General features: G+C 68.7%; 63 protein-coding genes and 4 tRNA genes (1 of these 67 only partly in view). 38 read left to right on the forward strand and 29 right to left on the reverse strand.

The features are described 5' to 3' along the window. Positions 1-17 precede the first annotated feature (17 nt). Positions 18-284, reverse strand: coding sequence for a 30S ribosomal protein S18 (gene rpsR, locus G398_RS0107000; RefSeq protein WP_026853069.1), 267 nt, complete (start codon positions 282-284; stop codon positions 18-20). Further along, positions 281-670 carry a 30S ribosomal protein S6 gene (rpsF, locus tag G398_RS16900; RefSeq protein WP_052571635.1) on the reverse strand — a complete coding sequence of 130 codons (390 nt, stop codon included), beginning with the start codon at positions 668-670 and terminating at the stop codon, positions 281-283. The genes rpsR and rpsF overlap by 4 nt, the downstream gene beginning before the upstream one ends. Positions 671-971: 301 nt before the next feature. On the opposite strand from rpsF, the gene G398_RS0107010 reads away from it, so the two are divergent. Further along, positions 972-2,753: a DUF748 domain-containing protein gene (locus G398_RS0107010; RefSeq protein ID WP_026853070.1), complete on the forward strand. Its 1,782-nt coding sequence runs from the start codon at positions 972-974 to the stop codon at positions 2,751-2,753. On the opposite strand, the gene pth is transcribed toward G398_RS0107010, so the two are convergent. The 4 genes from pth to G398_RS0107030 form a co-directional block, all read right to left on the reverse strand. Further along, the gene (gene pth / locus G398_RS16905) at positions 2,648-3,316 is read right to left on the reverse strand and encodes an aminoacyl-tRNA hydrolase (RefSeq protein WP_052571636.1); all 669 of its coding nucleotides are present in this window, start codon (positions 3,314-3,316) and stop codon (positions 2,648-2,650) included. The genes G398_RS0107010 and pth overlap by 106 nt on opposite strands. A 120-nt stretch (positions 3,317-3,436) precedes the next feature. After that, the gene (locus G398_RS16910) at positions 3,437-4,072 is read right to left on the reverse strand and encodes a DUF6448 family protein (protein WP_052571637.1); all 636 of its coding nucleotides are present in this window, start codon (positions 4,070-4,072) and stop codon (positions 3,437-3,439) included. 24 nt (positions 4,073-4,096) lie between these two features. Then, positions 4,097-4,690 carry a TetR/AcrR family transcriptional regulator gene (locus tag G398_RS16915; protein ID WP_052571638.1) on the reverse strand — a complete coding sequence of 198 codons (594 nt, stop codon included), beginning with the start codon at positions 4,688-4,690 and terminating at the stop codon, positions 4,097-4,099. A 103-nt stretch (positions 4,691-4,793) separates the two neighbouring features. After that, positions 4,794-5,438 (reverse strand): 50S ribosomal protein L25, encoded by a 645-nt coding sequence (locus G398_RS0107030; RefSeq protein WP_026853071.1) that lies wholly within the window; start codon positions 5,436-5,438, stop codon positions 4,794-4,796. Between the two features lie 181 nt (positions 5,439-5,619). On the opposite strand from G398_RS0107030, the gene ppk1 reads away from it, so the two are divergent. Further along, complete coding sequence (ppk1, locus tag G398_RS16920; RefSeq protein ID WP_052571639.1) at positions 5,620-7,752, forward strand: polyphosphate kinase 1; 2,133 nt, start codon at positions 5,620-5,622, stop codon at positions 7,750-7,752. Positions 7,753-7,769: 17 nt separating this feature from the next. On the opposite strand, the gene G398_RS0107040 is transcribed toward ppk1, so the two are convergent. Beyond that, a complete protein-coding gene (locus G398_RS0107040) occupies positions 7,770-9,737 on the reverse strand; it encodes a Kelch repeat-containing protein (protein ID WP_157492317.1) in 1,968 nt (655 codons plus the stop codon). Between the two features lie 448 nt (positions 9,738-10,185). On the opposite strand from G398_RS0107040, the gene G398_RS0107045 reads away from it, so the two are divergent. Then, positions 10,186-11,220 carry an Mrp/NBP35 family ATP-binding protein gene (locus G398_RS0107045; RefSeq protein WP_026853073.1) on the forward strand — a complete coding sequence of 345 codons (1,035 nt, stop codon included), beginning with the start codon at positions 10,186-10,188 and terminating at the stop codon, positions 11,218-11,220. Positions 11,221-11,234: 14 nt separating this feature from the next. Here the strand turns inward: G398_RS0107045 and G398_RS0107050 are convergent, their stop codons facing one another. Together G398_RS0107050 and G398_RS0107055 are read right to left on the reverse strand one after the other, a co-directional pair. Further along, a complete protein-coding gene (locus tag G398_RS0107050) occupies positions 11,235-11,738 on the reverse strand; it encodes a TraB/TrbI/VirB10 family type IV secretion system protein (protein ID WP_026853074.1) in 504 nt (167 codons plus the stop codon). Positions 11,739-11,745: 7 nt separating this feature from the next. Continuing rightward, positions 11,746-12,747, reverse strand: coding sequence for a PstS family phosphate ABC transporter substrate-binding protein (locus tag G398_RS0107055; protein ID WP_026853075.1), 1,002 nt, complete (start codon positions 12,745-12,747; stop codon positions 11,746-11,748). A gap of 98 nt (positions 12,748-12,845) precedes the next feature. On the opposite strand from G398_RS0107055, the gene G398_RS19485 reads away from it, so the two are divergent. Continuing rightward, complete coding sequence (locus G398_RS19485; protein ID WP_052571640.1) at positions 12,846-13,289, forward strand: PaaI family thioesterase; 444 nt, start codon at positions 12,846-12,848, stop codon at positions 13,287-13,289. Between the two features lies 1 nt (position 13,290). Then, entirely contained in the window at positions 13,291-14,334 is a 1,044-nt protein-coding gene (locus G398_RS0107065) for a potassium channel family protein (protein ID WP_043484159.1), read from the forward strand. A 50-nt stretch (positions 14,335-14,384) separates the two neighbouring features. On the opposite strand, the gene G398_RS0107070 is transcribed toward G398_RS0107065, so the two are convergent. After that, positions 14,385-15,875, reverse strand: coding sequence for a M20/M25/M40 family metallo-hydrolase (locus tag G398_RS0107070; RefSeq protein WP_026853077.1), 1,491 nt, complete (start codon positions 15,873-15,875; stop codon positions 14,385-14,387). 103 nt (positions 15,876-15,978) lie between these two features. Here G398_RS0107070 and G398_RS19490 point away from each other — a divergent pair, with 103 nt between their 5' ends. The 11 genes from G398_RS19490 to G398_RS0107125 all read left to right on the forward strand — a co-directional run bounded on the left by G398_RS19490 (position 15,979) and on the right by G398_RS0107125 (position 23,048). Further along, positions 15,979-16,368 carry an ArsR/SmtB family transcription factor gene (locus G398_RS19490; RefSeq protein ID WP_052571641.1) on the forward strand — a complete coding sequence of 130 codons (390 nt, stop codon included), beginning with the start codon at positions 15,979-15,981 and terminating at the stop codon, positions 16,366-16,368. Next, positions 16,365-16,712, forward strand: a complete 348-nt coding sequence (locus G398_RS16935) for a carboxymuconolactone decarboxylase family protein (protein WP_043484161.1) — start codon at positions 16,365-16,367, stop codon at positions 16,710-16,712. The genes G398_RS19490 and G398_RS16935 overlap by 4 nt, the downstream gene beginning before the upstream one ends. Before the next feature lie 8 nt (positions 16,713-16,720). After that, on the forward strand, positions 16,721-17,815 hold the full coding sequence (gene arsB / locus G398_RS16940; RefSeq protein WP_052571642.1) for an ACR3 family arsenite efflux transporter: 1,095 nt from the start codon (positions 16,721-16,723) through the stop codon (positions 17,813-17,815). Between the two features lie 2 nt (positions 17,816-17,817). Next, positions 17,818-18,231, forward strand: a complete 414-nt coding sequence (locus G398_RS19495; protein WP_026853078.1) for a rhodanese-like domain-containing protein — start codon at positions 17,818-17,820, stop codon at positions 18,229-18,231. Next, complete coding sequence (locus tag G398_RS0107095; RefSeq protein WP_026853079.1) at positions 18,228-18,710, forward strand: arsinothricin resistance N-acetyltransferase ArsN1 family B; 483 nt, start codon at positions 18,228-18,230, stop codon at positions 18,708-18,710. Before G398_RS19495 ends, G398_RS0107095 begins: the two co-directional genes overlap by 4 nt. Beyond that, complete coding sequence (locus G398_RS0107100; protein WP_026853080.1) at positions 18,707-19,126, forward strand: arsenate reductase ArsC; 420 nt, start codon at positions 18,707-18,709, stop codon at positions 19,124-19,126. The genes G398_RS0107095 and G398_RS0107100 overlap by 4 nt, the downstream gene beginning before the upstream one ends. Positions 19,127-19,197: 71 nt before the next feature. Then, on the forward strand, positions 19,198-19,533 hold the full coding sequence (locus G398_RS16950; RefSeq protein ID WP_052571643.1) for an ArsR/SmtB family transcription factor: 336 nt from the start codon (positions 19,198-19,200) through the stop codon (positions 19,531-19,533). A 67-nt stretch (positions 19,534-19,600) separates the two neighbouring features. Further along, entirely contained in the window at positions 19,601-20,527 is a 927-nt protein-coding gene (arsM, locus tag G398_RS16955; RefSeq protein ID WP_052571644.1) for an arsenite methyltransferase, read from the forward strand. Positions 20,528-20,534: 7 nt separating this feature from the next. Continuing rightward, positions 20,535-21,608, forward strand: a complete 1,074-nt coding sequence (locus G398_RS0107115; RefSeq protein ID WP_026853081.1) for a permease — start codon at positions 20,535-20,537, stop codon at positions 21,606-21,608. Positions 21,609-21,749: 141 nt separating this feature from the next. Further along, positions 21,750-21,980 carry a thioredoxin family protein gene (locus G398_RS0107120; protein ID WP_026853082.1) on the forward strand — a complete coding sequence of 77 codons (231 nt, stop codon included), beginning with the start codon at positions 21,750-21,752 and terminating at the stop codon, positions 21,978-21,980. 27 nt (positions 21,981-22,007) lie between these two features. Next, positions 22,008-23,048, forward strand: a complete 1,041-nt coding sequence (locus tag G398_RS0107125) for a prephenate dehydrogenase/arogenate dehydrogenase family protein (protein ID WP_026853083.1) — start codon at positions 22,008-22,010, stop codon at positions 23,046-23,048. On the opposite strand, the gene G398_RS0107130 is transcribed toward G398_RS0107125, so the two are convergent. The 17 genes from G398_RS0107130 to folE form a co-directional block, all read right to left on the reverse strand. Then, on the reverse strand, positions 23,045-23,746 hold the full coding sequence (locus G398_RS0107130) for a DUF2461 domain-containing protein (protein ID WP_211229058.1): 702 nt from the start codon (positions 23,744-23,746) through the stop codon (positions 23,045-23,047). The genes G398_RS0107125 and G398_RS0107130 overlap by 4 nt on opposite strands. A gap of 126 nt (positions 23,747-23,872) precedes the next feature. After that, the gene (locus G398_RS0107135; RefSeq protein ID WP_026853085.1) at positions 23,873-24,451 is read right to left on the reverse strand and encodes a superoxide dismutase; all 579 of its coding nucleotides are present in this window, start codon (positions 24,449-24,451) and stop codon (positions 23,873-23,875) included. 258 nt (positions 24,452-24,709) lie between these two features. After that, the gene (locus tag G398_RS0107140; protein ID WP_026853086.1) at positions 24,710-25,153 is read right to left on the reverse strand and encodes a Dps family protein; all 444 of its coding nucleotides are present in this window, start codon (positions 25,151-25,153) and stop codon (positions 24,710-24,712) included. A gap of 8 nt (positions 25,154-25,161) precedes the next feature. Continuing rightward, positions 25,162-25,722 (reverse strand): DUF3501 family protein, encoded by a 561-nt coding sequence (locus G398_RS0107145; RefSeq protein ID WP_026853087.1) that lies wholly within the window; start codon positions 25,720-25,722, stop codon positions 25,162-25,164. Then, on the reverse strand, positions 25,715-26,188 hold the full coding sequence (locus tag G398_RS16960; RefSeq protein WP_052571646.1) for a rubrerythrin family protein: 474 nt from the start codon (positions 26,186-26,188) through the stop codon (positions 25,715-25,717). Before G398_RS16960 ends, G398_RS0107145 begins: the two co-directional genes overlap by 8 nt. A gap of 166 nt (positions 26,189-26,354) precedes the next feature. Next, positions 26,355-26,831, reverse strand: coding sequence for a HugZ family pyridoxamine 5'-phosphate oxidase (locus G398_RS0107155; protein ID WP_026853088.1), 477 nt, complete (start codon positions 26,829-26,831; stop codon positions 26,355-26,357). Positions 26,832-26,919: 88 nt separating this feature from the next. Then, positions 26,920-27,810, reverse strand: a complete 891-nt coding sequence (gene bla / locus G398_RS16965; protein WP_043484164.1) for a class A beta-lactamase — start codon at positions 27,808-27,810, stop codon at positions 26,920-26,922. Between the two features lie 55 nt (positions 27,811-27,865). Next, complete coding sequence (locus G398_RS21035) at positions 27,866-28,033, reverse strand: hypothetical protein (protein WP_169720628.1); 168 nt, start codon at positions 28,031-28,033, stop codon at positions 27,866-27,868. A gap of 51 nt (positions 28,034-28,084) precedes the next feature. Continuing rightward, a complete protein-coding gene (locus tag G398_RS0107170) occupies positions 28,085-28,561 on the reverse strand; it encodes a YaiI/YqxD family protein (RefSeq protein ID WP_026853089.1) in 477 nt (158 codons plus the stop codon). After that, entirely contained in the window at positions 28,558-29,091 is a 534-nt protein-coding gene (locus tag G398_RS0107175) for an NADPH-dependent FMN reductase (RefSeq protein ID WP_026853090.1), read from the reverse strand. Before G398_RS0107175 ends, G398_RS0107170 begins: the two co-directional genes overlap by 4 nt. Then, positions 29,091-29,306: a hypothetical protein gene (locus G398_RS0107180; RefSeq protein WP_026853091.1), complete on the reverse strand. Its 216-nt coding sequence runs from the start codon at positions 29,304-29,306 to the stop codon at positions 29,091-29,093. Before G398_RS0107180 ends, G398_RS0107175 begins: the two co-directional genes overlap by 1 nt. A gap of 5 nt (positions 29,307-29,311) precedes the next feature. Further along, positions 29,312-29,698 (reverse strand): DoxX family protein, encoded by a 387-nt coding sequence (locus G398_RS0107185; protein WP_026853092.1) that lies wholly within the window; start codon positions 29,696-29,698, stop codon positions 29,312-29,314. Positions 29,699-29,786: 88 nt separating this feature from the next. Continuing rightward, on the reverse strand, positions 29,787-30,086 hold the full coding sequence (locus G398_RS0107190; protein WP_026853093.1) for a YciI-like protein: 300 nt from the start codon (positions 30,084-30,086) through the stop codon (positions 29,787-29,789). 175 nt (positions 30,087-30,261) lie between these two features. Further along, entirely contained in the window at positions 30,262-30,573 is a 312-nt protein-coding gene (locus G398_RS0107195) for a hypothetical protein (RefSeq protein ID WP_026853094.1), read from the reverse strand. 26 nt (positions 30,574-30,599) lie between these two features. After that, positions 30,600-31,025, reverse strand: a complete 426-nt coding sequence (locus tag G398_RS0107200) for a hypothetical protein (protein WP_026853095.1) — start codon at positions 31,023-31,025, stop codon at positions 30,600-30,602. A 103-nt stretch (positions 31,026-31,128) separates the two neighbouring features. Then, positions 31,129-31,929 carry a 4-hydroxy-tetrahydrodipicolinate reductase gene (dapB, locus tag G398_RS0107205; protein ID WP_026853096.1) on the reverse strand — a complete coding sequence of 267 codons (801 nt, stop codon included), beginning with the start codon at positions 31,927-31,929 and terminating at the stop codon, positions 31,129-31,131. Between the two features lie 18 nt (positions 31,930-31,947). After that, positions 31,948-32,511, reverse strand: coding sequence for a GTP cyclohydrolase I (folE, locus tag G398_RS0107210; RefSeq protein ID WP_026853097.1), 564 nt, complete (start codon positions 32,509-32,511; stop codon positions 31,948-31,950). 270 nt (positions 32,512-32,781) lie between these two features. Here folE and purM point away from each other — a divergent pair, with 270 nt between their 5' ends. The 3 genes from purM (at position 32,782) to G398_RS0107230 (ending at position 36,905) form a co-directional block, all read left to right on the forward strand. Then, positions 32,782-33,819, forward strand: a complete 1,038-nt coding sequence (purM, locus tag G398_RS0107220) for a phosphoribosylformylglycinamidine cyclo-ligase (RefSeq protein ID WP_026853098.1) — start codon at positions 32,782-32,784, stop codon at positions 33,817-33,819. 180 nt (positions 33,820-33,999) lie between these two features. Continuing rightward, positions 34,000-35,757 (forward strand): NAD-dependent malic enzyme, encoded by a 1,758-nt coding sequence (locus G398_RS16970; RefSeq protein WP_052571647.1) that lies wholly within the window; start codon positions 34,000-34,002, stop codon positions 35,755-35,757. Positions 35,758-35,804: 47 nt separating this feature from the next. Further along, entirely contained in the window at positions 35,805-36,905 is a 1,101-nt protein-coding gene (locus G398_RS0107230; RefSeq protein WP_026853099.1) for an acyltransferase family protein, read from the forward strand. Here G398_RS0107230 and G398_RS0107235 read toward each other — a convergent pair whose 3' ends face one another. After that, positions 36,906-38,345, reverse strand: a complete 1,440-nt coding sequence (locus tag G398_RS0107235) for a helix-turn-helix domain-containing protein (RefSeq protein ID WP_043484168.1) — start codon at positions 38,343-38,345, stop codon at positions 36,906-36,908. 165 nt (positions 38,346-38,510) lie between these two features. On the opposite strand from G398_RS0107235, the gene aceA reads away from it, so the two are divergent. Then, the gene (aceA, locus tag G398_RS0107240; RefSeq protein WP_026853101.1) at positions 38,511-39,785 is read left to right on the forward strand and encodes an isocitrate lyase; all 1,275 of its coding nucleotides are present in this window, start codon (positions 38,511-38,513) and stop codon (positions 39,783-39,785) included. A gap of 42 nt (positions 39,786-39,827) precedes the next feature. Here the strand turns inward: aceA and G398_RS20710 are convergent, their stop codons facing one another. Continuing rightward, complete coding sequence (locus tag G398_RS20710) at positions 39,828-40,718, reverse strand: alpha/beta hydrolase (RefSeq protein WP_026853102.1); 891 nt, start codon at positions 40,716-40,718, stop codon at positions 39,828-39,830. A gap of 91 nt (positions 40,719-40,809) precedes the next feature. Between G398_RS20710 and frr the strand changes: the two genes are divergently transcribed. The 18 genes from frr to rpoB form a co-directional block, all read left to right on the forward strand. Beyond that, a complete protein-coding gene (frr, locus tag G398_RS0107250) occupies positions 40,810-41,382 on the forward strand; it encodes a ribosome recycling factor (protein ID WP_026853103.1) in 573 nt (190 codons plus the stop codon). Between the two features lie 120 nt (positions 41,383-41,502). Continuing rightward, on the forward strand, positions 41,503-42,276 hold the full coding sequence (locus tag G398_RS0107255) for a sulfite exporter TauE/SafE family protein (RefSeq protein ID WP_026853104.1): 774 nt from the start codon (positions 41,503-41,505) through the stop codon (positions 42,274-42,276). A 9-nt stretch (positions 42,277-42,285) separates the two neighbouring features. Continuing rightward, the gene (locus G398_RS0107260) at positions 42,286-42,573 is read left to right on the forward strand and encodes a hypothetical protein (protein WP_026853105.1); all 288 of its coding nucleotides are present in this window, start codon (positions 42,286-42,288) and stop codon (positions 42,571-42,573) included. Between the two features lie 330 nt (positions 42,574-42,903). Continuing rightward, positions 42,904-44,274, forward strand: a complete 1,371-nt coding sequence (locus tag G398_RS0107265) for an OmpP1/FadL family transporter (protein WP_026853106.1) — start codon at positions 42,904-42,906, stop codon at positions 44,272-44,274. 23 nt (positions 44,275-44,297) lie between these two features. Beyond that, on the forward strand, positions 44,298-45,026 hold the full coding sequence (gene rlmB, locus G398_RS0107270) for a 23S rRNA (guanosine(2251)-2'-O)-methyltransferase RlmB (protein ID WP_026853107.1): 729 nt from the start codon (positions 44,298-44,300) through the stop codon (positions 45,024-45,026). A 175-nt stretch (positions 45,027-45,201) separates the two neighbouring features. Further along, positions 45,202-45,288: transfer RNA gene (locus G398_RS0107275), tRNA-Tyr, on the forward strand. Between the two features lie 51 nt (positions 45,289-45,339). Next, a tRNA-Gly gene (locus G398_RS0107280) sits at positions 45,340-45,415 on the forward strand. Positions 45,416-45,482: 67 nt separating this feature from the next. After that, a tRNA-Thr gene (locus G398_RS0107285) sits at positions 45,483-45,557 on the forward strand. A gap of 54 nt (positions 45,558-45,611) precedes the next feature. Continuing rightward, complete coding sequence (gene tuf / locus G398_RS0107290) at positions 45,612-46,805, forward strand: elongation factor Tu (protein ID WP_026853108.1); 1,194 nt, start codon at positions 45,612-45,614, stop codon at positions 46,803-46,805. Positions 46,806-46,838: 33 nt separating this feature from the next. Beyond that, entirely contained in the window at positions 46,839-46,988 is a 150-nt protein-coding gene (gene rpmG / locus G398_RS0107295) for a 50S ribosomal protein L33 (RefSeq protein ID WP_026853109.1), read from the forward strand. Between the two features lie 53 nt (positions 46,989-47,041). Further along, positions 47,042-47,117, forward strand: a tRNA-Trp gene (locus G398_RS0107300). 69 nt (positions 47,118-47,186) lie between these two features. Beyond that, positions 47,187-47,381 (forward strand): preprotein translocase subunit SecE, encoded by a 195-nt coding sequence (gene secE, locus G398_RS21040; protein ID WP_043484171.1) that lies wholly within the window; start codon positions 47,187-47,189, stop codon positions 47,379-47,381. Between the two features lie 13 nt (positions 47,382-47,394). Beyond that, positions 47,395-48,033, forward strand: a complete 639-nt coding sequence (gene nusG, locus G398_RS0107310; protein ID WP_084512182.1) for a transcription termination/antitermination protein NusG — start codon at positions 47,395-47,397, stop codon at positions 48,031-48,033. 165 nt (positions 48,034-48,198) lie between these two features. Then, positions 48,199-48,630, forward strand: coding sequence for a 50S ribosomal protein L11 (rplK, locus tag G398_RS0107315; RefSeq protein WP_026853112.1), 432 nt, complete (start codon positions 48,199-48,201; stop codon positions 48,628-48,630). A gap of 188 nt (positions 48,631-48,818) precedes the next feature. Further along, positions 48,819-49,511: a 50S ribosomal protein L1 gene (gene rplA, locus G398_RS0107320; protein ID WP_026853113.1), complete on the forward strand. Its 693-nt coding sequence runs from the start codon at positions 48,819-48,821 to the stop codon at positions 49,509-49,511. Positions 49,512-49,521: 10 nt separating this feature from the next. Continuing rightward, positions 49,522-50,010 carry a 50S ribosomal protein L10 gene (rplJ, locus tag G398_RS0107325; protein WP_026853114.1) on the forward strand — a complete coding sequence of 163 codons (489 nt, stop codon included), beginning with the start codon at positions 49,522-49,524 and terminating at the stop codon, positions 50,008-50,010. A gap of 53 nt (positions 50,011-50,063) precedes the next feature. Beyond that, positions 50,064-50,441, forward strand: coding sequence for a 50S ribosomal protein L7/L12 (rplL, locus tag G398_RS0107330; protein WP_026853115.1), 378 nt, complete (start codon positions 50,064-50,066; stop codon positions 50,439-50,441). 370 nt (positions 50,442-50,811) lie between these two features. Beyond that, positions 50,812-53,097, forward strand: the 5' portion of a protein-coding gene (gene rpoB / locus G398_RS0107335; protein ID WP_026853116.1) for a DNA-directed RNA polymerase subunit beta. It continues 2,109 nt past the right edge of the window; the window shows 2,286 of its 4,395 coding nt (coding positions 1-2,286); it begins with the start codon at positions 50,812-50,814; the stop codon falls past the right edge of the window.

Genomic DNA, 53,097 nt, shown 5'->3' on the forward strand with positions numbered 1-53,097 from the left:
GTCCGCCAGCGCCAGGACTAGTCCGTGGCGAAGGGCAGCAGCGCGATGTTGCGGGCGCGCTTGATGGCTTCCACGAGGGCGCGCTGGTGGACGGCGCACACACCGCTGGTGCGGCGGGGCAGCACCTTGCCGCGCTCGGGGGTGAAGGCCTGGAGGGTCTTCACGTCCTTGTAGTCGATCATGGTGGACTTCTCGACGCAGAACTTGCAGAACTTGGCGCGTCGTCCCCCGAATGCCTTCTTCTTCTTGGGCTTGCCCTTCTTGGCGTCAGCGCGGCGCTTCATCCGACCACCTCCTCAGGTGCGCGATCCTTGATGCCGGCCTGGGCCTTGCGCTTGGCCTCGCGCTCGATGCGCTGCTTGGCGCGGCCCGCGGCCTTCTCGGCCTCGTCCATGCGGACGCTCAGGTACTTGATGACCGAATCGTGGTTGCGGAAGCGGCGCTCCAGCTCGGCGATGAGGTCGGGTCCGGCGTTCATCTCGAAGAGCGTGTAGTAGCCCTCGCTGAACTTCTGGACTTCGTAGGCCAGCTTCTTGCGGCCCCACTTGTCGGTCTTGAGCAGCTCGCCACCCTGCTCGGCAATGATCCCCTCGAACTGCTTGACGAGCTCATCGCTCTGCTCGTCCGTCAGCGTGGGGGAGGCGATGAAGATGGTCTCGTAGTGACGCATCTGTCCTCCTTGTGGATGTGAAGCCCCCCTCTGGGTTCCGGGGAGCAAGGAAGACGCCCTCCAGCGGAGGACGCGAAGGGCCAGTTTCGCCTGAAAAGGCCCGAGGAGCAACGAAAAGTCCAGGGCGCCGCGCCCTGGGCGGCTGCAGGGTCCACCGTCTCAGCCAGGGCGGCCCTCGCGGGGGAAGCCTCTTCAGGTGTCTTGCATGGGGGCGACCTTGACGTAAATTTCACGGATGGAAGAGATCAGGTGTCGCGGGCTGGCCATTTCCTAATGTCTCGATGCACAGGGGACGGGCTTCATGGGAACGCGACCGACCCAGGATGATCAGGAACCCTTTCCGGGAGGACCCGAGAAGCCCTCGTTTTTCGCTCGATTCCTGAAGGTCTGCCGGGCCCACCGAGCCAAGGCCATCCTGGCCGGTTCGGCCCTGTCCCTGGTCCTCGCCGCGGGCCTCGCGGATGCCCTGCTGGCGGAGCCCATGCGCCGATGGGCCGAGCGGACGATGAACGCCCAGCTGAAGGGCTACACGGTGCGCATCGGCCGCGTCGACCTGCACCTCTGGCGGCTGGCCTTCACGCTGGAAGACCTGGTCCTGGTGCAGAACTCGCACCCCTCGCCGCCCGTGGCGGAGTTCGGCGCCTTGGGTTTCTCCCTGTACCTGGACGAACTGCTCCGGTTCAAGGTGGCCGGGAATCTCGTCATCAAGCGCCCTGCGCTGCATATCAACCTGCCCCAGCTTCAAGAGGAAGCGAAGCGCGACGTGAGCCTGAAGGAGCGGGGATGGCAGGGGGCCGTGGAATCCGTCTTTCCCTTCAAGCTGGAACGGGTGACGGTTCAGGACGGGTCCCTGCTCTACGTGTCCGACGACACCGCCAGCAAACCGCTCAAGCTCGCCAAGGTCTCCCTGGTCGCCAGCAACATCCGCAATATCTCCGCGGCCAAGGGTACCTACCCATCGCCGGTGCGTCTCGACGGCGCGCTGTTCGACACGGGCAGGATCCGGTTCAATGGGGCGGCGGATTTCCTCCGGGAACCCCACACCGCCGCACAGGGGTCGATCCAGGTGGACCGAGTGCCGCTGGATCGCCTGAACCCCCTGGCCCACACCTACCAGCTGAAGACCGAGGGCGGGTTCCTTTCCGTGGACGGATCGGTGGAATACACCCCTGAGTCCCAGAGAGCACACCTCAAGGAGGTGCTCCTCGAGCATCTGCGCGTGGATTACGTCACCAGCCAGGCCACCAAGGCCGAGGAAAAGGCCCATGCCCGGCAGGCGGTCAGGCTGGCCAGGACCGTGCGGAACGCCCCCACCATGCGGCTTCAGATGGATACCCTGAAGCTGGTGGACAGCCAGCTTGGCTTCGTGAATGAGGGCACCAACCCCACCTACCGCCTGTTCGTGTCGGACCTGGACCTGACGCTGAAGAACCTAGGCAATCAGGCCGATGCCGGCCGGTCCGAGTTCCAGGTGCGCGGGGCGCTCATGGGCACTGGCGCCCTCCTGGCCTCGGGAGGGGCCCAGATCACGGCCAGCCCTCCCGATTTCGACATCCGTCTCCAGCTGGACAACGCCAAGCTGCCGGATCTGAATCGCGCCCTGCTGGCCCATGCGGGAGTTGACGTGGCCGAGGGCCTGCTCTCGGTCTACACCGACATCACGGTGAAGGACGGCAGGGTGGATGGCTACTTCAAGCCGCTGGTGAAGGACCTGAAGATCTACGACAAGCAGAAGGACCAGGGGAAGCATTTGGGCAGGCGCATGAAGATGCATGTGATGCAAATGCTGGCCACCCTTTTCAGGAATCGCTCCAGCCGGCAGGTGGCCACCGTGACCCACCTATCCGGCTCCACGGACGACCTTCGGTTCAGCACCTGGGAGGCCCTCCGCAAGCTCCTCGCGAACGGACTGTTCGAGGCGATACGCCCGGGTTTCCTGGATCCGCCTGGGGTCGGGCAGCCTCCCAAGCCGGCCGTTCACCCAAGTTCTCCCCCGGGGAAGGTGCCTCCTCCCGGATCGCCCGAAGGTGGCCCGTCAGCCCCGGGGTCCGGGCTGGGTGCCGGACTCCGGTCTCCAGACTGATCCCAGAACGCCGTCGGATTCACCAGGTTGGCCAGCCCCGCCAGGTCGTCGGCCTGCCCGAGCAGGTCCAGGAACCGGGCGAAGGGGGCGTCCAGCCGATCGATGGCCTCCCACTCGGGATCGGTCCAGGGCTCCAGCACATAGTCCACCAGGGGGCGCTGGAAGGGGCCGATGCCCAGGCGGAGGCGGGCGATGTCCGTGGTGCCCAGGCATTCGAAGACGGAGCGGAGGCCGTTGTGCCCGCCGCTGGAGCCGTCGAGGCGGAAGCGGCCCGTGCCCAGGGGCAGGTCCTTGTCGTCGTAGAGCAGGATCATCCGCCGGGGGTAGATCCCCGCAGCCTCCGCCTGGGCGCAGGCTTCACCGGAGAGGTTCATGTAGGTGGCGGGCACCAGGGCCTGGAGCCGGTCCGTGAGCGGGTAGAGGGTGCCCGAGGAGAAGCGTTTCGAGGGCGCGGGCGCCAGGTCCCGGTCTGCCATCCAGCGCTGCAGCATGAGCCGCCCCAGGTTATGGCGGGTGTCCTGGTATTCGGGGCCGGGGTTGCCGAGGGGAACGAGGGTCCACATGGGTTGAAGCTATCAGCTATCAGCTCTCAGCTATCAGCTCTCGGCTATCAGCTGTCAGCTATCAGCGCCATGAACACAGAGCGGGCGCTGATTGGCGCCCGCTCGGGGAGGGAATGGGCCTCAGTGCTGGTGGTGGGACTCGGTCTTGGCGGGGGCGGCGTGGGCTTCCGCCTCGGCGCCCTCGGCATGGGCGGCCCCACCGGCGGCGGCGCGGTAGGCGCCGTCCACGTAGTGGATGAAGTCCACGTAGGCGGCCACGGCCTTCCGGCCGGCGGCGGGATCCGGCGAGGCCTGGCTCCGGGTGGCGCGGGCCTCCTTGAAGCGGGCCTCGAGCCCGGGCTTGAGAACGCCGTGCATGAGGTCGAACACGGGCTTCATGTCGCCGGAGGCCAGGGCCTTGTCCGCGGCGGGGATGGCCGGCCCGAAGTCCATGCCTGCGGGCTTGAGGCCGGTGTAGGGCGCGCCTTCGCCGGCCCGGTGGATCCGCACCAGGGTCTCGAAGAAGTAGGACTCGGCCAGTTCCTTCGCCTCTGGGCTCAGGGCGCCGACCTTGAGGGTGCGGGCGAAGGCTGCGCGGATCTGGGCCTCGTCCTCGGCCCTCACCCAGGCGAGCACCGGATTGACATCGCCCTTGGCCAGAGCCTGCCGGGCGACGACGATGACGGGGCCGTCCAGGGCATCGCAGTGGGCGCCGAGGGGCAGCGCGAGGCCAGCCACGAGGACGCCGGAGAGGAGGGGGCGGGGGATACGGAACATGGAGACTCCGGAGAAGCCGCGGGATCAGAGTGCGGCGGGGGGGTGGAAGAGGGTCCGCAGGGTGGCGCAGGCCTCTTCGGCATCGCCGGCCTGTCCCTGGCCAGCGGCCTGGGCGTGGACGAGTTGCATGAGCAGGCCGAAGGTCACGGAGGCCAGGGCCTTCGGTGTCAGGTCGGCGCGGATGGCCCCTTCCTGCTGGGCCTGGACCAGGGCCTCCAGGAGGAAAGCCCGGGTCCGGGCGACCACCGCCCGCAGGCGCGCCGCAGCCGGCTCCGGAAGGGCCAGGACGAACTGCTCGGAGAACATCAGCCGCCCGATGCCCCGGTGTCCGCCCACCACCTGGGCCCGGGCCCGGAGGAGGTTCTGGATGCGGTCCAGGGGCGGCTCGGTCTCTGGAGGGAAGGTCGTCAGGATCAGGTCCTCCACCCGCTGGACCACGGCCTCAAGGATCTCCTCCCGGTTGGCGAAATGGCGGAAGGGGGCGCCACTGCTCACTCCGAGTTCCGAGGCCAGGGCGCTGGTGGTCAGGGCGGCGATGCCCCTGCTTTCGATAATTCGGAGCGCGGCATCCGCAATTTCGGCGCGTTTGGGGGTGAGTTCCAGGGCGGAGCGGCTCATGGCCCCATTGTAAGTAAGCACTTACTTTTGTCAATACTCCAAAAAACGGGCGCCCGAAGGCGCCCGTCCTGAAGACTGAACCTGAAGGCTGAGGACTGAGAAGCTACTTCTTCTCTTCCTTCTTGCCCTTCTTGGCCACTTCCGGCTCGGCGGCGGCGGCCGGCGCGGCGGCCTCCTCCTCCTCGGCGGCCTTGCCGCGGACGGAGCAGACGGTCTGGTGGGCGTCGCCCACGAAGGCCACGTTGGGCATGAGGGTGATCTGCTCGAAGCGGATGCTGTCACCCACGGCCAGGTTGGTCACGTCCACGTCGATGTGGGCGGGGATGATGCTGGGCAGGCACTCGAGCTCGATCTCGCGGTGGGCGAAGTCGAGGACGCCGCCCATGCTCTTCACGCCGATGGCGGTGCCGAGGAGGCGCACGGGCACCTTCACGCGCACCTTGTGGGTCATGTCCACGCGCATGAAGTCCACGTGGCGCAGGCGGCCGGTGATGGGGTCGCGCTGCACGTCCTTGATGATGACGTGGCGCTTGATGTCCGTGCCCTCGCGCTGGAGGAACATCACGGAGTTCATGCCGGCCTCGCTGGCCAGCACGCGCGCCACGGCCTTGGGGCTGATGGCGATGGCGATGGGGGCCTCGTTCAGGCCGTAGACCACGGCCGGGATCAGGCCACTCTTCTTGAGGTCGCGGATGGCGGCCTTGCCGAAGGTCTCGCGCTTGGGGACGATCAGGACGTCCTGGGACATGTCTTCCTCCTACCTGGCGGCTGGCTGCCGCCCTCTCGTTGGCATGGGTCCGGGCGGACCGCACGGTCCCTCCCCATGGAGGGCCGAACCACTGATTCTGCCCGAAAAAGCCCCGGAATCGAAGGGGATATTCCCCGCAGCCCGGCACACGGGCGTCACAGGCCGGGATTATCCTGCTTCCATGTTCCACCCCATCCCCCGTCCCGAGGAGCTGCTCAACCGCGAGCTGAGCTGGCTGGACTTCAACGCCCGGGTCATGGAGGAGGCCGAGGACCCCACGGTGCCCCTCCTGGAGCGCGTGAAGTTCCTCAGCATCGTGTCCAGCAACTGGGACGAGTTCTTCATGGTACGGGTGGCCGGCATCTGGCGGCAGATCGACGCCGGCATCGCCCAGCCGGGCCCCGACGGGCTCACCCCCCGCCAGCTGCTGGAGCGGGTGGCCTCCCGCATCCACGCCTACTCCGCCCGGCAGCACGAACTCTTCCACGCCATCCTCGAGCCCCAGCTGGAGGCCGCGGGCATCCGCATCCTGGATCCGAAGGACCTGGATGCGGCCCAGGAGGCCTTCGTCCTCGACTACTTCGAGCGGAGCCTCCTGCCCCTCATCACGCCCCTGGCCGTGGACACGGGGCACCCCTTCCCGCGCCTGGGCAACCGGGCCCTGGTGCTGGTGGTGGAGCTGGAGCCGGACGAGGACCTGCTGGACGGGGACCTGCCGGCCTCGGAGCTCTCCTTCATCCACGTGCCCACGGGCCTGGCCTCCCGGTTCCTCCGGGTGCCCTCGGCGCCGGGTGTCCACGCCTTCATCATGCTCGAGGACGTGGTGCGCCACCACCTGGCCCGCCTCTTCCTGGGCTATGCGGTGAAGCGCTGCCACGCCATCCGCGTCACCCGGGACTCGGACCAGCCGGTGGAGGAGGATCCCTCCGAGGACCTGCTCAAGACCGTGGAGGAGAGCCTGCGGGACCGCCGCCGCGGCGCCGTGGTGCGCCTCCAGTACGAGCACGGCCTCTCCTCCAAGGTGCTGGACCTGCTCATCGAGGAGATGGAGCTGAGCCCCGAGGACCTCTACCCCAGCCTGGGGCTGACGGCCTTCTCGGACCTCAGCCAGCTCTACGGCCAGCTGGACCTGCCCCAGCTCAAGGACACGCCCCTGCCGCCCCTGCCCGTGTCTCAGCTCGAGCAGGCGGGCAGCATCTTCGATGCCATCGCCAAGAGCGACATCCTGCTGCATCACCCCTACCAGAGCTTCGATGACAGCGTCGTGCGCTTTGTGCGCGAGGCCGCGGAGGATCCCAAGGTCCTGGCCATCAAGATGACCCTCTACCGGGTGACGGCCAACAGCCCCGTGGCCGCCGCCCTGGAGCGCGCCGCCGAGCGGGGCAAGCAGGTGGCGGCCATCGTGGAGCTGCGGGCCCGCTTTGATGAAGCCGCCAACATCGCCTGGGCCCGGCGCCTGGAGAAGACGGGCGTGCATGTGGTCTACGGCCTGCCCAACCACAAGATCCACTGCAAGGCCTGCCTCGTGGTGCGCCAGGAGGCGAACGGCATCCACCGCTACTGCCACCTGGGCACGGGCAACTACAACGAGCGCACCAGCCGCCTCTACTCGGATCTGGGCCTGCTCACGGCCCGGCCCGAATTCGGCGAGGATCTCTCGAACCTCTTCAACATGCTCACGGGCTACACGCGCCCGCCGAAGTTCAACCAGATCCTCCTGGCGCCCCAGTACCTGAAGAAGGCGCTCAAGGAGCGCATCCAGCGGGAGATCGGCCACGCCCGGGAGGGCCGTCCCGCGCGCATGGTGCTCAAGATGAACGCCCTGGTGGACCCCCAGCTCATCCAGCTGCTCTACGAGGCCAGCCGGGAAGGCGTGAAGGTGGACCTCATCGTGCGGGGCACCTGCTGCCTGCGGCCCGGCGTGCCCGGCCTCTCCGAGAACATCCGCGCCCTCTCCATCCTGGACCGCTTCCTGGAGCACGCCCGGATCTACCACTTCGCCAACGACGGCCGGCCCGAGACCTTGCTCTCCAGCGCCGACCTCATGCCCCGCAACCTCGACCGGCGCGTGGAGCTGGCCTTCCCCCTGGTGGATCCGATCCTGGCGGCCCAGGTCCTGGAGATGATGGAGTTGCAGCTGCACGATACGCTCAAGGGCCGGGTGCTGGGCCCCGAGGGCGACGTGCTCCGCCGGGGCCTGGACCCCTACGATCCACCCCTCCGGAGCCAGCTCCGCATCTACGAGCACACCCTCCTGGCCAGTGGCGTGGGGGCCCCGACGCAGAAGCTGGGGCCACTGGATCCGGACATTTGAGACAGGGCTGGCGGGAGCTATGGGGCGGGGATCTGCGGGAACTGAGAGGGCGTGAGGGATTCGATCTGCCCTGGGGCGTTTCCGAATAAGAAGACGCCCTTGGTGGGAGATAGGATCGCCTCGTGGTGGTAGTGGGGCTCCACGGTCGATCCGAAGTCAGAGGTGAGCCCTGTGCCCGTGTCGAGAACTTCGACCGCCCCGATGACATGGCCGACGGTGGACCCCCCCGTGATGAGGATCTGCCGGGCGTTCATCAGGAGCGCATGGTGGTACGTCCTTTGGAATTTCATGTCTCCCACCACGGAGAAGCTCAAGCTGGCCGGGTCGTACAGCTCGATGGACGAGATCGCGTCAGTTCCGGCGGTGCCTCCACCGATGACAGCCACCTTGCCGTTGGGAAGCAGGGTGGCGCTGTGTCCCTCCTTTCGGACGTTGAGGCAGGGGGCCGTCGGTGTGAGGGTGAGATCCGCCGGATTGAACAGTTCCGGCGTGGCTCCCGCCCGGAACGTCTCTCCCCCCAGAAGCAGCACCCAGCCGTTCTGAAGCAGGGTGGCCGTGTGGCCCATCCTTGGGACATTCATGGCAGCGGCGGGAACGAACACCCCTGTAATCGGATCGAAGAGTTCCAGCGAGTACAGGGCCCCCGTCTCGTCACGACCTCCCGAGAGAAGGACCCGCCCATCGGGAAGCAGGGTGGCTTGATGGGCGTACCTTCCGTGAAGAAGGGGCACGGTCAGAACGGAGACTCCTCCGATCGGATCGAAGAGTTCGGAATCAGGCCAGACCTGGAGCGTGTCGCCCACCCGACCGCCGCTGAACAGCACCCGGCCGTCCGGCAGGGCCGTGGCTTTCGCGTCGGTACGGGCCCTGATCAGTCGGCCGGCCACGGTCGAGGTATTCGTCTGCGGATCGAAGACCATGACCTCTTTCGAATCGAAAGAGGGCCCTACAAGGACCTTCCCATTCGATAGCGGAACGACTGGACGACCCGCGTAGGCATGCGTGAAGCCAGGAGGGGGTGTGCTCCCCGCCGACTGGAAGGGGCCATCTCCTCTGATGGCGACATAGGCCCGGGTGACCTGGGGAATGTTCGGGAGGAAGGCATCGACTGTGCAGTCGACGGCGTAGGTTCCAGCCGTGAACATTCCGGAGGCGGAAATGGAGCCCACGGGAGGTACCCAGGGAACTTCATCGAGCAGGCCGAAACCAGCCGGTCCGTTGATTCCCGGAGTCAGGTCAGCCTGGAATTGGAAGGAGGCCTTTGTCTTCAGTGTCAGGGATTGGGGCTTGATGACGCAGTCGGAGATGTCCACAGCCACACCCGCCGATTTGGTCGGATCTTCCACGCTCGTGGCCGTCACGTAGGCGCCTCCCACGGCGCCAGGGGCCTGGTAGAGGCCTTCCGGATCGAGGGTCCCCCAGGATCCGACGGGGCCGCTTCCCGCGGGGATGTCCCAGGCGACCGAACTGTCCGTCACATTCACGAGGATGGGCGCCAGTCGGATGGAACCGCCTGGGTGCACCGCCAGATGAGGTTGCGGGAAGGCGACCTGGGGCATCTGGTCGTCCCGGACCCGGAGGACCATCGTGGCGGCCAGGGTCGGGTCCTCGGTGCTTTGTCCCCGCAGGTGGTAAATACCATTGGCAGAGGGCGGTTGGTAGATCCAGGTCAAGCCCTTGTATTCGAACTGTCCGGCCACGAGGCCTTCAAGCAGGGACAGGTTGGCGTTCGACGATGGGGTTCCGAAAACCTTCCAGGCGAAAGGCAGGGCCGAACCCATGGGGGACAGCCCGGGGTACAGGGTCGCGGTTCCGGGGGTGAAGACCAGTCCCCTCGTCGGGTTTTTGACCTCCAAATCCAAGAAGGCCGTCAGATCCGGCGCGCTCAGCGTCTGGACCCTGATGCGGTACCGGCCTTGAAGCAAAGGCGAGGTGAAGGTGACGGAATCACCTGCCGCCTGACTGAGCGTGCCCCCCGTGGTCACCCAGGAAACCTGGGTGACAGGGGTGTTGGCGAAAACGGCCTTCAGGGTCGTGGATTCCCCAGGGCCGAGGCTTATCACGACGGACTGGAGAGTCAGGCTCGGGGCGGCAGGCGGGGGAGGTGGGGGAGGTGGAGGTGTCGAGGCTCCGGAAGAGGGCGTGGAGGACCCGCCACCCCCGCAGTCGAACAACGCCACGGCAAGGAGCACACCTAGAAGGACTCTGAAGAGTCGGTCCATGGGTCAATCTCCTGGAGAAGAGTGAAGACAGGGTAGCAGCTGACTCCTTTTCCCTATTCAGGGGGGCTCTACCCTTGAGGAAATCGTGGGCCTCCTGGATCAAACTTCAAACTGACCCACTACCCCCGGATTCAAACTGACCCACTACCGACCCTTTTGTGTGTTCCGACCTCCATTCCGCCCATGGCAGACTGACGGGCTGGAGATCCGCATGACGAAGATCAGCCGCGCCGCCCTGTTCGAAGCCCTCAATGCCTATGTCGTCCCCGGGACCAACGCCACCCTCACGAACCTGAAGGCCGTGAAGGGCATCGACGTCACCGAGGGCAAGGTGACGGTGCTGCTCCAGCTCATGGATGCCTACCGGGACCGCGTGGCCGCCATCAAGGACGCCCTGGAGGGGATCATCCGCCAGCAGCCCGGGGTCACGGACGTGGACATCGAGATCGGCTGGGAGAAGACGGCCCAGGTGGAGTTCAAGAACCTCATCCCCGGCATCAAGCGCTGCGTGGTGGTGGGCTCGGGCAAGGGCGGTGTGGGCAAGAGCACCGTCACGGCCAACCTCGCCATCGCGCTGGCCCAGCAGGGCCTCAAGGTGGGCCTGCTGGACTCGGACATCTACGGCCCCTCCATCCCCATGATGCTGGGCCTGAAGGACTCGCCCCTGGGCACGCCCGAGGGCCAGATCCTGCCCCTGGAGAAGTTCGGCATCAAGGTCATGTCCATGGGCCTGCTCATCGAGGAAGACCGGCCAGTGATCTGGCGCGGGGCCATGCTCAACAAGGCCCTCCAGCAGTTCCTGAAGGACGTGGCCTGGGGCGACCTGGATGTCCTTCTCATCGACCTGCCGCCGGGCACCGGCGACGTGCAGCTCACCCTCATCCAGAACGCCCAGGTGGACGGCGCCGTCATCGTCAGCACGCCGCAGGACGTGGCCTTCCTCGACGCCAAGAAGGCCATCGGCATGTTCGGCACGGTGAAGGTGCCCGTGCTGGGCATCATCGAGAACATGAGCAGCTTCATCTGCCCCGGCTGCGGGAAGGAGACCCAGATCTTCGGCCACGGCGGCGTGAAGGCCGCGGCCATCCGCATGGAACTGCCCTTCCTGGGCGAGGTGCCCATCGACCTGGCCATCCGCGAAGGCGGGGACAGCGGCAAGCCCTTCGTGGCCGAGTACCCCCACAGTCCCCAGACCAAGGTCTTCCAGGACATGGCGGAGACGCTCAAGGGCGTGCTGAAGCTCTGACCTGAAGCGCAGGATCAGCGGCCGAAGGCCTCCACCCGCAGGGGCCGGGCCACGGTGAGGGTGACCTCGCCGCCGCTCAGCAGGGGCAGAGAGGGCCCGGTTCCCAGACGGAAGCTTCCCTCTGGGGCGGCCAGGGCCTGGCCATCGGGCAGGATGAGCGACTGGAAGTCCACGAAGCGATAGTCCCCCCGCAGCAGGTGGACCTGGCCCACCAGCCGGGTCCCGGCGGGGAGGAGCACGGTCCATCCGTTCTGAGCCCGGAGGGGTGTCTGCAGCACCACGCGGAGGGTGGTCCGGCCCGGATCCGTGGGCGGCTCCACCAGGTCGCCATCCAGGCGGCCCTCGAGCTGGACGCCGGGGCTCACCGCGTAGGCCGCGCCGCCCGGGCGGAGGCGGATCTCGGCCGACGGCCCCTGGACCTTCAAGGGCTCGGGGAGGTGGAGACTGCGCGCCGGCACCGCGTGGGGCGCGGTGCCGGGATCATTCAGCAGGGCCAGCAGGGCCAGGGCCGGGAGCACAGTGGCCTCAGTTGAGCTTGCCTGCGCCCATGGCGGCCAAGTCGCCGGGAATGGCCACGGCGCCGAAGCTGGCCACAGCCGCCTGGCCCTCGCGGGAGAGCACGAAGTGGAGGAACTCCTTCACGGCGGGGTCCAGAGCCCGGCCCGGGGCCTTGTTCACGTAGATGTAGAGGAAGCGGGTCAGGGGGTAGGTGGCCCGCTGGATGTTCTCCAGGGTGGGCTCGACGAAGGTATCGCTGCCGAAGGAGGCCACGGGCACGCCCTTCACCATGCGGTTGGCGTACTGGAGAGGGCCGTAGCTGATGCCGCCGCCGTCCACGGCCGGGGCCTCCACCACGGCGAACTGGTCCATGAAGGCCTTCACGCCGGGCTTGAAGTCGCCCTTCTTCATGACGTGCTCGCGGAAGAAGGCGCGCGTGCCGGAGTTCTCGTCGCGCCCGTAGGCCTGGATGTCCCGCTGCTTCCAGTCGCCGCCCAGGCCCAGGTCCCCCCAGCGGACGACGTCGCGCTTGGCCCCGGCCTTGCGGGTGGTGGAGAAGATGGCGTCGATCTCCTCCATGTGGAGCTGCTTGATGGGGTTGTTGGCGTTGACGTAGACCACCAGGGCGTCCACGGCCACGGGGATCCGCGTGGGGGCGTAGCCGTACTTGGCCTGGAAGGCCGCCAACTCCTGGTCGCTCATCTCGCGGCTCATCTGGCCCATGATGGCGCTGCCGTCGAGGAGGGCCCTGGGCGCCGTGGCAGAGCCCTTGCAGATGAAGCGGGTCGAGATGCGGGGGTGGTACTTCTTGAAGTCCTCGCCCCAGAGCACCATGAGGGGCTCCATGGAGTCCGAGCCCACGCTCTTCAGCTCGCCTACGGCGGGATGCTCCGCGGCGTAGGCGGGCAGCGCGGCTTCCTTCACCGAGGGAGGCGGCGCCGCGGCGGGTCGGGCGGGGGCCTCCACGGGCGGCTGGCAGGCCAGGCCGAGCAGGAGCAGGAGCGGGGCGGCGAGGGCGCGCAGGGACATGGGGACCTCCGCCCTCATTGCGCCAGAGCCACGTGACGGGGCCGTGAAACCGGGGGTCCTTCATCGTGACGCCTCGCGGATTGGAGCTATCCTGGGCCATGGCCAAGCCCCAAATCCCCGAGACCCTCGCTCCGGATCTCCTGGAGCGCCTGCGCGCGCGCTTCCACCCCTGGCCGCTCATCAGCGGCTGGGGCCTCACCATCGAATCGGTGGCGCCCGGTGCGGCCGTGATGGTGCTCCAGCCCACCAAGGCCGTGATCAACGGCTCCCGGGGCACGGTGAACGGCGGCGTTCTGGCCACCATCGCCGACATGGTGAGCGCCCTCGCCCTCAGCACGGCCTTCGATGGGGCCATGCCCTTCGCTACCTCGGACCTCCACATCCGCTACCTGGAGCCCGCCCGGGGCGAGGTGCGCGGCGAGGCCCAGGTGGTGCGGATCTCCGGCCGCAGCGGCATCCTCGCCTGCCGGCTCACCTGCGGGGAGCACCTGGTGGCGCACAGCACGGCCAACTTCGCCATCAAGTCAGGCATCGGCGGCTGAGGTGCAGGGCCGGGCGCCGTTCCCCGAGGCGCGGGACGCGAGGCAGGACGGCCCGATCCGGCGCCTGCGCTACGCCATGGCCCTGCTGTTCGCGGTCATCGTCTGCGGCGGCCTGGGCTACCACTGGCTGTCCCACCTCAATGCCCTCGACAGCTTCTACATGGCCATCACCACCCTGTTCACCGTGGGCTTCCGGGAACTGGGCGACGTGAACGCCCGGACCAAGCTCTTCACGATCTTCTACCTGGTGGTGGGCCTGGGCACGGCCACCTACGCCATCTCGAATCTGACCGCCCTGCTCCTGGAGGGGGACCTCAAGGGCTACATCATGGAGCGCCGCATGCAGAAGCGCCTGGACGACCTATCCGACCACGTCATCGTCTGCGGCTTCGGGAAGATGGGCTTCCAGGCCGCCTGGGAGCTGAAGAAGGCCGGCGTCCCCTTCGTCATCATCGAGCAGGACGAGACCAAGGGCCGCAGCCCCCGCTTCGCCGGGGAGCTCATCCTCTACGGCAACGCCATGGAGGAGATGATGCTCGAGCACGCCGGCCTCCGCCGGGCGCGGGGCCTCATCACCGCCCTCACCACCGACGCCGACAACGTGCTGGTGACCCTCACGGTCAAGCAGGTCCGTCCGGACATCCCGGTGGTGGCCCGCAGCGCCAAGCTGGGTACCGAGCGCCAGCTCAAGGCCGCGGGCGCCGACCACATCGTGAGCCCCTACGAGATCGGGGGGCGCCGCATGGCGGGCCTGCTGCTCAAGCCCGAGATGATGAACTTCTTCGACATCGTGCTCCAGCAGGAACAGCTGGAGCTGGGCCTGGAGCGCATCGCCATCGCGCCGGGCTCGCCCCTGGTGGGCCAGACCCTGCGGGAGGCCCGCCTGCGCCACGCCACCGGCTCCCTGCTGGTGGGTCTGGTGCATCCCGGCTCGGGCCTGCGGTTCAATCCCTCCGGCGAGGAACGCTTCCAGAAGGGGGACGAGCTGCTGGTGATGGGGCCGCCGGACGCCCTGGAGACCCTCACGCGGCTGGCCAAGGGCTGAGGGGCCGAGGGCTGAGGGTTGAGGATTGAGGGATTATCGGGCCCGACGGCTCAGCGCGGCGCGGAGGGGTTCACGGTGCCGGTGACGGGCAGGGCCACCTTGCCGTGGGGCAGCCGGACCGGCATCTCCGCCAGTTCCCAGGCGGTGACGGCCATGGCCTGCGCGCCCTGCACCAGCTGGTCCGGCACCAGGTGGTCCGGGTAGTCCATCTGGCTGTGGTGGGTGCCCAGGAAGTAGTCCACGGGCTCCTGGATGGCCGCGAAGGCGGGCACGCCCGCCCGGTCGAAGGGCGCGTGGTCGGTGCTGCCCATGACGCGCAGCGACAGCTCCTTCACCCCCAGGTCATTCAGGGGGGCGATGGCCTGGGCCATGAGGCCCCGGCAGGCCTCGCGGCCCTGGAGGGTGAAACCCTTCACCATGCCCGTGCCCATGTCATCCACCAGCACGGCCTGGATGGCATCCAGCTCCGCCCTGTGGGCCTCGACATAGGCGCGAGAGCCCAGCAGGCCCTGCTCCTCGCCGCTCCAGAGGACCACCCGCACCGTGCGCCGGGGCTTCAGCCCCGTGGCCTGGAAGGCGCGTAGCACCTCCAGGGCGGCGGAGCTGCCCGTGGCGTTGTCCGTGGCGCCGGTGCCCAGGTCCCAGCTGTCCAGGTGCCCCCCCACGATGACGACTTCCTCCGGCCTCTCCCGGCCCGGGATCTCGCCGACGACGTTGTAGGCCTGCACCGGGGCCGCTGAGAAGTTGCCGCCCAGGGCCAGCTCGAGCCTCACCGGCTCCTTCCGCGCCAACAGCCGCAGCAGCATCTTGTAGGGTTCCTGCGGCACGTAGGCTGCGGGCAGGCCCGCCTGCTTGGGATCGCGGCCGGCGCCGCCGCTCGTGAAGCTGAGGCCGTTCTTCCGGCCCGACATGGAGAGGGTGGCCAGGGCGCCCTCGTCGTGGAGGAACTGCATCATGGCCGCCTGCTCGGCCTGGTAGGCGGCGAAGTCCCCGCCCCGGCGCGCCAGCGGGGGGCGCTTGTCGTCGGGGTTGGTGCGCAGCAGGATCCGGCCCTTCAGCTGGCCCTTGAAGGCCTTCAGCTCCTCCAGGTTCCGGGCGTCCACCAGCAGCAGGTCGCCCTTCACGGCGCCCTTGGTGCCCGGGGTCCAGGCCATCTGGTCCACCCGGAAGCGGAGGCCGTTGTGGGTGAGCAGGCGGGCGCTGTCCACCCCGCGCGCCCAGGCCAGGCCGAAGTCGTAGGCCTCCTCATGGACGTTCACGGCACCGAGCCGCTTCATCTCGCCCATGGCCCAGGCCTGGGCCTGCCGCAGCTGCCCGGAACCCGTCAGCCGGGGGCCGATCAGGTCGCACAGGTGCTCCACCCGGGCCACCACCTCGGCGTGCTCCTTGATGTCGCGCAGCAGCTTGCCGGCGGGGGTGTCCGGGTAGTCCTTCAGCACCGGCACGGGCGAAGGCGCCGGCGGGGCCGCCGCAAAGGGCGACTGGGCCTGGAGGAGGGCGGCCAGGGCCAGGCCTGACAGGGCGGCGGGGATCCGCGGCATGGGAACTCCTGATGGGGAAGCTGGTTTCAGCAAACATCTAAAAACGAGGTATGGCAAGTGGGTCGGGTGGCGATATGATCACGTTGTTTCGGGAAATTGCGAAATGAACTCCGACTCCCTCCGTCCCCTCGCGGACACCCTCAAGGTACTGGCCCACCCCGTGCGCCTGCGCATCCTCGCGCTGCTGCACGCGGGCGAGCTCTGCGTCTGCGAGGTGGCCGAGGTGCTGGGCCTGGCGCCCTCCACCGTGTCCGAGCACCTCACCGGCCTGCGCCGGACGGGGCTGGTGCGCGAGTGGAAGGTGGGCCGCTGGGTCCATGTGGCCCTCTCCGATGACGCCTCCGCCCGCCCCCTGCTGGAGGCCCTCTGGCCCCTCATGGCCGGCGCCGAGGCCGAGCTTTCCCGCGACCGGGCCCAGGCCCGAATCCTCCGCTGCGACACCTGCGACCCCGTCGCCTGCCCCCCTTCACGCACCCTCCAGGAGCACGCATGACCACCCAGACCGAACCCCAGGCCCAGACCGAGACGGAAGCCACCGGCCTCAGCGAGACCACCCTCAACCTCATCGCCCTGGGTGCCGCCATCGGCTCCAACGCCGAGCGCGCCTTCCGCGCTCACCAGAGCCGTCTGGAGGAGCTGGGCGTGTCCAAGGACGACATGATCGAGGCCGTGAACATGGCCCTGCGCGTGAAGGGCGATCCCCACTCCCAGATCATGGCCCTGGCCCAGACGACGCTGGTGGGCGAGAGCGCAGGCGGTTGCTGCGGCGGTTCCTGTGCCTGCGAAGAGGCGGGCGGCCAGAAGGGCGACTGCGGCGACGACTGCGACTGCAAGTAGGAGGATCCATGTCCGCGGGCCGGCTGTCCTTCCTTGATCGCTTCCTGACCCTGTGGATCTTCCTGGCCATGGGGCTCGGCGTCCTGCTGGGCTACGCCGTGCCCGGCTTCAACCGGGCCATCAACGCCTGGAACGTGGGCACCACCAGCGTTCCCCTGGCCGCGGGCCTGATCCTGATGATGTACCCGCCCCTGGCCAAGGTGAAGTACGAGGAGCTGCACCTGGTCTTCCGGAACAAGAAGGTGCTGGGCCTGTCGCTCCTCCAGAACTGGATCATCGGGCCCCTGCTCATGTTCGGGCTGGCCGTGCTCTTCCTGCGCGACCGGCCCGAGTACATGCTGGGCCTCATCCTCATCGGCCTGGCCCGCTGCATCGCCATGGTCATCGTGTGGAACGACCTGGCGAAGGGCGACACGGAGTACTGCGCGGGCCTGGTGGCCTTCAACTCCATCTTCCAGGTGCTCTTCTTCAGCGTGTACGCCTGGTTCTTCGCCACGGTGCTGCCCGCCAAGCTGGGCCTCCAGGGCGCGGTGGTGGCCATCACCATCGGCCAGATCGCGAAAAGCGTCTTCATCTACCTGGGCATTCCCTTCATCGCGGGCTTCCTCACGCGGTTCATCCTCGGGAAGCTCAAGGGGCTGGACTGGTACCACCGAGTCTTCGTGCCGAAGATCAGTCCGCTGACGCTTCTAGCGCTGCTCTTCACCATCGTGGTGATGTTCAGCCTCAAGGGCGACACCATCGTGAAGCTGCCCTTCGATGTCATCCGCATCGCCATCCCGCTGCTGATCTACTTCGTGGTGATGTTCATGGTGAGCTTCTGGCTGTCCAAGAAGGCCGGCGCCACCTATCCGCAGAGCGCCACCCTGAGCTTCACCGCCGCCAGCAACAACTTCGAGCTGGCCATCGCCGTGGCCGTGGCCACCTTCGGCATCGCCCACGGCGCGGCCTTCGCCGCGGTCATCGGGCCGCTGGTGGAGGTGCCCGCCCTCATCGGCCTCGTCAACGTGGCCCTCTGGCTCAAGCGGAAGTGGTATCCCGAGGCCATCGAGGAGGTTGCCGGCGCCGGCTGCTGTCCTGCGGTGGATCCCGCCAAGAGGTAGGCATGGGCATCTTCGACGGCAGGGGCATGGTGATCCAGGGGCTGCGCTTCCTGGCGCCGAAGGATGCGCTGGCCGTGCTGGCCGAGGGCGCCGTCCTGGTGGACCTCCGCCTGGATGAGCTGGCGGAGATGAAAGCCTTCAAGGTGCCCGAGACGATCCGCATCCCCCACGAGGAGCTGCCCAGCCTGCTCGGGGAGCTGCCCACGGACCGGCCCCTGCTGCTGGCCGACAGCTCCGGCGTCTACACCAAGGAGGCCGCGCACCTGCTGCTCGACCACGGCTTCACCCAGGTGGCCTGCCTCAACGGCGGCATGCTCCTCTGGGACCAGGAGGGCCTGCCCGTCGTGACCGATGCCGCGGCCCTCCTCCACGGCGAGTGCCCCTGCGTCCTGCGCCCCCGGAAAGGCCCCCGATGATCCGCCCCGTCCTGCCCACGGATGCCCCGGCCCTGGCCGACATCTACAACCCCTACATCCGGGACACGATCATCACCTTCGAGGAGGAACCTGTTTCCGTGGTGGAGATGGGCGCCCGCGTCGCCAAGGTGACGGCCACCTTCCCCTGGCTCGTGTGGGAGGAGGACGGCGCCGTGCTGGGCTACGCCTACGGCTCCACCTGGCGGACCCGGCACGCCTACCGCTTCGCCGTGGAGACCACCATCTACCTGGCCCAGGGCCACCACGGGAAGGGTCGCGGTGCCGCGCTCTACCGTGCGCTCCTGGCAGAGCTCAAGCAGCGCGGCTTCCACTCGGCCCTGGGCTGCCTGGGCCTGCCCAACGAGCCCAGCGTGCGCCTGCACGAGAAGCTGGGCTTCAGGAAGGTCGGCCACATGACCGAGGCGGGCTGGAAGTTCGGCGCCTGGGTGGATGTGGGCTTCTGGGAGGTGATGCTGTGACCTCGATCCTCTTCCTCTGCGTGGCCAACAGCGCCCGGTCCCAGCTGGGCGAGGGCCTGGCGCGCCGGATGTTCCCGGGCTTCCGCATCCAGAGCGCCGGCAGCCGGCCCAGCCGCGTGAACCCCTATGCCATCGAGGCCCTGGCGGAGCGGGGCATCGATGCCTCGACGCACACCTCCAAGCCCGTGTCGGACATCGACCCCGCGTCGGTGGACCTGGTGATCACCCTCTGCGCCGAGGAGGTCTGCCCGGCCTTCCTGGGCCGGGCCGAGCGCCTGCACTGGCCCATCCCCGATCCCGCCAGCGACGATCCGGCCTTGACGCCCGAGGACCTGCGGGCTCGCTTCCGCGCCGCCCGGGACGAGATCGCCCGCCGCCTGGAGGCCTTGGGCCAGGAACGGAGCTGGGTTTCATGAATTTCGAAAAAAATCGAAATTAGGCCTTGCGCACTATTTCGACAAATATAGAATTAAGTGAGGAGGAGACCATGACCGGGCGTGTGGAACAGGCGGCAGAGCGGCTGAAGGCCCTCGGACACCCCGTCCGCCTGTCCATCCTGCGTCGCCTGGTGCAGGGCCCCGAGGCGGGGACGCCCGCCGGAGAGCTGCAGTCGCGCCTGGACATCCCGGCCTCCACCCTCAGCCATCACCTGGCCACCCTCGCCGACGCCGGCTTGGTGCTGGTGGCCCGGGAGGGCACGACGCTGCGCTACCGCGCCGACTACGGCGTGCTGCGCGCGCTGACCGAATACCTCTGGCAGGACTGCTGCGCCGGTGGCGCGGCGGACGACCCCCAACCTTCGCCCTGCTGCCGCAGGGACTGACCTTCCATCGTCCTGGGACGTGGATGCCTCCGGTGTCCCGGGAAACCTCTATCCGAAAGGCCCGACCATGGAACCCGAAACCCTCAAATCCGCCGTCCGTGACCGGTACGCGAACCTTGTCCGGGGGTTCCCTGCTGCGCAGACACCCCCGGACCCCCGCGCCGCGCCGCAGCCAAGCCGCGACACGGCTTCCTCCTCCTGCTGCGGTCCTTCTTCCTGCTGCGGGAGCGCCCAGCCTGCCGACGCCAGCCTGGACGTGGGCTACGACCCGAAGGACCTCGCCGCCGTGCCCGAAGGCGCCAACCTGGGCCTGGGCTGCGGCAACCCCGTGGCCCTGGCGGCCCTGAAGCCCGGCGAGACGGTGCTGGACCTGGGCTCCGGCGCGGGCTTCGATGCCTTCCTCGCCGCCCAGCGCGTGGGCCCCGAAGGCCGCGTCATCGGCGTGGACATGACGCCGGAGATGATCGAGCGCGCCACTGCCCTGGCCCGGAAGCACGGCTACGGGAATGTCGAGTTCCGTCAGGGCGACATCGAGGCCCTGCCCGTGGACGACGCCAGCATCGACGTGATCCTCTCCAACTGCGTGGTGAACCTCGCCCCGGACAAGGCCAAGGTCTTCCGCGAGGCTTTCCGCGTGCTCCGGCCCGGCGGGCGTCTTCACGTCTCCGATCTCGTGCTGGCCCGGCCCCTGCCCGAGGCGCTCCTGAAGGACATGGACATCTACGCCGCCTGCGTCTCCGGCGCCCTGTTGAAGGACGACTACCTGGCCGCCATCCGCGCCGCGGGCTTTGACGGCGTGACCGTGGCCTCCGAGCGGCGTTTCGGCCTCGCGGAGCTGTCGCCGGAGCTGATGGAGCTGGCGAAGCGCCGCTATCCCGGCATGAGCCCGGAGGAACTGGAGCAGCTGGCCGGCTCGGTGCTCAGCGTGACCGTCGAGGCCGCCAAGGCCACCAAGGCGGGGAAGCCCTGCTGCGCGCCGGGCTGCTGTGGGTGAGGGGGAGATGACCGTGGAATCGAAAGGGTGTGCCTGTGCGGCACCGACACCGGCCTCCGGCGGCGGTTTCTGGAAATCGGGGGGGTGGCTGCTGGCCGCCCTCCCGGCCTGGGTGGCGATGTACTGGGTGCTCAAGCCCGCCGCCGACGGGCTGGCCTTCCGGGCCCTGGGGCTCGCGCCCGGCAGCCGCCTGGGCGAGGCCGTGGCCTTCTTCGTCTACGAGGCCCCCAAGGTGCTCATGCTCCTTGGCGCCGTGGTGCTCGGCGTGAGCTTCGTGCAGACCTTCCTCAGCCCCGAGCGCACCCGCGACCTGCTGGCCCGGCGCACCGGCGCCTGGAGCAACCTGCTGGCCTCGCTGCTGGGCATCGCCACGCCCTTCTGTTCCTGCTCGGCGGTGCCCCTCTTCATCGGCTTCGTGCGGGTGGGCGTTCCCCTGGGCGCCACCTTCAGCTTCCTGGTGTCGGCGCCCATGGTGAACGAGGTGGCCCTGTTCCTGCTGTGGGGCCTCTTCGGCTGGAAGATCGCGCTCCTCTACACGGCCACGGGCGTGGCCGTGGCCTTCGTCTCGGGATGGATCCTCGGCAAGCTGCGCATGGAACGCCATCTCGAGCCCTGGGTGCTGACCGTGCCCTTCACCCCGGCCCAGGCCGGGAGCGGCCCCGCCGGGCTCCGGGAGCGGCTGGACCTGGCCCTCCAGGCCACGAAGGACATCGTGCGCAAGGTCTGGCCCTACATCCTGGCGGGCATAGCCGTGGGCGCCTTCCTCCACGGCTATGTGCCCGCGGAGCTGATGGCCCGCGTCATGGGCAGGTCCGCCTGGTGGAGCGTGCCACTGGCGGTGCTCATCGGCGTGCCCCTCTACTCCAACGCCGCCGGCATCATCCCCATCGTGCAGGTGCTGCTGGCCAAGGGCGCGGCCCTGGGCACGGCCCTGGCCTTCATGATGGCGGTCACGGGCCTGTCGCTGCCCGAGACGGTCATCCTGAGGAAGGTGCTCAAGCCCCGGCTCCTGGGTGTGTTCCTGGGCGTGGTGGCCGCGGGCATCGTGCTGGTGGGGTTCCTGTTCAATGTCCTGTTCTGAACCGCAAGAACAACCACACACGCAGAGGATGCGGAGGGAGCGGAGGGGCGCAGAGGTGGAAGATGGAATATCCTCCGCGACCCTCTGCCATCTCCTTAGCCTCTGCGAGTGTCCTTCTTCCCTGAGCGACGAGGTGATGCCATGAAGATCGAAATACTCGGCAGCGGGTGCGCCAAGTGCAAGCTGCTGGCGGAGCGGGCGGAGGAGGCCGCCAGGGGCCTGGGGGTGGACTTCACCCTCGTGAAGGTCACGGAGTACCCGGACATCGTGGCCCGGGGCGTGATGAGCACGCCGGGCTTGGTGGTGGATGGCGTGGTGAAGAGCCAGGGGCACGTGCCCACGGTGGCGGCCATCAAGGACCTGCTGCGGTAGGATTTCCCCACACCACGAGGGAACCTCATGCGCATCGGCATCCTGGGTTATGGCCGCTTCGGGCGCGCGCTGGGCGAGCTGCTCCGCGAGGCCGGCCACGGCTACCGGGCCTGGGATCCGGCCGTCGCCATCCCCGCGGAGCGCCGAGCTTCGGCCCTGGAGAACCTGGCCGGCGCGGAGATCCTGGTGCTGGCGGTGCCCGTGGCCGCCCAGGCGGCGGCCCTGGCGAGCCTCCGCCCCCACCTCCGGCCGGAGCAGCTGGTCTTCGACGTGGGCAGCGTCAAGACCGGGCCCTGCGCCCTGATGGACGCCCAGCTGGGCGCGGCCATCCCCCATGCGGGCACGCACCCGCTCTTCGGGCCTGTGAGCCTGGCCCGGGCGGAGAGGCCCCTGCGCGTGGTGCTCTGCCCCTCGGCTCCGCATCCCGCCGCCGCGGACCGCGTGCAGGCCCTCTTCGAGAGCCTGGGCTGCGAGGTGCTGCGCCAGAACCCCGAGGACCACGACCGGGTCATGGCCACCACCCACGCCCTCACCTTCTTCATCGCCAAGGGCCTGCTGGCCGTGGGCGCCGGGGCGGAGCTGCCCTTCACGCCGCCCTCCTTCCATGCCATCGCCCGCACCCTGGAGTCCGTGCGCGAGGACGCGGGGCACCTCTTCGCCGCCCTCCAGAATCAGAATCCCTTCGCCGCCGGGGCCCGAGAGGGCCTGCTGGAGGCCCTCTCCGCCATCCACCAGACCCTGGCGGAAGCCGTGGCGGAAGGCGCGGACGAGCAGCAGCTGGCCATCCCCAGCCTGGGGGAGCGGTCCCCCATCCTCCAGGAGACCCGGGACAACATCGACACCCTGGACCAGGAGTTGGTGGCCCTGCTGGCCCGCCGCACGGAGCTGGTGCTCCGCGCCGGTCGCGCCAAGGCGGAGCTGGGCCTGCCCGTGCACGATCCTGACCGGGAAGCCTCGCAGCTCCAGGCCCGCCGCGCCTGGGCCCAGGAGGCCCACCTGGATGTGCAGGGCGTGGAGGATGTCTTCCGCGCCGTGCTGCGGGCCTCGCGGGCCGCCCAGGGGCGCTAGAAGGGCAGGTCGAGCGCCTTGCAAAGGAAGGCGACCAGGGGCGAGGCGTCCCGGAGGGCCTCCATCAGCCGGCCGGGGAAGTCCGGGGCGAGGACCTCGGCATTGGTGAAGCCGGTGGAGGCGTAGAAGTCCTTGAGCTTGAGGTCCTCGGCGTGGGGATGACCGGGGTCGAAGCCCTGGGGCACCCGCTTGAGGGCCTCGCCTTCGATCTCGATCCCTGAATCACGCAGCCTCTTCCAGGCCGCCGGGCGGGCGGCGATGCTCTGGCGAACCTTGAGCAGGGACTCGGGTTCCGGGTGCCACAGGCCGCCCCCCGCGAAGCATCCGCCGGGCTCGAAGTGGAGGTAGAAGCCGGGCCCGTGCACGCCCCCCGCCGCCGCGGACCGGTGGCGGAAGTTCACGCCCAGGTGGGTCTTGTAGGGGGACTTGTCGCGGCTGAAGCGGGTGTCGCGGTAGATGCGGAAGAGCGAGCCGCCCGAGGGCCGCGGATCGGCCTCCACATGCTTGCTGATGGAAGCCAGCGGCCCGCTGCAGGCGGCGATCAGCCGCAGCACCGGGTCCCGGGCCTCCGCCTCGTACCGCGCCTTGTTCCCCAGGAACCACTCGCGCTCGTTGTGGCCCTTCAGGTCCTTCAGGAAACGGAAGAGGCCGGGGCCCAGCGGGTTCTCGAACAGCACATCGGACGTCCTGGATGCCACGGCGCCTCCCCTTGGATGCTCGTCTGGTACGGCGGAAGAAAGAAAACCACCAAGACACCAAGACACCAAGAAAAGAAAGCCGTTCTTGGTGTCTTGGTGCCTTGGTGGTGAATCAGTGGGTTCTTTCTACTTTCCGAACCGCTTGGAGACCTCGCTCCACTTGATGTCCTCCATGAACGCGTCGAGGTACTTGGGGCGGGCGGTGCCGTAATCCACCATGTACGCGTGCTCCCAGGAGTCCAGCACCACGAGCAGGTCCTGCTCGATGGGCAGGCCCAGGTGGTGCTCGGCGAAGAAGTAGGTGTGGAGCTTGTTGTCGCGGCGGTTGCGGGTGAGCACGGCCCAGCCGGGACCGCACAGGGCGGCGGCCTTGAGGTCGGCGAGCACCTTCTCCTTGCCGCCGACGGCGTCGAGGGCGGCCTTGAGGCCGGCGCTGATGTCGCTGTCGGCGCCCAGGTTCTCGAAGTAGAGCTCATGCAGGAAGGAGCCGTTGAAGGCCACGGCCTCGCGGCGCTTCAGCTCGCTGTACTCGTTGAAGGAGTAGTTGGACTTGGTGTTGTCGGCCGCCGCCAGCTTCTCCTCGATCTCGTTCAGCTTGGTGATGTAGCCCTTGTAGAGGCCGAAGTGCTGGTCCAGCTGGGAATCGCTGAGCCCCTTCAGGGCGCCGCCCTTCAGGTGGTCGTAGTTCTTCGCGGTGTATGCCATGGCATCTCCTTGGCTGCGCGCTGCGCGGATGAATAGTTTACTGAAAATGTCGGAAATTGGATGAAACAGGCACAATGTTCAGGTGCGGGTCCGGTATCAGACGCGGTGGCCGGGCTCGGCCCGGACGCCGCGTGGGGGTGCACGAGGGGGGACAGGGGCCCCGGATCCGCGAGCACAGGCGAGCGGGAACGCGCTCCAGCGGAGCGTGCGATAACCGGGGAGGACGCGAAGCGTCCGGGCGGTCCCCCCTCGTTTGGATCAACCCAGCATCTCCCGCAGGAACCACGCCTCTTTCTGGTGGACCTGCACGAAGCGGGTGAGCAGGTCGGCGGTGCCGGGGTCGTCGGCCTCGTTGGCCAGCTCGATGCCCTCGTGCATGAGGGCGATGACGGTCTCCTCGTTGGCCAGGGCCTCCTTGAGCATGGCTTCGGGATCCAGGCGGGTGGAGGGATTGGAGATGGCCGCCTTGGTCTGGGCCTCGATCTGGGCGGGGGCGTGGAGGGGCACGCCGCCCAGCATGCGCATCCGCTCCGCCAGCTCGTCCACGGTGCCGTCCGCGGCGGTGTAGAGGTCCTCGAAGCGCAGGTGGTAGTCGCGGAAGTGGGGACCGGTGACGGTCCAGTGGTAGCGCTTGGCGTTCAGGGCCAGCACGAAGGCAGTGGCCAGCTCGGCGTTCAGGTGGTCGATGACGGTGCGGTTCATGGTCTCTCCTAGGAAGGCCAGGAGGTCCAGGCGGCTGGCGCGGGCCAGCGGCCGGGGAGTCCGGCGTGGTTGGAGACGAGGGCGACCACGGTACGGCCGTCCGGAATCAGGTAGCGCAGGGCCAGCACGGAGGGCAGGCGATCCTCTGGTCCCGCGGCACCGCGGTCCACGGAGGGCGCGACGAGGGATCCGTCCGCCAGCTCCAGGGAGAGCTGGTCCGGGAAGGTGTGCAGGGCCGCCAGGCGGCGGTCCCGCACCTCGTCGGGGAAGCCCAGCATGAGGGTGGCGGCGACGCTGGAACCGCCGGCCTCGCGCCGGGGCGCCAGCACGGAGAAGGAGGCGCGGGCCTCGGCCAGGTCCTCCGCCGGGGCGGAGTCCAGGGTCATGCCCTCGGCCCAGAGGGTCTCGGCCACCTGGTCCTCCACGCTCTCCGCCGTCTCCGGCTGGAAGCTGATGCCCTCCGCCAGTTCCATGCGCAGCGCGGCCTGGCGGGCCAGGAAGGCCTGCCGCGCCTGGAAGCGGGCGCGCTCCGCAGCGGGATCGAAGAAGAGGGCCAGGGAATCAGACATGCTGGGCGATGTCCGCGGCGGGCTGGGCGAAGGCGGGCTTGGCGCCGGCCTGCAGCTTGGTGAGGGCCTCCTGGAAGCGGCCGGCGTGGAAGCGCTCCACCTTGGCCAGGGTCTCGAACCAGGCGGCGAGCTCCGGGTAGCCCTCTTCCTTGGCCACGCGGGTGAACTCGGGATACATGTCCGTGTATTCGTAGGTCTCGCCGGCCACGGCGGACTTCAGGTTGGTGAGGGTGTCGCCCAGGGGCAGGCCCGTGGCGGGGTCGCCGGCCTTCTCCGCCAGGAACATGAGGTGCCTCAGGGCGTGGCCCGTCTCGCCATCGGCGCTGTGCTTGAAGAGGTCGGCCACCTCCTTCAGGCCTTCCTTCTCGGCCACCTGGGCCATCCAGGTGTAGCGGCGGTTCGCCTGGCTCTCGCCCGCGAAGGCCGCCTTGAGGTTCTGGTGGGTCTTGGAGTCGGTGAAGGACATGGGATCTCCTCTTGGGCCGCGATCGGCGGCATCAAGGTAGAGCCATCCTCATGCCAAATCAATAAGTCAAATCATTGAATAAATTCTGTAAAATCCAAGACCCCCGGCCCCACGCAAATCCCGACCGGTCGAGACCGGAATCCGCGACATGTCGAGAGGCCCCGATTCAGGGGGCCTTGGGAAGGGCGGCCTGGATCTGGGAGGCGTCCAGGCTGAGGGCGCGTCCGAAGCCCAGCACCAAGCGTCCGGCCGTGGGCCGGAGGAGGAAGAAGGAGAAGTCCCCCAGGGCCAGGGTCATCTCCGCTTGCGGAAATCGGGCCAGGTAGACCTCGGCCGCCTCGTCGTGGCGGTGGGTCTCCACGGGGACCTCCTCGGCCCGCCCCTGCACGGTGACCCGGGGCAGGGCCAGCGGATCCTGGCCGGTCTCCGGCGGGGCCATGAGCATGAGGCTGATGCGGGCGTCCGCCAGCATGTCGCGGGTGTGCTGGGCCAGCCGGCTCACGTGCACCAGGAAGCCCGAACTGTCCGGCGCAGGGACCACGGGCACCATGGACACGAAGGGGGCGCCCTCCCGCAGCGTGCCCAGGGAGGCCACCGGACCGCTCAGCAGGGCGTGGAGCGCGGAGGCCGTGTTCGGATCCATGGATGCCTCCAGCGGGACGGACTCCTCCATGATCGCGCCGGAGGGAAGCCCTCTTCTTGAGACGGTCTCGCGCGGATGCGGCCGGGCCTCACTCCTGGAAGGCCGCCGCCACGATGCGTCCCACCTCGGCCAGCACGGCGTTGCGGTCCTTCAGAGGCGCGCGGGAGCCGGTGTAGTAGGCGGCCACCAGGATGGGCGCCCGGCCCGGCGGGCGCAGGATGGCCACATCGTTCACGGTGCCCCGGTCGCCGGTGCCGGTCTTGTCGCCGATGGTCCAGGTGGCGGGGAGGCCCGCCCTCAGGCGGTCCCCGCCGGTGAGGGAGCCGCGCATCCAGCCCTCCAGACGCTGGCAGGAGTCCGGCTCGAGCCCCCCGCCCAGGAGCATGGCCTTCAGGCTCTCCACCATGGCCGCGGGAGTGGTGGTGTCCCGGGGGTCGCCGGGGAGGGCCGTGTTCAGGGTGGGCTCGGTGCGGTCCAGCCGGGTCACGGGATCGCCCAGGCCCCGGGCGAAGGCCGTCACCTCCCCGGGACCGCCGAGGGCCTGGAGCAGCAGATTGGCGGCGGTGTTGTCGCTGGCTTCCACGGCAGCGGCGCAGAGCGCTTCCACGGTCATCCGCCCCTCCGCTAGGCGGGCCGCGGCGACGGGCGCGTACTCCAGCAGGTCCGACTTCGTGTAGGCGATGGGCCGGTCCAGGCGTTCCTGGCCCTTCTCCACCCGGGCCAGCACCGCCCCGGCCAGCAGGACCTTGAAGGTGCTGCACATGGGGAAGCGCTCTTCGCCGCGGTGGGCGATGCGGCGGCCCGTGCCCGTGTCCAGGGCCGCGACGCCCAGGCGCCCGCCGGCCCGGGCCTCCAGGGCCGCCAGGCGGGCCGGTGCCGAGCGTGCCGCTTGCACCGCCGGGCGCGGGGTCCGCGAGGCCGGGGGCGCGGCCTGGAGAGCCTGGACCAGCAAGACAGCGGCGCACAGGATCCGGATCATCGGGACTCCTGGAAGGCCTTCCCTTCTACCATGTCGGCGGCTCGCGCGGCGGTGCCTATTCGGGTGCCTGGCCGCCCTCGGGGTCGCCCTCGGCGGCGTCCGGGATGTCGTTGCCCTGGGCGTCCTTCTTCAGCGCCTTCTTCTGGAGCTTCTCTTCCTTCTTCTTCTGGCGGGCCAGGTCCTTCTGCCGCTTCTCGAAGTTGTAGTTGGGCTTTCTGGCCATGGCGCGTCCGATCTCAAAAAAGGTTGAAGCCTGTGCAGCCCTTTTCTCAGTCTACCGCCTCGTCCGGCGAAGTGCCTGGATCAGGTCATCCAACCGCTGGAGGAAGGTGGAGCGGTCCCGCGCCGTGAACGGGGCCGGGCCCGTGCCCAGCTCGCCCATGGCCCGCAGGTGGATCATCAGCTCGCGGCTGGCCAGGGCATCGCCGATGGACTCGGGCGAGTACACCTTGCCCTTGGCGTCCAGGGCCCGGGCGCCCTTCTCCAGGCAGCGGGCCGCCAGGGGGATGTCCGCCGTCACGGCGATGTCCGAGGCGGTGATCTGCTCCACGATCCAGTCGTCGGCGCCGTCGAACTGGCCCCGGGCCACCACCACCGATTGGAACAGCGGATTCCGGGGCACCCGCAGGGCGGAGTTGGACACCAGGAAGACCTGGAGCCCGTAGCGGGTGGCCACGCGGAACACCTCCTCCTTCACGGGGCAGGCGTCCGCATCCACGAAGATGCGGCTGGTGGTCGGTCCCTCGCTCATGCCGGAGCCCCAGCCGTGAGCAGGGCCCGGATCGCCTCCGTGACGCGGGCCGCCTGCGCCGGATCCGCCAGCCGCCCCTCCGCGTCCAGGCTTGACGCGGCCAGGGTGAGGCAGAGCGAGGCCTCCGGGACCACCTGCGCCGACATCACCTCCAGCGTGTGCGCCAGGGAGACCTGGGCCTTGGCGCCGCCCTCGGGTGAGGGCGAGGCGCTCCAGGCCGCCGCGGGCTTGCCCACGCAGGCGCCGGAGGAAACCACCCACTCCAGCAGGTTCTTCAGCACGGCGGGCATGGCGTGGATGTATTCGGGCGTGCAGATGAGCAGGGCGTCCGCCGCCTGGATGCGGCCGCGCAGGTCGGCCACGGGCTCCGGCGGAGGCTCCGTGTCCCGCTCGGGGCTGAAGTGGGGCAGGTCGTCCAGCCGCTCCCAGAACTCGAAGGAGGCCTCCGGCACCAGGCGGGCCGCCTCGCGCAGGAGCCGCGCGTTGAGGGAGCCCGGCCGCAGACTGCCCGACAGGGCGAGGATCCGCATCAGGCCTTCCCCCGCCAGACCAGCACTGCGCCCACGGCGATGGCCGCCAGGCCCGCCCAGGCAGGGATGCGCACGGTCTCCTTCTCCTTCAGGGTGAACTCCAGGGGGCCCAGCTTGGCATCGTGGCTGTCCCTGGTGTAGCTGAACTCGGGCCAGGCCAGGGCCGCGGCCCCCAGGGCGATGAGGGCCAGGCCGAGGAGGGGTTTCAGGCGCATGGCGCTCAAGCGGCCTTGTCCAGGCACCACTTCACGCCGCCCCGGGCCGCGAGGTGGAGGAACACGAAGCAGAAGATCACGGCCAGCTCGCCCTTGTTCACCGCGGGCCAGAAGGTGGCGCCGAACTGGAACTTCCAGTGGAACTGCATGTAGGCCACGGCCATCATGCCGCTGCACAGGAAGGCCGCCAGGCGGGTCTGGAAGCCCACCAGGATGGCCAGGCCGCCCAGCAGCTCGATCAGACCGCCGATCCAGATCTGGGAGCCCACGGCAGGCTGGTGCTCGGCGAGCACACCAAAGATCTTCTGCAGGCCGTGAAAGCCGAGGAGGAGGCCCGCCACGATCCGCATCAGGGCATAGGTGTGGTCCGAGTACTTCTCAAGCCAGGACATGGAACCTCCGGAAGGATGTGCGGACATTCTGCACACATCCGGCCTGGCTGTCCCGGGTTCCCCCGTCCAGCCCCGGGTCTGCCGGGGCTCACAGCCTCGGCGGAGCCGCCATCTCCTCACTGATGGAAGCGATCCAGGGGCGCACCCGCCAGCGGTGCACCAGGCCGCTCAGCACGTAGGGGTCCGCCGCCGCGAAGCGCTCCGCCACTCCGGCGGAATCGCCACGGAACAGCAGCAACGCCGTATCCACCGGCTCTGCCAGGGTTCCGGCCGCCACCAGCTCGCCCCGCGCCTGGGCCTCCCGCGCGAGAGCCATGTGCCCGTCCCGGAAGGCCGCGCGCCGCTCCACGAACTCGGCTCCCACCTCATAGACCAGAAGGAAATGCATGGCACCTCCGACAGGGGATGTCCTCCCTCAACATAAGCCGGAAATGGATGCACGCAGCTTGAAGCCTGAAATTGCTGGAACGGGAAAGGGAAAAACAGAGGGCACCGAAGGGCGCGCCTTCAGGCGCCCTTCGGTCCACTTCTTCTGCGGCTCCCGGAGATGGTCCGGATCGCCCTCACCCCTTGCCGGTCGTGCCGGTCTTGGGGGCCCGCTTGCGGCGCTCGGGCTTGCGGGCCTTGGGCTGGGCGGCGCGGTCGTAGAGGTGCTCCAGGCGCACGGCCTTGGCCGAGGTGTCCGCCGCCTTGTGGATCTCCTTGAGCACCGAGGCCACCAGGTCCAGGTCCGCCCCGTCCCCCTTCAGCAACTCCTGGAAGGCCCGGGACTTGAGCTCTTCGAGCCGCTTGGACTGCCGCTTCCCCGCCGCCCAGTTCAGCAGCTTGGAAAACAACTCGTAGCCGAGCTTCAGTTCGGGGGTGGGGAGGGACATGCCAGCAGGTTAGCCGAAGGGATGCGTCAGGGCCTGTCCACCGGGTCCCGGAACAGGCGGCCCGTGGCCGGGAGCAGCAGGTAGACGGCCTGCAGGGCGAGCACCAGCACCAGGAGGGCCAGAACCCAGGGCAGGGCGGCGGGCGGGGGCTCCACGAGGAGGTAGGCGAACATCTGGGCCTGCCCTCCGGGACCGATGCCCGCCACGGCGGTGTACAGCGCCCCGCCGGCTAGCAGGAGCTGAGCCAGCAGCGAGGCCAGGGTGAGCCCGCGCGCCCACCGGCTCCGCTGCAGCAGCCCCCACCCCAGCAGGAGGGAGCCGATGGACACATCCACCGCCGGGCGGTGCTGGAGGAAGCCCAGGGCCGTGCCCACCAGGCTGAGGGCGCCCTGGACGAGCAGGAATCCGGCCGTGAGCCTCAGGGGCCAGGGGAGCTGGAGGTTCAGGGTCATGGAGACCTGAGCGGAGGGCGGAAGGCGGGGAGGCAGAACAAGGGAGCTACGGCCAGGGCGGGGTTGGGATTACGGGTTCCGGGCCTTCCCCCGTCCGGCGGGGTCACAGCTCCAGCACGTGGTCGAGCCCCCGGCGCAGGCCCACGAAGGTGGACACCTTCCGGATGGCCAGCAGGGCGCCATCCACGTAGGGCTGGGCGCTGCTGCCGGCGTCGTGCCGGAGGGTGAGCTTCTGATCGGGCATGCCGAAGATGACCTCCGCCGAGATGGCGAACCCGGGCAGGCGGATGGAATGGACCTGCGACCCCGCCAGTCGGGCCCCCCGGGTCTCCGGCAGACCGTGGGTCTGCGCCAGGGGGACGGTCAGCTCCGAAGGCCGGACGGTCGACAGCCGGTGGGCCAGCTCGCGCACGGTGCCACTGGGGGCGTCCTTCTTGCCGTCATGGGCGTAGTCGAGGATCTCCCATTGGGGGATGTACCGGGCCGCGATCTCGGCGAACTTCTGGAGCAGCACCACGGTCAGCGCGAAGTTGCCCGCGGCCAGCACGCCGCGCTGGCAGCGCAGGGCGGCCCTGCCGATGTCCTCGTAGTCCGCGTCCGTCAGGCCCGAGGTGCCGATGACCACGTGCGCCCCGCGCTCCAAGGCCGCCAGGACATTGGCCTTGGCCACGTCCGGGTGCGCGAACTCGAAGAACACATCGCAGGGGTGCGCCAGGGCCTCCGATGCCGTGGCGTAGACCGGGCAGTCCAGCCGCGGCTCCCTCAGCGCCTCGCCCAGCATCCGCCCCGCCTGGGCACGCGACACCGCCGACACCAGGCGGATGTCCTCGGTCTGGGCGATGGCCAGCGCCAGGGCCGACCCCGCCCACCCCGTGGCCCCCGCGAGACAGGTGCGAATGGACATGGTTCCTCCGGTGGTGGATCAACCCCTGAACGGTCGGGGCGGATCCTGCTCCCAGCTGCCGCCCAGGAGGGTGGTGCGGACGGGTACGCCGGGGGTCTTCACGCCGCGGTGGGCCATGCAGGTGTGGACGGCCACGAGGTCCACGCCCCAGGCCGCGGGGCGCAGGTGGGTCTGGAGGGCGTCAGCGATCTGGCGGGCCATGCGCTCCTGCACCTGGAGGCGCCCGGCGTAGGCCTGCACCACGCGCACGAGCTTGCTGAGGCCCACGGTGCCTCCCTTCCCAGGCAGGTAGCCGATGGTGGCGTGGCCTTCGAAGGGGGCCAGGTGGTGCTCGCAGGTGCTCACGAAGGGGATGCGCTCGAGGATCACGGGCACCGGGGCCAGCTCGCCGGGCAGGGGCCTCAGCTCGGCCGCCAGGTCCACGCCGTAGCCCGCCAGCCGCTCGGCCCAGAACTCCGCCACCCGGGCGGGGGTGTCTCGCAGCTCCGGCGCGTCCGGATCCTGGCCCAGGCCCTTCAGCAGGGCGCGGACGGCCGCCTCGGAGGCGGCGCGGTCGAAAGACGGGGGAAGGGGAACGGTCATGGTCTGGTAAGTCTACGCCCCTTGCCCTCGGGCATTCCGGCGCGGTTGATGCATCGCCAAGGGGTGGAGGGCCGCCATGCTCCGCGCCCATGTCCTCGATCCGCCCCGCACGGCCCGCATCCTGGCCGCGTGGGCCGTCGCGGCCTGGCTGGCGTGGCTGTTGATGCGATGAGGCCTATCGCCTCGTGCCGTGCGTTCCACCGCACCCCGAAAAGGTGGCCGGTGGCAGGCGATCCGCCTTGTGGGACAATGGCGGATTCGGGAGAGGTCATGAGCGAAGCCAAGGTCAGCTATGCGTCCAGCGGTGTGGATATCAACCGCCAGGACGAGGCCCTGAAGCGCATCAAGCCCCATGTGAAGGCCACCAAGACTCCCGGCGTCCGCAGCGACATCGGCCTCTTCGGCGGCCTCTACAGCGCCCAGTTCCCCGAGGCCAAGCCCATCCTCGTCAGCAGCATGGACGGCGTGGGCACCAAGATGAAGGTGGCCCGGCGGGCCGGCATCTGGGACACCGTGGGCCAGGACCTGGTCAACCACTGCATCAACGACATCCTGGTGCAGGGCGCCCGGCCCCTGTTCTTCCTGGACTACATCGCCGCCCAGCGGCTGGAGCCCGAGGTCATCGAGCAGATCGTGAAGGGCATGGCCACCGCCTGCCAGCAGGCCGGCTGCGCGCTGATCGGCGGCGAGCTGGCGGAGATGCCCGGCGTCTACGCCGAGGGCGAGGTGGATGTGGCGGGCACCATCGTCGGCGTGGTGGACGAGGCCGACCTGCTGCCGCGCCTGGACGCCATGGCCGAGGGCGACCTGCTCATCGGCCTGCCCAGCTCGGGCCTGCACACCAACGGCTACTCCCTGGCCCGCAAGGTCTGCTTCGAGCTGGAGAAGCTCGAGGTGACCGACACCCTGCCCGGCACGGACCGCACGGTCGCGGGGGCCCTGCTGGCCATCCACCGCAGCTACCTGGCGCCGGTCATGCCGCTGGTGAAGGCCCACCAGCTGGTGGCCATGGCCCACATCACCGGCGGCGGCCTGACCGACAACCTCCCCCGCGTGCTGCCCAAGACGCTGGACGCCGAGATCGACACCGCCAGCTGGGAGATCCCGGTCCTGTTCCGCTTCCTCATGGAGAAGGGCGGCCTGAGTCTCGACGATGCCCGCCAGGCCCTGAACCTGGGCGTCGGCATGGTGCTGGTCGCGAAGGCCGACCAAGCGCAGGCGGTTCTCGATAGCCTCCACGAGGCCGAGGAGCCCGCCTGGGTGCTGGGCCGCCTGGTGAAGGGCGTGGGCGCGGTCCGCTACCGCTAGGGGTTCGTTCACTACCGCTGGATCGTCAATTAGTGGCCGGACCCTGGGGGGGAACGCATATTGGGGCGTTGCCCGGGTTTCCGGCCGCCCCGTGACCGTCCGCGTCAACGGACCCCGAGGGGCGAGATTCCCGCCGCGGCCCTGCGCCGCGGAGGGTCCGCGTCCCGGCGGGGAGGTCCCATGGAACGGTTTGGCGTGGAATGCGAACCCAGCGGCCGGAAGCGCCTGGCCGTGCCCTTCCGCGGCGTGCGGCTCCTGCGCAATCCCATGTACACGAAGGGTACGGCCTTCACCCAGGAGGAGCGCCTGGCCCTGGGCCTGGAGGGGCTGTTGCCCCACTCGGTGACCAGCATGGAGCAGCAGGCCCGGCGGGTGTACGCCAGCATCCAGCGCAAGCAGGATCCGCTGGAGAAGTACATCGGGCTGGCGGCCCTCCAGGACCGCAACGAGCACCTGTTCTACCGGGTGCTCATCGACCACATCGAGGAGTTCCTCCCCATCGTCTACACCCCCACCGTGGGGCGGGCCTGCCAGGAGTTCAGCCACATCTTCCGCCGGGCGCGAGGCATCTGGATCACGCCGGAGCACCGCGGCCACATCGCGCAGGTGCTGCGGAACGCGGCCTTCGACGACATCCGGCTCATCGTGGTGACGGACAACGAGCGCATCCTGGGGCTGGGGGACCAGGGCGTGGGCGGCATGGGCATCCCCATCGGCAAGCTGGCCCTCTACACCGCCGCCGCGGGCATCCCGCCCTGGCAGACCCTGCCCGTGAGCCTGGACGTGGGCACGGACAACCTGGACCTGCTGGATGACGAGTTCTATCTGGGCTGGCGCTCGCGCCGCCTGCGGGGCCCCGAGTACGACGCCCTGGTGGACGAGTTCGTGCATGCCGTGCGCCAGGTCTTCCCCAAGGCCCTGCTGCAGTGGGAGGACTTCAAGAAGTTCAATGCGTTCCATCTGCTGGAGCGCTACCGCAAGGTGCTCACCAGCTTCAACGACGACATCCAGGGCACGGCGGCCGTGGGCGTGGCGGCGCTGATCGCAGGGGCCCGGGCCACGGGGACGCCGCTCCGGCGGCAGCGGGTGCTGTTCCTGGGTTCGGGGGCGGCCGGCATCGGCATCTCCCGCCTGGTGCGGTCCACGCTGCGGCGCGAGGGCCTCGAAGGGGAGGACCTCGTCCTGGCCACGGCCAACCTCGATGTGCAGGGGCTCCTGGTGGAGGATGACCCTGGCCTGGATCCGCTTCAGCGCGAGTTCGCCTGGCCGGTGGTGCTGGCCGAGCGCATGGGCCTGGGCCGCGGGCAGAAGCGGGACCTGCTCTCCGTGGTGAAGGCCTTCCAGCCCACCGTGCTCATCGGCACCTCCGGTACCGCCGGCGCTTTCACCGAGGAGGCCATCCGCGAGATGGCCGCCCATGTGGATCGGCCGGTGGTGCTGCCCATGTCCAACCCGACCAGCAAGTGTGAAGCCAAGCCCCGGGATGTCCTCGCCTGGACGGAGGGCCGGGCCCTGGTGGCCACGGGCAGCCCCTTCGACCCGGTGGCCTACGAAGGCCGTGAGTACCGCATCGGGCAGAGCAACAACGTCTTCATCTTCCCGGGCGTCGGACTGGGCGTGCTGGTGGCCGAGGCCTGCGAGGTGACCGACGGGATGTTCGCCGCCGCCGCCAAGCAGCTGGCGGAGGAGGTCCGGCCCGAGGACCTGTCCGTGGGGAGCCTCTTCCCGCAGGCTGGCCGCATCCGGGAGGTCACGGCCCATGTGGCCGCGGCGGTGGTGCGGGAGGCCCGGGAGATGGGCGTGGCAGTCCGCCCCCTGGCCGACGAGGACATCCCCGGTGCCGTCGCGGCGGCCATGTGGACCCCCTGCTACCTGTCGGCGGACCCCGCTCCGGAACCCACACTGGAGCAGCACCAGGAGGAGGCGGCGCTGGCCTGAAGGCGGCCTGACCTGCTCAACGGGACGGTGGCCAAGGCGGACCATCGGTGGTCCACTGGCTCATCGACCAGCGGAGGATCCTCCTGACCAGCGCACCCGCGGCAGCCCGCCCCGCCCGCCTCGGCCTGCTGGACCCCCTGCGCGGCCTCCTGGCCCTGTGCGTGGCGGTGTACCACCTGGGCGTGTGGTTCGACATCTCGCAGTCAGGCGGCGGCGCGAACATCGCCATGGCGCGTCTGGGGAACTACAGCGTGTCGGCCTTCTTCGTGCTGAGCGGCTTCGTGCTGTTCCGCACCACGCCCTGGAGCCGGGTCCGGAAGGAGGGCACGGGGCGCTTCTACCTGCGGCGGTTCCTGCGGCTGGCGCCGGTGTTCTACCTGGCCTGCGCCCTGAACGTGGCCTTCCATCTGGGCATGGGGCCCGAGCCGTCGCTCCGCTTCATCGTCGAGAACCTCACACTCACCTTCGGCGCCATCCACCCCAACCACGCGCTGGTGACCGGCGGCTGGTACGTGGGCCTGGTGGCCCTCCTCTACTTCGCCTACCCGGCCCTGGCCTGGCTGCGGGAGAAGGGCGGGCTTCCGTTTCTGGCCGCCTTGGCCCTGGGCCTCTGGGCCTGGAGCCTGCCCTCCACCCTCCACGGCGTCATGGACCAGCCCCAGTGGAACCGGTTCCACACCTACGTGCTGGCGCCCAACCAGGTGTTCCTCCTGGCCTGGGGCGCCCTGCTGGCGGGCCTGCACGCGGCCACGGAGCGGCGCCTGGAGCCACGCTGGGCCCTGCTGCTGGCCCTTCCCCTCGTGTGGCTGCTGGTGAAGCCCACGCCCCAGTTCTTCGACCACCTGGCGGCGCTCACGGGCTGGGGGCGCTACCGCTACCTGCTGGTGGTGACGGGCCTGGTGGCCCTGGCGGCCTTCGCCCGGGACGGGGAGCCCGGTCGCCTGGAACGGGCGCTGGCGCAGCCCCTGACGCGCCTGGGCGCCTGGAGCTACGGCCTCTACCTCCTGCACCCCTTCACCATGAAGCTGGTGGCGCCGCACCTGTCGGGCCTTCCCGGCTTCAGCCTGGCCCTGGGCCTGGCCCTCGTGGCGGCCTGGGCCGCGCATCGCTGGATCGAGGAGCCTGCGGGCCGCCTGGCGAAACGCTGATCAACCTCCGATCCGCGCATAGAAGCTGGTGCGGCGGAGGTTCTCCTCCACCTTGAAGGCCTGCTGCATGGGCGGGAAGGCGCGCTGTTCGCAGTCGGTGCGCTCGCAGAGGCGGCAGGTGACGCCGATGGGGACGGGGGGCTGGTCCAGGCGCAGGCTGTCGGCGTAGATGAGCTCCTTGGCGTGGCCCATCTCGCAGCCGAGGCCCAGGGCCTGCATGGCGTGCTGGCCCCGGTAGCCGCCGGTGTCCTTCTGGATGGTGCGGGCGATGCAGAAGTACTTGCGGCCGTCCGGCATCTCGCTCAGCTGGGTGCGGATGAGGCCCGGCGTGAGGAAGGCCGCGTGGGCGTTCCAGCGGGGGCAGGCGCCGGAGAAGCGCGCGAAGCGGATGCCCGAGGCGGAGAAGCTCTTGGAGATGTTCCCGGCGATGTCGATGCGCAGGAAGTGGAAGGGCACGCCCTCGGCGCCGGGCCGCCGCAGGGTGGTCAGCCGGTGGCAGACCTGCTCGAAGCTGGTCTGGAAGCGCCGGGCCAGGATGTCGATGTCGTAGCGCTCGGCCCGGGCCGCCCGCAGGAAGCGCTCGTAGGGCATGAGCACGGCGCCGGCGAAGTAGTTGGCCAGGGCCACCCGGGCCAGGGCCTTGGAGGCGTTCGTGCGCAGCAGGGGGTGGTCCGCCAACTGGTCCAGCAGGTCGCCGTGGTCCAGCAGGGCCAGCTGGTGGGCGAGCTGGAAGGTGCGGCTCCGCTGGGGCAGCAGCTCCGACAGGCTGAGGATGCGGCGGTCCGGGTCGAAGCGGCGCAGCAGGCCCGGCCCCTCGGACACCCGGTGGACGCGCAGCTGGATGCCCCGGGCCTCGAAGGCCGCCGCCAGGGCGGGGTAGGGCTGGTCCGCATCCAGGCCGGCGCTGGTCCAGAGCGCTTCCGCCGCGGCCTCCAGTTCCGGGAAGTGGTTCATGGCCTGCTGGATGAAGTCACCCACCTCCTCCGAAGGCAGCCGGGTGGCCTCGGGATCGAAGCCCTGGCCGTCGCTGAGCTTGTCCGCCAGGGTGCCCAGGCTGTCCTGGCTGTGCTGGTAGGCCCGGTAAAGCTCGAAGACCCCGCGGGCCAGGGTGGGGCTGTTCGACACCAGCTCCCGCACATCCTGGGCCTGGAGCCCCAGGGCCTCGAAGAGGGGGTCGCCGAAGGCCTCCATGAGGTCGTCGGACAGGCGCTGGTCCTCGTCCGGCGCCAGGGCGCGGAGGTCCAGGTGGAACTGCTGGGCCAGCCGGATGAGCAGGGGAGCCGTGAGGGGCCGCTTGTTCCCCTCGATGAGGTTCAGGTAGCTGGGGCTGATGCCCAGGGATTCGGCCAGCTGGACCTGGCTCAGGCCCTCCTGGCGGCGGAGGAGGCGGATCTTGGCGCCGAGACGGGCGGCGGGCTTGGTGGGGGCGGCGGAGGGCATGGGGACCTCGTTTACATCAATTTACAAAATCAATGGAGATGATTGACTGAAATTTTCAATTCAACCCCTATCAAATCAGCCGTTGGTTGACTTGAAACAGAATAGGTCAATCTTTGACATCACGCCAGCCCCAACCACCAACCCCCACCCTTCCCGAGGTGTCCCATGACCCCCAAGTTCCCCATCCCGCCCATCGAGGACGACCTCCAGGCCCACCGCTGGGAGGGCATCACGCGGCCCTACGGCCCCGAGACCGTCAAGAAGCTCCGCGGCAGCCTCCGCATCGAGCACACCCTGGCCAAGCTGGGGGCCCGCAAGCTCTGGAGGCTGCTCCAGAACGAGGAGCCCACCCGGGCCCTGGGCGCCCTCAGCGGCGGCCAGGCGGTCCAGATGGCCAAGGCGGGCCTCAAGGCCATCTACTGCTCCGGCTGGCAGGTGGCGGCGGACGCCAACCTCTCGGGCCAGACCTACCCGGACCAGAGCCTCTACCCGGCCAACTCGGTCCCCGCCCTGGTCAAGCGCCTCAACGGGGCCCTCCAGCGGGCGGACCAGGTCGAGCACGGCGAGGGCGGCGTGAGCCGCGACTGGTTCCTGCCCATCGTGGCGGATGCCGAGGCCGGCTTCGGCGGCCCCCTCAACGCCTACGAGCTCATGAAGGGCATGATCGAGGCCGGCGCCTCCGGCGTCCACTTCGAGGACCAGCTCTCCAGCGAGAAGAAGTGCGGCCACCTGGGCGGCAAGGTCCTCATCCCCACGGGCCACTTCATCCGCACCCTCGTGGCGGCCCGCCTGGCGGCGGACGTCATGGACGTGCCCACCCTCATCATCGCCCGCACGGACGCCGACTCGGCCCGCCTCATCACCTCGGACATCGACGAGCGCGACCGGCCCTTCCTCACGGGCGAGCGCACGCCCGAGGGCTTCCACCGCATCACCGGCGGCGTGCAGATGGCCATCGCCCGCGCCAAGGCCTACGCGCCCTACGCGGACCTCATCTGGTGTGAGACGTCCACCCCGGACCTGAAGGAGGCCCGCGCGTTCGCCGAGGGCGTCCACGCCGAGTTCCCGGGCAAGCTGCTGGCCTACAACTGCTCGCCCTCCTTCAACTGGAAGAAGAAGCTCTCGGACGAGGAGATCGCCACCTTCCAGCGCGAGCTGAACGCCCTGGGCTACAAGTTCCAGTTCATCACCCTGGCGGGTTTCCACAGCCTCAACCACGGGATGTTCGAGCTGGCCAGCGCCTACCGCACCGAGCACATGACCGCCTACGCGCGGCTGCAGGAAGCGGAGTTCGCCGCCGAGGCCCGGGGCTACACGGCCACCAAGCACCAGCGCGAGGTGGGCACCGGCTACTTCGACGAGGTGGCCCAGGCCATCAGCGGCGGGCTGGCTTCGACCCTGGCCCTGGTGGAGTCCACCGAGGCCCAGCAGTTCCACTGAGGGAAGGCTGGAGACAGAAGGCCGGAGACTGGAGCGGGCGCCCTACTTCGGGGCGTCCGCTTTCTTTTCGGCCGGGGCCGGACCGCCGGTCATGCCCTCGGGCGAGGCGGGAGCAGGGGCCTCGGCCCGGGACGGGGCGGAGACCGCCGCGTACTTCTTCCCGGTGTGGTGGTAGGTGAGGTACTCGCCGAAGTAGACGGCCATGAGGTCCGAGCAGTCCTTGAAGTAGGCGAATCCGTGGTCCTTGCCCTCCTTCAGGTCCACGGCCACGCCCGGCAGGTCCTTCAGGGCCTGGGCGTTCTCGGCGGCGTCCTTGTCGTCCATGGAGGCCAGCACCAGCACGGAGGGGCGGCTGCGGAGCACGGCGCCCTTGAGCCGGTCCCGGGCGCTGTCCCCGAAGGCGGCGGTGCCGGCGGGGCTGAGGCTGAGGACGGCCAGGGGCTTCACCTCCGGCGAGGCCAGGAGCACCGCGAAGGCGCCCACGCTGGAGCCGGCCAGGCCGATGCGGCGGCCGTCCACGCCGGGCTGCTTGCGGAGCCAGGCGGCGGCCTGGGCCAGGTCCGCGGGGATCTTGTCGAAACCGGCGGCCTTGGCCGAGGCGGCGAAGTCGTCGGAGACCCGGATCTCGGCCCCGTCCTTCATGACGCTCTCGCCGTGGCCCCGGAGGTCCAGGGCCAGCACGCCGATGCCCCGCGCCAGGAGCTTGTCGGTGAGGGGCGCCCAGCCCGAGCGGTCCGAGTGGAACTGGTGGGCGAGGATCACCACCGGCACCTTGGCCTTCGGCTTGGCGGCGGGCAGGGTCAGCGTGCCCTTGAGGGCGAAGCCGTCGGCGCTGGTGAGGGCCATGTCCGTGGGGGCGGCGGCCAACGGGGCGGCCAGGGGGGCGGCCAGGACCAGGGCCGCGAGAGGAGCCTGCAAGCGGGATGTGCGCATGGGACCTCGCAGTGGAAGTGCCCCACTCTAGCACGCCAAGTTCCTGCGTCTCTGAGGTATAAAAGAAGGCTTCCGCTCTTTCGAGGTGCCCATGTCCCAGACCCCCGATGCGATCCTCCAGGAAACCAAGCGCCGCATGCATGCGTCCGTGGAGGCGCTGAAGAAGGAGATGGCCACCATCCGGACGGGCCGGGCCAACGCCAGCCTGCTGGACAACGTCCATGTGGAGTACTACGGATCCATGGTGCCCCTGAACCAGATGGGCAGCGTGTCCGTCCCCGAATCCGGGATGCTGGTGGTGACCCCCTTCGACAAGAGCGCCATCAAGGCCGTGGAGACGGCCATCCTCAAGTCCGACCTGGGCATCAACCCGTCCAACGACGGCCAGGTGATCCGGCTGCCCATCCCCATGCTCACGGAGGAACGCCGCAAGGAGCTGGTGAAGGTGCTCCACCGCCTGGGCGAGGAGATCAAGACCGGCGTGCGCAACATCCGCCGCGACGCCAACGAGGCTGTGAAGAAGCTCGAGAAGGCCAAGGAAGGCCACATCTCCGAGGACGCCGCCAAGAAGACCCTGGACGACATCCAGAAGCTCACGGACCTCCACGCCAAGGAGATCGACGAGGCCCTGAAGCACAAGGAAGCGGAGATCCTGAAAGTCTGACTCCGCCGGGTGGCGGAGCGCGCTGCAGTGCAGCGCGCGAAGCCGGGACCCGGCGAGGGTCAGAATAACGCCTGAGTGGGACACGGTCTGGCAAGGGCATTTGATATGGACAGCAGACCCATGCCCAGCTTTCCCACCCTCGCCCTCCTCATGCTCGCCTCCCTGCTGGCGGGCTTCATCGACGCGGTGGTGGGGGGAGGCGGTCTGATCACGGTGCCGGCCCTCATGCTCGGCCTGCCGGCGGGGACCCCCCTGCCCACGCTGCTGGGCACGAACAAGGTGGTGGCGGTCACGGGCACCACCCTGGCGGCGGGCAAGTTCGTGCGCTCGGGGGCCTTGGCCTGGCGGGAGATGGTGGGGCCGGTGGCAGCCTCGGCCCTGGGCGCCTCGGGCGGGGTGTGGCTCACCTACCGTGTGCATGCGGATTTCCTGAAGCCCGTCATGCTGGGCCTGCTGGTGGCCATGCTGGCCTTCACCCTCCTCAAGCCCGACCTGGGTCACCGGCACGCGCCGCGGTTCGGGCTCCACCACCAGCGGGGCCTGGCGGCCCTCATCGCCCTGGCCCTGGGCTTCTACGACGGGTTCTTCGGCCCGGGCACGGGCTCGCTGCTGATCTTCCTCTTTGTGGCCGTGCTGGGCTTCGACTTCCTGCGCTCCTCAGCCCTGGCCAAAGCCGTGAACTGGGCCTCGAACATCACCTCCATGGGGCTCTTCGTCTCGCATGGCAGCTGGCTCCCCTCCGTGGCCCTGGGCATGGCGGCGGCCAATGGGGTGGGGGGCTACCTGGGAGCGCACGTGGCCTTGAACAAGGGGAGCCGCTGGGTGCGGGGGGTCTTCATCGGCGTGGTGGGGGCCCTGATTCTGCGCTTGGGCTGGCAGGTGTTCCGCGGGTAGATTAGGCCGATGCCTTCCCGCCCCCGTCCTTTCGCATGGGACGTCCTCGTCCGGACCCTGCGGTTCTTCTACCTGCTCTGGGGCGGGATGCTGCTCTCCACCCTGGCCTTCTACGGCCGCCTGAAGCTGCCTTCGGCCTTCTGGCACTGGCCGGACCTCTGCCGCGCCCTCATGGGCCCCTGGGGCCGGGCCCTGGCCCTGGGCCTCGGCCTGGTGATGTGCCTGGCGGCCCTGCTGGAGGTCTGGGAGCTGGTGGACCGGCTGCTGGTGCGCTTCATGGGCGAGTCGGAACACTGAGCCGGATTCCTCCTCGTCCGAAACGATCCACCACGGAGACACGGAGCATGGGCCCACGGGAGGGCGCCCGGGGCGGATCCTTCTGTGGCATCCGTGCCGGGCGCCCTCCCGTGGCTTCCGGCCTGGCCGGAAGCGGCCTCCGGCCGGCCCATGTGCGGAGGAGCCCGGAGCTCTCTGTGCCATCTCCGTGGATTCTGTGGCTCCGTGGTGGCTCCTTTAGCGTGGAATGAGCTTGGTGAATCGGGCCCTTTTGGCGATCCTGGAGCCTTGGGCTTGAACCCTTTCCGGGTTCGGGCCATTCAAGAAGCGTGTCTTCGGAGGCGGGTCGATATGGCGCAGGGAGTGACTGGCGTGATCAGGGCGGGGCTCATGGCGGGCGCGGCCGCCCTCCCGGCGGCGGCCCAGAGCCTGGCCCTTCCGGCCGCGGATCCCGTGGGCATCGCCCGCAGCGGGGCCCAGGTGGCCTACGGCTACAGCCTGGAAGCCGCCTCCACCAATCCGGCCCTGCTGGCCTCCCTGAAGGAGAAGGGCGGCTTCTACGTGGCCGCGGGCATGGAGCTGGGCTCCAGCCAGGTGAGCCTGGAGTCCAACCAGCGGACCCAGTACTCCTCCGACCGCAACCGGGCCATCGGGGCCTTCGGCCTGGCCCTGCGCCTGTCGCCCACGCTCACCCTCGGGCTGAAGCTGGACGAGCCCTACCTCCGCCACGCGCAGCTCCCGGACAATGCCCCCACGCGCTACATGGGCGACCGCCTCGACCTGTCCACCCATCGGCTGGAAGGTCAGGCAGCCTGGGCGCTCAGCCCCAACATGTCCGTCGGCCTGGGCCTGGGCGTGGCGCGGCTGGGCTTCGAGTCCGGCAGCGTGATGCGCTTCGGCGTGCCCCTCGATCCCTCCCAGCCCGTGTCCGGGACCAACCCCGTGCAGGGCCTCGTGGAGCAGGGCGTGTCCCAGAGCGGGAACAAGGTGGTGCCGAGCTACTCGCTGGGCTTCCGCTGGGCCATCAATCCCCGGTGGACCCTGGGCGCCTCGCACCAGTCCGGCCTCAAGGGCGACCTCGACCTGAGCGCCGGCTACCGCGGCACGAGCCTGGGGCTCTACGCCAACGACGGCCTCAGCACGGCTCCCCTGGGCACGGCGCCGCGGGCCACCGCGCTGCTTGGGGCCTCGAATCCGGTGGCCGCGGGCTCCCGGACGCTGGAGCTGCCCTCACAGACGGTGGTGGGCATGCGGCACCGGGTCCATCCCATGGTGACCTGGGAAGCCGATCTCCGCTGGACCTCGGCGGGCCTGCGGGTGCCGGCCTTCGCCCTGGTGGATACGCCCTCCGGCCCGGTGACGGCACCGGCGGAGCTGCCCCGGGGCAAGGGCCACTTCGACGTCAGCGCCTCGGTGGAGGTCGAGCTCGGCAAGTTCTGGACCCTCCGGGGCGGCCTCGCCCTCGACCAGCGCGGCGTGGAGGAGGCCCAGATCGAGCCCCTGCTGGGAGGCTCGCGGACCGCGGCCTTCTCCGTTGGCGCCGGCTACCGGACCTGGGGCGGGGAGCTGAGCATCGGCTACCAGTTCCGCCAGAGCGAAGACCTGGATACCCGCCGCCTGGACGGTGTCTGGAGCGCCTCGGGCTTCCGCGGCACGGGTACCCGCGTCCGCGTTGAGGGCATGGGGCACCTGCTGGCCATCGGCTACAAGAAGACGTTCTAGCCGTGCGCCGGAGCCGGTTCTAGATGCGCTACCTCGGTCCCCACGCCTGCGAGGAGGCCCTGGCTCGCGGCGAGCTCCACAGCGTCTGGATCGCCCCCGCGGCCTTCGGGCGCCTGGGCGCGTTCATCGCCGAGGCCCGGAGCGCCGGCGTGGTCATCCACCGCGAGCCCATGGAGAGCCTGGATCGCCGGGCCCAGGGCGGCCGCCACCAGGGCGTGCTGGGCGAGGGCGGACCCTTCGCCTACGCCGCCTTCGAGGATGTGGCGGCCCGCGTCCGGAACCGCGGCGACGCCGCGCTGGTGCTGGCCCTGGACGGCGTCACCGATCCCCACAACCTGGGCGCCATCCTGCGCTCCGCCGCTGCCGCGGCGGTGGACGGCGTGATCCTCCCCGAGCGCCGCTCCGCGGCCGTCAACGAGACGGTCGTCCGCGCCAGCGCGGGTACCGCGGGCCGCGTGCCCGTGTGCCGCGTGGTGAACCTGGGCCGCGCCCTGGATGATCTGAAGGAGGCCGGGGCCTGGATCTACGGGCTGGCCGCCGGCGAGGGCAGCCGCGACTACCTGGACGAACCCTTCGACCGCGCCACGGTGCTCGTGATGGGCGCCGAGGGCGAGGGCCTGCACCTCAAGATCCGCGAGCGCTGCGACGGCCTGCTGCACATCCCCATGCCCGGCGGCATCGAGAGCCTCAACGTCTCCGCCGCGGCGGCCGTCACGCTCTTCCGCGTGCTGGCGCGCAGGGAGCGCGCATGACCCGAAGTTTTCCCTTGAGGCCCCCATGGGCGCGTGATATCTTTCGAGTTCCCTGTCAGGAAAGCCCTGCCTCGCAGCGACCCTGACACGGAGCCCCGGCAGGGGTTCCGAGGGGAGGCTTCCCGGGCCGTCCCGGAAGCATTGACAAGCCCCGGGAGGGGCGACGGACAAGCATGCCGAGATGGCCGAGTGGTTAATGGCAGCAGACTGTAAATCTGCCACGCATCGCGTTACGGAGGTTCGAATCCTTCTCTCGGCACCAGTCCTCCGGGCACCATCCCGGGACACTGGAACCCGATCTCGGGTTTCCACCGCGGGAATAGCTCAGTTGGTAGAGCGTCAGCCTTCCAAGCTGAATGTCGCGGGTTCGAACCCCGTTTCCCGCTCCACCCTCCCCGTCCGCCGGTTCCGCCCGGCCGGACGGCAAGGCCCCCCGCTCCGGCGGGAAGGTTCAAAGCCCACATAGCTCAGCGGTAGAGCACTTCCTTGGTAAGGAAGAGGTCACCGGTTCAAGCCCGGTTGTGGGCTCCACCTTTCGTACTGTCCAACCCCCATTCTTCTCTCCCACCCCATCAGGAGGTATCCGTGGCCAAAGAGAAATTCGACCGCTCCAAGCCCCACGTCAACATCGGCACCATCGGCCACGTGGACCACGGCAAGACGACGCTGACCGCGGCCATCACCTTCATCCTCGCGAAGAAGTTCGGCGGCGAGACCAAGTCCTACGACCAGATCGACTCCGCGCCCGAAGAGAAGGCCCGCGGGATCACGATCAACACCGCCCACGTCGAGTACCAGACCGAGAAGCGCCACTACGCGCACGTCGACTGCCCCGGCCACGCCGACTACGTGAAGAACATGATCACCGGCGCGGCCCAGATGGACGGCGCCATCCTCGTGGTGGCCGCCACCGACGGCCCCATGCCCCAGACCCGCGAGCACATCCTCCTGGCCCGCCAGGTGGGCGTGCCCTACATCGTGGTCTTCATGAACAAGATCGACATCGCCGACCCCGAGCTCGCCGAGCTGGTGGAGATGGAGATCCGCGACCTGCTGTCCTCCTACCAGTTCCCCGGCGACGAGACCCCCATCATCAAGGGTTCCGCCCGCCTGGCCCTGGACCACGCCGATGACCCGGCCCACGCCGACTGCAAGTGCATCCTCGAGCTCATGGATGCCGTGGATTCCTACATCCCCGATCCGGTCCGCGCCATCGACAAGCCCTTCATCATGCCCGTCGAGGACGTGTTCACCATCACCGGCCGCGGCACCGTGGTGACCGGCCGCATCGAGCAGGGCGTCGTGAAGGTCGGCGAGGAGATCGAGATCGTCGGCATCAAGGACACCGTCAAGAAGGTCGTGACCGGCGTCGAGATGTTCCGCAAGTCCCTGGACCAGGGCCAGGCTGGTGACAACGCCGGCATCCTGCTCCGCGGCGTGGAGCGCAAGGACGTGGAGCGCGGCCAGGTGCTCGCCAAGCCCGGCAGCATCACCCCCCACACCAAGTTCAACGCCCAGGTGTACGTGCTGACCAAGGAAGAGGGCGGCCGCCACACCCCCTTCTTCAACAAGTACCGCCCCCAGTTCTACTTCCGCACCACCGACGTGACCGGCTCCATCGAGCTCGAGGCCGGCCGCGAAATGGTGATGCCCGGCGACAACGTCACCCTGACGGTCGAGCTGATCCAGCCCATCGCCATGGACAAGGGCCTGAAGTTCGCCATCCGCGAGGGTGGTCGCACGGTGGGCGCCGGCAACGTGGGCGAGATCCTGGCCTAAGGCCGGACCCGCCCTCCGATCTAGGAGGTCACCATGCGCGACATCGTTCACCTGCAGTGCCAGGACTGCAAGCGTAAGAACTACAGCACCACCAAGAACAAGAAGACCACCACGGGCAAGCTTGAATTCAACAAGTTCTGCCGTTTCTGTGGCGGTTACCGGGTCCACCGCGAGGCCAAGTAGGCTCCGGTCCCGAGGGTTCCCGCCCGGCGTCACCAGTCGCCGGGCGGTCCCACAGGGGAGTAGCTCAGCTGGTAGAGCAGCGGACTCCAAATCCGCAGGTCGCGGGTTCGAACCCTGTCTCCCCTGCCACCTTCCCGGCCCCGGCGGATCCGCTCGGGGCCAGGTTTTTCTCACCGAATCCTTTCCACGGGGTCCATCGTGATCGGCGCCATCAAGCAGCAGGCCAGGGATCTCTTCGCAGAACTCGATCGGGTGGACTGGCCCAGCAAGGAGAAAGTGCTGACCTCCACCTGGACGGTGGTGTTCGTCTCGGTGTTCGTCGGCGTCTTCCTGTGGTCCGTGGACTGGGTCTTCTCCAAGGGCTTCGCGTACTTCTTCCTGAAGACGCGCTGAGCCGGAGGCACCCATGACCGATCTCATGAGCAACCCCCAGGACACGGTGGCTCCCGCCCAGCCCCAGGGCCGCGAGCTCAAATGGTTCATCATCCACACCTACTCCGGCTACGAGGCCAAGGTGATGGAGCATCTCCGCCAGCGCATCAAGATGGAGGAGCGCGAGGAGAACTTCGGGGACATCCAGATCCCCGAGGAGACCTACGAGGAGATGAAGGTCGACGCCAAGTCCGGCAAGAAGGAGCGCGTCGTCAAGAAGCGCAAGTCCTTCCCCGGCTACCTGCTCGTGCAGATCCAGGTGGAGCGCAAGCCCGGCGGCTCCGTGGAGATGGCGGACGCCGACTGGCACCTGGTGCGCAACACGCCCAAGGTGACGAGCTTCGTGGGCGCCAACAAGAAGCGGCCCACGCCCCTGACGGACGAGGAAGTCCGCCAGATCATGCACCACACCGAGGAGACCCAGGAGAAGCCCAAGCCCAAGTATCACTTCGAGAAGGGCGAGAAGGTCCGCATCATCGACGGCCCCTTCGCCAACTTCGAGGGCGACGTGGAGGAGGTCCACGAGGAGCGCTCCACCATCAAGGTCATGGTCACGGTCTTCGGGCGGTCCACGCCGGTGGAGCTGGACTTCATCCAGGTCGAGAAGAGGTAGGATTCCCCATTTCCTGAGGACTTTCCGAGTCCTTTCGGATAAACTGTTCCGTCCCGGTCCGTCTGGACCGGGACGTTTTCAACCCGGCTGGGTGATCCGAGGGATCCCCACCCACCAAGGCGGTCGTTGCCGGCGAATGCCGGAATCCACCGCGGGAGCAATGACATGGCAAAGAAGATCACCGGCTACATCAAGCTGCAGCTGCCTGCGGGTGAGGCCACGCCGGCCCCTCCCGTCGGTCCCGCGCTGGGCCAGCACGGCGTCAACATCATGGAGTTCGTGAAGCAGTTCAACGCGAAGTCCGTGGGCGCGGTCGAGAAGGGCACCACCCTCCCCGTTGTCATCACCGTCTACGCCGACCGCAGCTTCAGCTTCATCCTCAAGACCCCGCCCGCCGCCGTGCTGATCAAGAAGAAGATCGGCCTGGACAAGGGCAGCCCCACGCCCAACAAGCAGAAGGTCGGCAAGATCACCAAGGCGCAGCTCGCTGAGATCGCCAAGGTGAAGATGCCCGACCTCACCGCCGGCAGCCTCGAGGCCGCCGTCCGTTCCATCGCCGGTTCCGCCCGCTCCATGGGCGTCGAAGTCGTCGACTGACAAATCCACCACGGAGACACGGAGGGCACGGAGAAATGAACACGGAGAGAAAAAGCTCTCTCTGATTTTCTCAGTGTTTCCTCGGTGTTCTCCGTGCCTCCGTGGTGAATCTTTCTGGCGCCTCGCATCGTGTGAGGCACCCGGCCACCGCGACCGTCATCGCGGGAGATTGTTCGAACGGAGCCAATATGGCAAAACCTGGAAAGAAGTACCGGGCTGCCGCGGCCAAGATCGAAGATCGCCCCTACGAGCTGAAGGATGCGCTCACTGTCGTGAAGGACTCGGCCTACGCCAAGTTCGACGAGACGGTGGAAGTGCACATGCGGCTCGGAGTGGATCCCCGCCATGCGGACCAGATGGTCCGCGGCACCATCGTCCTGCCCCACGGAACGGGCAAGACGATGCGCGTGGCGGTGATCGCGGGTGGCGAGAAGATCAAGGAAGCGGAAGCGGCGGGCGCCGAGATCGTGGGCGGGGACGAGCTGGTGGAGAAGATCGCCGGCGGATTCCTCGACTTCGATGCCCTCGTCGCGACCCCCGACATGATGAAGGGCGTCGGCCGGCTGGGTAAGGTGCTGGGCCCCCGCGGCCTCATGCCCAACCCCAAGACCGGCACGGTGACCTTCGACGTGGCCAAGGCCATCAAGGAGATCAAGGCCGGCAAGGTGGAGTACCGCGTCGACAAGACCGGCATCATCCACGCCCCCGTGGGCAAGCTGTCCTTCGGCGTTGAGAAGCTGGAAGAGAACGCCAAGGCGCTCATCGATGCCGTCCACAAGGCCAAGCCCGCCACGGCGAAGGGCAAGTACGTGAAGACGATGTACATCGCCTCCACCATGGGCCCCTCGGTCACCCTCAACACCACCAGCGTTGAGAAGTAGGAGGCCGACCATGGAAAAGAACCAGAAGATCGCCGAAGTCGCCGAGCTCAAGGAAACCTTCGCGTCCGCCACCTCGGCGGTCGTGATCGAATTCAAGGGCCTCGTGGTCGAGAAGGACACCGCCTTCCGCAAGAGCATCCGCGAGAGCAAGGCCCAGTACCGCGTCGGCAAGAACACCCTGCTCCGCCTGGCCGTGAAGGACACCACCTTCGCGCCCCTGGGCGGCCACTTCAAGGGCGCCAGCGCCGTGGCCACCACCAAGGACGACGTCGTCGCCCTGGCCAAGGCCGTCAACGGCTTCCTGAAGGACAATCCCGCCGCCACCTTCAAGGCCGGCATCATGGATGGCAAGCAGATCGATGCCAAGCAGCTCCAGGTTCTCGCCGAGCTGCCCAGCCGCGACGTGCTGATCGCCAAGCTGCTCTACCTCATGACCTACCCGATCTCCGGCCTGGCGGTCGCCCTCGAGGGCATCCGCAAGCAGAAGGCCGGCGAGTAGGACGCAACCTCAACCCCGAATCCGAAACCATTCATCGCATGTAGGAGGCCATCATGGCTCTCACCGCCGACCAGCTCATCGCTGAGATCGAAACCATGACCGTCCTTGACCTGGCCAACCTGGTCAAGGCCCTTGAGGAGCGCTTCGGCGTCTCCGCCGCCGCCATGGCCGCTCCCGCCGCCGGCGGCGCCGCCCCGGCCGCCGCTGCCGAGGAGCAGACCGAGTTCAACGTGATCCTGGCTGACGCCGGCGCCAACAAGCTGAACGTCATCAAGGCCGTGCGCGAGATCGTCGCCGGCCTGGGCCTGAAGGAGGCCAAGGACCTCGTGGACGGCGCCCCCAAGCCCGTCAAGGAAGGCGTCGCCAAGGACGAGGCCGCCAAGATCAAGGAAAAGCTCGAAGCCGCTGGCGCCAAGGTCGAGATCAAGTAAGTCCGTTTTCAGCACTAACGCAAAGCGTAGGGTGCGTTCCGCACCTTGCGCTTTGCGGTTTTGTCTGGACATGGTACGATTATTCCTTCCGCCCGGCCCCTCGGGCGGTCCCGCCACCTTCAAAGGCCCCTGGTTGCGAAACGCCTTCCGCCGCAGCGCCAATCACCTTGCTGGGCCGCTCCCCTCACCCATGGTTGGGGGGGTGGCCATCGGTTTGCGCGCCCGCGGGATCCGCGCCGTCCATTCCTGATCCCTTCCCCGGGGCTGCGGCTCCGGGGGCCTCGCCGTCTTTGCCCAAGGCCCGCAGCCTCGCACCAACCCGCCGCGTGCCGTCCATAGAAGGTTCCGCCAACTTCATCTGGAGCGAACCATGAGTGTTCAGCAGAACATCTACCGCCAGCGCCATAACTTCTCGAAGATCCGGTCCCTGGTTCCCATCCCCAACCTGATCGACATCCAGAAGCGCAGCTACGACGAGTTCCTCCAGATGAACCTGCTCCACAGCGAGCGGGAGTCCCGCGGCCTCAAGGCCGTGTTCGAGTCGATGTTCCCGGTGCACAACGGCAAGAACGCCGACGGCACCGACGCCACGCTCGAAGTCGAGTTCCTCGACTACACCGTGGGCCACTGGGCCTGCAAGTGCGAGAAGTATCTGGGCCTGGAGCACCTCCGCACCCAGTGCAAGCAGTGCGGCCACAGCATCGTGTCGGATCACCCCAAGGATCCCACGGTGGACTGCCCCAAGTGCGGCACCCGCAACAAGAACGCGGACACCATCTGCGATGTGTGCCAGGAACCCGTGTCCATGAAGCAGAAGATGGGCATGGACGAGTGCGTCGAGCGCGGCGCCACCATGGCCGCCCCGCTGAAGATCCGCGTGCGCCTCAACCAGTTCGACAAGGACGACAAGGGCAACCGCCGCTTCAAGCAGAGCCAGGATTCGGAAGTCTACTTCGGCGACCTGCCGATCATGACCGACCGCGGCACCTTCATCATCAACGGCACCGAGCGCGTGATCGTGAGCCAGCTACACCGCAGCCCCGGAGTGTTTTTCAGCATCGCGCCGGACAAGAGCCTCTACAGCTCCCAGATCATCCCCTACCGCGGCTCCTGGATCGAGTTCGAGCTCGACTCCAAGGGCCTGCTCTACGCGCGCATCGACCGCAAGCGCAAGTTCCTCGGCGCCACCTTCATGCGCGCCCTGGGCCTGTTCAGCGAGGACCTGGGCTCCAACGAGACCATGCTCCGCCACTTCTACGCGCCGGCCACCTTCTTCCTCAAGAAGGGCAAGCTGAGCGTGGCCGTGAGCGAGCTGCTGGTGGGCCGCAAGCTCGGCGAGGCCGTGAAGCACCCCAAGACCAAGGAAGAGATCCTCGCCAAGGACAAGAAGATCACCCGCCGCGTCCTGGAGCAGATGGAGAAGGCCGGCATCAAGGACGTGCCCGTGGAGCGGGAGATGCTCGACGGCGCCGTGCTGCTGCAGGACATCGTCAACATGGGCACCGGCGAAGTGCTCATGGAGGCCAACGAGCCCTTCCTCCAGACCCACCTCGAGATGTTCCTGGCCAACGACGTGCAGTCCTTCGACGTCTGCTTCCCCGAGGCTGACGCCACCGGCAAGGTGTTCTCCGAGACTCTTGCCAAGGACCACACCGAGGACAGCGAGGAGGCCGCCAAGGAGCTCTTCAAGAAGATCCGGCCCGGTGAGCCCGCCACGCTGGAGTCCAGCAAGAAGCTGCTCTACGGCATGTTCTTCGACCCCCAGAAGTACGACCTCAGCAAGGTGGGCCGCCACAAGATCAACGCCAAGCTGGGCCTGAGCACCGACCTGGACTTCCGCACCCTGGGCACCGACGACTTCGTGAAGACCGTCCACTACCTGCTGCGCCTGAAGAAGTACGACACCACCCGCCAGGACATCGGCGAGATCGCCCCCGTGCGCGCGGACGACATCGACCACCTGGGCAACCGCCGCGTGCGGTCCGTGGGCGAGCTGCTGGAGAACGGCTTCCGCGTGGGCCTGGTGCGCGTGCAGCGGGCCATCAAGGAGAAGTTCAGCATCGCGCAGGATCCCAACAGCCCCCTGCAGGCCCACGACCTGATCAACAGCAAGCCGGTCATCGCGGCCATGAAGGAGTTCTTCGGCAGCAGCCAGCTCTCCCAGTTCATGGACCAGACCAACCCGCTGTCCGAGATCACCCACAAGCGCCGCCTTTCGGCCCTTGGACCGGGCGGCCTCAGCCGCGACCGCGCGGGCTTCGAGGTGCGCGACGTGCACACCTCCCACTACGGCCGCATCTGCCCCATCGAGACGCCGGAAGGTCCGAACATCGGCCTCATCTCCAGCCTCTCCTGCTACGCCCGCATCAACGAGTTCGGCTTCATCGAGAGCCCCTACCTCAAGGTGGAGAACGGCCGCATCGTCCACTTCGCCAAGGTCACCAGCGTGGGCGACTCCAAGTTCAGCTACATGGAGGTCGTCCGCCTCGACGAGCTGGAGGCCGAGAACAAGAAGCTCTCCAAGGCCGGCAAGCGCCCCGCCAAGTACGACATGCACGCCTTCTACCTCTCCGCCTGGGAGGAGGACGAGCACGTCATCGCGCAGGCCAACGTGCCCGTGGATGCCGATGGCGTCATCACGGACGAGGACGTGACC

This window comes from Geothrix fermentans DSM 14018, assembly GCF_000428885.1.
In the GTDB taxonomy this organism is placed as follows: domain Bacteria; phylum Acidobacteriota; class Holophagae; order Holophagales; family Holophagaceae; genus Geothrix; species Geothrix fermentans.

Excerpts from the sequence above, each read along its gene's own strand:
- rplL (WP_026853115.1), top strand. The coding sequence starts at position 50,064 with ATGGCTCTCACCGCCGACCAGCTCATCGCTGAGATCGAAACCATGACC.
- G398_RS0107010 (WP_026853070.1), top strand. The coding sequence starts at position 972 with ATGGGAACGCGACCGACCCAGGATGATCAGGAACCCTTTCCGGGAGGA.
- G398_RS19495 (WP_026853078.1), top strand. The coding sequence starts at position 17,818 with ATGGGCATCTTCGACGGCAGGGGCATGGTGATCCAGGGGCTGCGCTTC.
- dapB (WP_026853096.1), bottom strand. The coding sequence starts at position 31,929 with ATGTCCATTCGCACCTGTCTCGCGGGGGCCACGGGGTGGGCGGGGTCG.
- G398_RS0107125 (WP_026853083.1), top strand. The coding sequence starts at position 22,008 with ATGCGCATCGGCATCCTGGGTTATGGCCGCTTCGGGCGCGCGCTGGGC.
- arsM (WP_052571644.1), top strand. The coding sequence starts at position 19,601 with ATGGAACCCGAAACCCTCAAATCCGCCGTCCGTGACCGGTACGCGAAC.
- G398_RS0107265 (WP_026853106.1), top strand. The coding sequence starts at position 42,904 with ATGGCGCAGGGAGTGACTGGCGTGATCAGGGCGGGGCTCATGGCGGGC.
- rplK (WP_026853112.1), top strand. The coding sequence starts at position 48,199 with ATGGCAAAGAAGATCACCGGCTACATCAAGCTGCAGCTGCCTGCGGGT.
- G398_RS0107155 (WP_026853088.1), bottom strand. The coding sequence starts at position 26,831 with ATGGATCCGAACACGGCCTCCGCGCTCCACGCCCTGCTGAGCGGTCCG.
- G398_RS0107045 (WP_026853073.1), top strand. The coding sequence starts at position 10,186 with ATGACGAAGATCAGCCGCGCCGCCCTGTTCGAAGCCCTCAATGCCTAT.
- G398_RS0107120 (WP_026853082.1), top strand. The coding sequence starts at position 21,750 with ATGAAGATCGAAATACTCGGCAGCGGGTGCGCCAAGTGCAAGCTGCTG.
- G398_RS20710 (WP_026853102.1), bottom strand. The coding sequence starts at position 40,718 with ATGCGCACATCCCGCTTGCAGGCTCCTCTCGCGGCCCTGGTCCTGGCC.
- G398_RS0107135 (WP_026853085.1), bottom strand. The coding sequence starts at position 24,451 with ATGGCATACACCGCGAAGAACTACGACCACCTGAAGGGCGGCGCCCTG.
- G398_RS0107170 (WP_026853089.1), bottom strand. The coding sequence starts at position 28,561 with ATGAGCGAGGGACCGACCACCAGCCGCATCTTCGTGGATGCGGACGCC.
- rpsR (WP_026853069.1), bottom strand. The coding sequence starts at position 284 with ATGAAGCGCCGCGCTGACGCCAAGAAGGGCAAGCCCAAGAAGAAGAAG.
- frr (WP_026853103.1), top strand. The coding sequence starts at position 40,810 with ATGTCCCAGACCCCCGATGCGATCCTCCAGGAAACCAAGCGCCGCATG.
- rpsF (WP_052571635.1), bottom strand. The coding sequence starts at position 670 with ATGCGTCACTACGAGACCATCTTCATCGCCTCCCCCACGCTGACGGAC.
- G398_RS0107195 (WP_026853094.1), bottom strand. The coding sequence starts at position 30,573 with ATGTCCCTCCCCACCCCCGAACTGAAGCTCGGCTACGAGTTGTTTTCC.
- G398_RS0107190 (WP_026853093.1), bottom strand. The coding sequence starts at position 30,086 with ATGCATTTCCTTCTGGTCTATGAGGTGGGAGCCGAGTTCGTGGAGCGG.
- rpmG (WP_026853109.1), top strand. The coding sequence starts at position 46,839 with ATGCGCGACATCGTTCACCTGCAGTGCCAGGACTGCAAGCGTAAGAAC.
- G398_RS0107055 (WP_026853075.1), bottom strand. The coding sequence starts at position 12,747 with ATGTCCCTGCGCGCCCTCGCCGCCCCGCTCCTGCTCCTGCTCGGCCTG.
- G398_RS0107115 (WP_026853081.1), top strand. The coding sequence starts at position 20,535 with ATGACCGTGGAATCGAAAGGGTGTGCCTGTGCGGCACCGACACCGGCC.
- G398_RS16960 (WP_052571646.1), bottom strand. The coding sequence starts at position 26,188 with ATGTCCTTCACCGACTCCAAGACCCACCAGAACCTCAAGGCGGCCTTC.
- G398_RS16950 (WP_052571643.1), top strand. The coding sequence starts at position 19,198 with ATGACCGGGCGTGTGGAACAGGCGGCAGAGCGGCTGAAGGCCCTCGGA.
- folE (WP_026853097.1), bottom strand. The coding sequence starts at position 32,511 with ATGACCGTTCCCCTTCCCCCGTCTTTCGACCGCGCCGCCTCCGAGGCG.
- G398_RS0107145 (WP_026853087.1), bottom strand. The coding sequence starts at position 25,722 with ATGTCTGATTCCCTGGCCCTCTTCTTCGATCCCGCTGCGGAGCGCGCC.
- G398_RS0107260 (WP_026853105.1), top strand. The coding sequence starts at position 42,286 with ATGCCTTCCCGCCCCCGTCCTTTCGCATGGGACGTCCTCGTCCGGACC.
- G398_RS0107030 (WP_026853071.1), bottom strand. The coding sequence starts at position 5,438 with ATGTCCCAGGACGTCCTGATCGTCCCCAAGCGCGAGACCTTCGGCAAG.
- pth (WP_052571636.1), bottom strand. The coding sequence starts at position 3,316 with ATGTGGACCCTCGTTCCCCTCGGCAACCCCGGCCCCGAATACCAGGAC.
- G398_RS0107070 (WP_026853077.1), bottom strand. The coding sequence starts at position 15,875 with ATGCCGCGGATCCCCGCCGCCCTGTCAGGCCTGGCCCTGGCCGCCCTC.
- G398_RS0107255 (WP_026853104.1), top strand. The coding sequence starts at position 41,503 with ATGCCCAGCTTTCCCACCCTCGCCCTCCTCATGCTCGCCTCCCTGCTG.
- nusG (WP_084512182.1), top strand. The coding sequence starts at position 47,395 with ATGACCGATCTCATGAGCAACCCCCAGGACACGGTGGCTCCCGCCCAG.
- aceA (WP_026853101.1), top strand. The coding sequence starts at position 38,511 with ATGACCCCCAAGTTCCCCATCCCGCCCATCGAGGACGACCTCCAGGCC.
- G398_RS0107235 (WP_043484168.1), bottom strand. The coding sequence starts at position 38,345 with ATGCCCTCCGCCGCCCCCACCAAGCCCGCCGCCCGTCTCGGCGCCAAG.
- rlmB (WP_026853107.1), top strand. The coding sequence starts at position 44,298 with ATGCGCTACCTCGGTCCCCACGCCTGCGAGGAGGCCCTGGCTCGCGGC.
- ppk1 (WP_052571639.1), top strand. The coding sequence starts at position 5,620 with ATGTTCCACCCCATCCCCCGTCCCGAGGAGCTGCTCAACCGCGAGCTG.
- G398_RS0107180 (WP_026853091.1), bottom strand. The coding sequence starts at position 29,306 with ATGCGCCTGAAACCCCTCCTCGGCCTGGCCCTCATCGCCCTGGGGGCC.
- G398_RS0107140 (WP_026853086.1), bottom strand. The coding sequence starts at position 25,153 with ATGAACCGCACCGTCATCGACCACCTGAACGCCGAGCTGGCCACTGCC.
- G398_RS21035 (WP_169720628.1), bottom strand. The coding sequence starts at position 28,033 with ATGGCCAGAAAGCCCAACTACAACTTCGAGAAGCGGCAGAAGGACCTG.
- arsB (WP_052571642.1), top strand. The coding sequence starts at position 16,721 with ATGTCCGCGGGCCGGCTGTCCTTCCTTGATCGCTTCCTGACCCTGTGG.
- purM (WP_026853098.1), top strand. The coding sequence starts at position 32,782 with ATGAGCGAAGCCAAGGTCAGCTATGCGTCCAGCGGTGTGGATATCAAC.
- G398_RS16910 (WP_052571637.1), bottom strand. The coding sequence starts at position 4,072 with ATGTTCCGTATCCCCCGCCCCCTCCTCTCCGGCGTCCTCGTGGCTGGC.
- G398_RS0107095 (WP_026853079.1), top strand. The coding sequence starts at position 18,228 with ATGATCCGCCCCGTCCTGCCCACGGATGCCCCGGCCCTGGCCGACATC.
- rplA (WP_026853113.1), top strand. The coding sequence starts at position 48,819 with ATGGCAAAACCTGGAAAGAAGTACCGGGCTGCCGCGGCCAAGATCGAA.
- G398_RS16915 (WP_052571638.1), bottom strand. The coding sequence starts at position 4,690 with ATGAGCCGCTCCGCCCTGGAACTCACCCCCAAACGCGCCGAAATTGCG.
- G398_RS16935 (WP_043484161.1), top strand. The coding sequence starts at position 16,365 with ATGACCACCCAGACCGAACCCCAGGCCCAGACCGAGACGGAAGCCACC.
- bla (WP_043484164.1), bottom strand. The coding sequence starts at position 27,810 with ATGATCCGGATCCTGTGCGCCGCTGTCTTGCTGGTCCAGGCTCTCCAG.
- G398_RS19490 (WP_052571641.1), top strand. The coding sequence starts at position 15,979 with ATGAACTCCGACTCCCTCCGTCCCCTCGCGGACACCCTCAAGGTACTG.
- G398_RS0107185 (WP_026853092.1), bottom strand. The coding sequence starts at position 29,698 with ATGTCCTGGCTTGAGAAGTACTCGGACCACACCTATGCCCTGATGCGG.
- G398_RS19485 (WP_052571640.1), top strand. The coding sequence starts at position 12,846 with ATGGCCAAGCCCCAAATCCCCGAGACCCTCGCTCCGGATCTCCTGGAG.
- G398_RS0107175 (WP_026853090.1), bottom strand. The coding sequence starts at position 29,091 with ATGCGGATCCTCGCCCTGTCGGGCAGTCTGCGGCCGGGCTCCCTCAAC.
- G398_RS16970 (WP_052571647.1), top strand. The coding sequence starts at position 34,000 with ATGGAACGGTTTGGCGTGGAATGCGAACCCAGCGGCCGGAAGCGCCTG.
- rplJ (WP_026853114.1), top strand. The coding sequence starts at position 49,522 with ATGGAAAAGAACCAGAAGATCGCCGAAGTCGCCGAGCTCAAGGAAACC.
- G398_RS0107200 (WP_026853095.1), bottom strand. The coding sequence starts at position 31,025 with ATGACCCTGAACCTCCAGCTCCCCTGGCCCCTGAGGCTCACGGCCGGA.